The following is a 57,671-nucleotide window of genomic DNA, read 5'->3' as shown; positions in this document are numbered from 1 at the left end:
AAAAACACCTTGATAAAGTAAATGACGCAGGTGGCGATCTTAAATCAGAAATGTTCTTAGACTTAGATCCCGTACTTACAACTGGTGACAATGACCTCATTAAAACTGGTCACGACATCGCAAGTGACATGTTCGATGAAGAAATCATTATCACTCCTACTGTAGGGGTTACAGATGCTTCAAACTTACTCAGAGGTAAAGACGAAGACTTCTCTTTCTTAATGCTTGGACCTGGTAGCACACCACACCAAGTAGATGAAAATGTTAAAAAAGACACTTACCTAGACTTTATTGATTACTATATTAAATTATTAACAACATATATCAATAATCAATAAGACTTCAATCAATATAGATAAACGAAGCGTGGCCGTTGTAACGTATAATGCGTTGCAGCGGCCACATTTTTGTATTAAAAAGAGGGATGACTTTAATCATCCCTTACTCCCTTACTCGATAGTCTACTCTTTTTCTCTTACGCTTGTACGTAACGTTTTAAGTGTTTAGATGTTAGCGTATCTGCTTCATCAATAAAGTCTTTCGGAGTACCACTGTAGAGGACATTACCCCCTTCTAAACCTGGACCTGGTCCAATATCAATCACCCAGTCTGCTTTACACATCGTGGACAGATTATGTTCAATAAGGATGACTGTATTATGATTTTCTATTAAATCATTAAAACGATCCATTAATAATGGAATATCCGCTTCGTGTAATCCGGTCGTTGGTTCATCAAAGACGAAGACTTTATGCTCATGATCTTCTATCAAGTACTGACTCAATTTGACGCGTTGGATTTCACCACCAGAGAATGTAGAGAGTGGTTGACCAAGTGACATATAACCTAAGCCTGTTTTGGCAACTGAATCTAACACACGGTGAATATCTTTATGCGATTCAAAGAATGACAGCCCTTCTTTTACGGTTAAATCAAGTACATCTGCGATAGAATAGCCATCTACTTTTGCCTCTAATACTTCATCTTTATAACGTTTACCATGACAGACTGGACAAGTTTGTGAAAAGTCACCCATAAAGGCAAGTTCTGTTTTTACATAACCTTTACCACCACAATTTGGGCAACCGCCTTTAGAGTTATAACTAAACATCGCTTTTTTCAAACCGGTTTGTTTACTGAAGAAACTTCTCACTTGGTCAAAAATGCCTAGATACGTCATTAAGTTAGATCGGCTAGACCCTTGTAGTGCTTTTTGACTCATAAAGATGACATCATCGTCGTCTCTAAATCCTGCTTTAACGAGTGTACTCTTACCTGATCCTGCAACCCCTGTTAACACAGTTAACGTTTCTTTCGGAATAGTGGCCTTAACTTCTTCTAAGTTATTTTCAGTAATGGGTCCGAGTTCGTAATAACCTTGAGGCTCACGTACCTCTTTTTTGAGATGGTGCGTTTCTGAAAGTGCTCGACCAGTCGCTGTATCAGATTCTAGCAAGTCATCATACGTTCCTTCAAACGTAATTTGACCGCCGTCAGTACCTGAACCTGGTCCCATATCGATGACATAATCCCCTTCTTTAATCACGTCAGGATCATGTTCTACAATCAATACGGTATTCCCTTTATTTTTTAGAGATTGTAAGATTTCATTGATCTTCGCAATATCTTCCGGATGTAGACCCACACTTGGTTCATCGATGATATAAACAAGATCGGACAATGGACTATTGAGATGGCGAATTAATTTGAGACGTTGTGCTTCCCCACCGGATAATGTCGTCGTTACACGATCTAACGTGAGATAACTGAGTCCGATATAATCTAATGCTTCGAGTTGTTCAAGCAGCGGTTCGATAATGTATTTCGCCGTAGGATCATCAAGTTCTTTCAGAAAATCAATATTTTCTTTAATAGTCATTTGTGTAAAATCAGAAATATTATAGCCATTGATCTTACAACTTAACATTTTCTGATTAAGTCGTTGACCGTGACAAGTTGGACACACTTTATTCGTCACGACATGTTTTAGATGTTTCGCATAACGTTTTTTATTAAATTCTTTATCTCCTAAAAAGATACGACTAAATCTATGAATGAGTCCCACATATTTTGCTGATTTACGCCATTCTTTAGGTGGATTCTCTAATTTCATCGGTTCTTGATATAAAAATAAATGTAACTCTTCATCTGTATAGTCTTTTAATTTTTTATCATTATCGAATAACCCACTATCACGATAAGCTTTACCACGTTCTTTATCTGGACCAAATGATGGGAAATCAATCGCACCTTCATTGAGTGATTTATCCCAATCGAGTAGTTCATCCAAGTTAATATCTTCAATGTAACCGAGTCCCTCACACGTTTCACACATGCCACTTGGACTATTAAATGAAAAAGCGTCTGAGTAACCTACGAAGGGTTCCCCTATCCGAGACCATAACAACCGCACTGAAGCATAAATATCAGATACAGTTCCAACTGTAGAACGTGAATTACCATTAAAGCGTTGTTGGCTAATCGTCATCGCTACAGGTAGGTTTTGGATTTCTTTGACTTCGGGTCTCGGCTGTTGGTTTAAATGAAACTGTATGTAACTGGAATAACTTTCATTCAATAATTGTTCTGACTCAGCTGCAATCGTATTAAACACAAGTGAAGACTTTCCTGAACCAGATCGTCCAGTAAATACGCTAATTAAATGTTTAGGTACGGACAAATCAATATTTTTTAAATTGTTTTGCACCGCACCTTTGATGTTAATATAATCCATACGTCTCCTCCTCTATATCTCGTATGTGATATCAATGGTTAAAAATGCGTCCAAAAATCTCAAATTGATCAGCGCGCAATCGAATTACGTTTTCGTTGACCCGTTCAATGCCCTAGTACATAAGCATCAAACGCAAAAAACTTATTTCTGATTATATATGATCAAGAAATACGTTTTAAAACTTAAGGCATGATGCGCACAAATTAACTGCTTCAAATATGAAGCTTAACGATATTGTGCGCCGCTTGCCATGAAAATCAATTAAGATTCATTCTTTTTATGTTCAATAACTTCTGTATCTCTATTATCCGCAATGTTGCGGGCCCGCTTCATGGCATCTTCTTTTTTATCAAAACTGTCAGTCGCTTGTGATGCTTGGTCGGTTTTCACTTTCCATTTATTATCTTCATAATAGACATGGACATCACGATCATCTAATGATGGGTCGGATGATTGATTATCATCATGTTCTGTAATTTTCTTATTTTTTAATTCTTTAAGCTCAGAGTCACTAGCATCCTTGTACCAACTTTCAGCTTGTTTCGTAGCGATCGGGATTGTATCATCTTCACTGTGACCATCTTTAAGCATGGCGTTTCCAATATCAATCGCTTTTTTACGCTCTAACTTATCCATGTTCTTCCAACTTTGTGGATAGTCATCCATTGTCCAAGGCATTTACGATCATCCTTTCATCCAGTTCTTAATTGTCGTTTACCACTCTTCGCTTTGGGATAAACCCAGCATTTTAGGCTTACTGCAAGTTTGATTTTCTTAGATAATAACCTAAAAACATTATATGAAATTTAAATATATGTAGAATGTAATTTTTTACCTTTGAATTATGATTTAACTTGTATGATTTAGGGAATTTATGGGAATGATATCATCATATGTTCAAAAGGAGGTCTATATGAGCAAAGACATCACCATAGGTCTCATCCCATCTCCTGATATGCCGCAAAAAATGGTCTCAAAAATCATTGACCATCTCGGTTCTGACATGTCACATCATGTAGATGATAAAGTGAACTGGCAGTTTTCTCAATACGTTGCTTCTATCATCGGTACAGCAGAACACGTAGATAAAGCGATCGATATCGCCATCGATATTCGTAAATCAGAGGACTGGGACTTCGCTATTTGTATTACAGATTTACCAAGTATTTCTTCAACAAAAACGGTTATCTGTGATATCAACAAAGCTTCCCAAACCGCAATGTTATCGCTGCCTGCTTTAGGGGTGATGAACCTAAAAAATAAACTTCGAGACTTGATCACAGGTATCGTCAGTTATATCTACCACGATCAAGATGAACTACCACATCTCATAAAGAAACATCATAAACTTTCGAGAGTGACAGAAGTACAACCTAAAGGTGATGATGAAAATGAAGATGAAACAACACGATTGATTGTTAAATCGACAATCTTAGGCTGGTTACATTTAATTACAGGTATGACCTTGGCGAACGAACCATGGACAGCCATCTTTGATTTCAAAAAAATCATTTCTGTATCCTTCGCCACAGGAACTTATATTTCGATCTTTTCAACGCCGTGGGACTTGAGTCTCCATTATGATTATTGGCGTTTTATTTTACTGACCTTACTTTCTATCTTCGGTATGGTCGGTTGGTTAATTTATGCTTATCATTTATGGGAACCCCCTAACCCTAGAACACAACGCTTATACCGTTATGTTTATAACTTTACAACGGTCACGACATTAACCATTATTACCTTTTTAAACTATCTTGCGCTCTTTGTACTACTTACCTTTAGTATCTTGCTCTTCGTACCCGCATCACTCTTTGCAGGACAGACTTCACTCGAACTCAACAATCCAACTGCAGGGGATTATTTCCATTTAATCTGGTTTGTAACGTCTCTCGGTATTCTCGCCGGTGCGATGGGTTCTGCGGTTGAAAGTGTAGATAAAATCAAACGTGTAACCTACTCTTACCGTCAATACTTTAGATACGAAACATTAGAACAACAACAAGAAAAAGAAGAGGAAAGCCAACACGAAGCAGAAGATGACGAAGAAAGCTACGAAGGTAACAAACAATCACACGATAAGGAGGAGGAAGATGAGTAATCAAACGATTTCAATTGGTATCGTCGCAGCACCTGGTGTGCCAGCTCGTGTCGCCACTAACTTAGAAACGAGTTTGCCGGATGCGTTAGAAGATCAAATCAGCGGTCAAGTGACCTGGGATATTCATACGAACGTCGATCCGCTGACGGGTTCTGCAGAACATCTCACCCCTATCTTCGAAAAGATTTCCGATTATCAAAAAGAAAATGAATGGGATTATACCATCGCGATGACTGATCTTCCTTTATTTAAAGATGACAAAGTGATTGCGATCGATATTAACAAAGAAAATGGTGCAAGTGTCGTTTCTATTCCAGCTTATGGGTGGCGTCCTATGCAAAAACGCTTACTACAAACGACCATTGGCATCATCAAAGACTTTAATACCGATAACCCTCATCCAGCACTAAAAGCAGACCACAGTGAAAAAGAAAGTGATAAGAAAAGTAGTAAACGGTTCTCACGTCAATTCCCTTTGACGTCCATCAAACAAGAAGAGGATTACTTAAACGATACGGGCTCTACCCATAAACGTTATATCGTCTCCTCTAAATTTAACGGTATGATTCGTCTGCTCAGTGGCATGACCTTTGCGAACAATCCCCTCACAATGATGAGTGGTCTAAGCAGTGTACTCGCGATCGCATTTACGACCGGGGCGTTCGGGATTGTCTTTACGACGATGTGGAACTTGAGCTATGTCTATAGTGAGTGGCGGCTCTTCATCATTTCATGTGTAGCGATTTTTGGGATGATGATTTGGATTGTTATCGCCCACGATTTATGGGAGCCGCTTCGTGATAGTAGTCAGAAACGGATAACCATGTTATACAACCTCACAACGCTCATGACGTTGTTTGTCTCACTCTTAATTTACTTTGTTATTCTGTTCTGTCTGTTCTTACTGACTGCGGTCATCGTATTACCACCAAGTTATCTTGGTGCTGCACTTGAATTAAATGAAGCAGCCGGCGTCGTAGATTATATTAATCTAGGTTGGTTCGCAGCATCTATCTCTACCGTTGCAGGTGCCATTGGTGCAGGTTTAAACAACACCGAAATCATCCTCGAAAGTACGTACGGTTACCGTCAGAAAGAAAGATATAATGAACTGAATGAAGCACAATCCTCAGATGAATAAGGAATCGAATGCTTAGGAAAATCAAGGGGCTTCACAAACGAAAACCTTATAAACGCAAAAAAGCGGTTGAAGACTTTTAAATATCAAGTCATTCAACCGCTTTTATTATGAGCGAAATGAGCTAACTTTTTCGCATCGCAGATAAACAATTATGTTGCATATGAAGGAGCGCATTTCTGATATATACATATTGTGGTAAAGCAGGTAACGATTGTTGCGTAAGTTGTTGTCCACGTTCATAATATTTCGCGAGATTTTCAAATACGAGTAGATATTGACCCATCGTTTCTGCATCGATCGTTCTGCGCTCATTATTGTACATTGCACGTGAGAGCATTAAACTTAACTCTTCTAACGCGTGAATATTGGCGTAGTATGCTTGAATATAACGTTCCTTGCTAAAGAGCTCTCCTTTTGCGCTATTATAAACTTCAAGCATGTTACTAATTTTGATACTCAAGTGAAGCAACTCATGTTTATCGAATTGATGTTCAGACATTTTATCTGTTGAAAATAAGTAATGGAACAGCACCGCTTCTTCTCGAATCACATCCACTATCGTTCTCGGAATCATAGAAGATGCTGTTTTACGACCTAAGATCATCACACCTATCACAGCAATCACGATACCGACAAAGACATCGATTAAGCGTGGTAAGGCATTAAGAATTGTTAAATTACCAGATGCTAAACCATTTAAGAGTAGTACTTGGATTGTGATGAAAATGACTGCATAGAAATAATTTGCACCTACGAGCATTTCAGTAAGACCTGCAGCGACTGCAAGTAAAATAATTGCAACGGGAATCGGTGGTGAAAAGAGTAATACGAGTGATAGTAGGAGTACCCCTAAAATCGTACCGACTCCACGTGAACCCGCACGTTCAAAGCTATGCCAAGTAGATGATCCGAGCAATACGGTATGCGTACTGATTGGAATCCACTAGGCTTTGTCGAAGTCAAACATAAGTGCAATTAATATCGAAATTGTCATAATGACAATGTAACGTAACGTATTTCTAAATTTATAGGACTCTAAACTTAAATTTTGTAATAGTGTTTGTCCATGTATAGGTAAGCGCACATCCATTTCATGTTTGATACGTTCATCACTGACACGCATCATTTCATCTACTTTAAAGATGTGGTTTACCAACATTTGGAATTCAGGTTCAACCTGCACTTCCTTTTGCCATTGCGCACGGATATCCCCTTTACCATAAACTAATTTGATGACGTAATCGATCATCTCTTTGATAATTGGTGGCAAAGGACGATGCCCATTTTCATTCAAATCAAGGAGCTCTGAATGGATGGCTTGTGCCAGATTATGTAATAACAGCAACCGTTGAAAACCATTTGGCTCACTTGAATGCGACGCTGAAAAGGTCACCAATGCTTTATCGGAACGACGGAAGCTATCGACTGCTAAACGAGACACTTCCATAAACGCGTTGGGATCATCGAAATTATATATCAGTTGTTTTAACATATTATAATCGTTCTGCACTGCAGTAACCTCGCCTGCTTCTCTTGAAAAATATACTGTTAAGAGCACGACAACAGTTGCTAAGAAGCCACCAAAGAGCATGGCGCAACCTCTAAACAACGCTTCGTCCGGTGCATGAGGCAAATTGATCGGTAAACTGAGTGAGACGATAAAGAATATCGAAGAAGGACCAGGAATGTTAAGCGTGCTGAAAATGTAATACGGCACCACGGCAAAGACCAGTAACAAGATGCCAAAAATGATGGGTTCATCGACCGTTAATGTACCTAGCATCATTCCCAAAGAAAAACCAATACTACATAGTACGACGGTGGTTAATCTTGAACGTAAGGGGCCACCAAAGACATAGATGTGTGCTAACGTACCTGTGGCTACTAATAACCCCGTTGAAAAATGATTACTAAAATAACCAATAAAGAGCGGTACAAGCATTAACAACATCTGTCTAATCCCTTTATTAATGTCTACCTTACTCGCGTTAAATTGGAGTAATCCTTGCAAATACGTTTTCAACTTGAACCTTCTTTCTCTCTTTAGTTTAGGAGGGGCTGTAGATCCCTATGTTTGAAAGAAACCACTCAACCCCACTTGATGTTTATGTTCAAACTTGAATCGGTTCATTTGAGTCTAAGCTCAATTTATTCAACTTCATTTATTTCCTCGGAAATATGATCATAATCGATATCCGTTTCCAAATAAGTAGGATCATCGATTGGAAAATGCTGTTCTAATGTTTCAATATGATGCAGTTCAACTGTACCAGATTGTATATTAAAGTCTAACACATGTCCGCCAAATGTTTTATCGTCATCAATAAAATGTAAGTGGAAGCCACCTGAAGCAATGCCATGGAAGAGTTGTGGTGCGTAAAAACCAACAATCGTTCCTTTCACATCTGTTTGAGTATATTCGGGTTGTTGTTCAGCTGAATTTTTCAAACGTGTATAAGGTGGTTCTTGTTTCGGTAACATGCGTACACTAACATCTTTAAATTGACCTGTGAGTTTCACAGCTACGAAAAGATTTTTACTTTTCGCTTTATCTAGGACTGCTTGTTGAAATTCATCAGAAGACAATTGAGTCTCCACTTCAAATTGTGTGTCCTTTTTAAACGCTGTCACTGTAGCAAATGGCGTTAATTCTTTCCCGGTTAATGTTCTAAATTCACCTTCTGCATTCGCGTGGTACGCTTTACCATCCAGGATGATGACCTCTCCATCAGAACCTGTCAACGTGCCAATTCCCAAATCTCCATGAGATAAAATATCGTTGATGGACGCTGTCCCTTGTAACATGCCTGCCATTAAATCAGCTAACGTGCCATGTTGATATAACATTTCTTCATCTCCCATTATTTACTGTACTTCTTACTTTCATTTAGTATTATACAACGGTTGTCGAATTTCTTCATAGGTTGGATATCACACTGAACGGTCGCTTTCTTTTAAAATATAAAAACGCACATGCGATGCTGAATCAATGAGTGATTCAACTGCACATGTGCGTGTTTTATACGAATTATAACTTGTGTTTTTCTACAATTAATGGTTTATCCGGTTTTACAAATAACCACATAATAATCGCGAAAACAACCGGAATAATAATCAATTGAAGCGTCAGTGTCCAACCTAGACGATCTGCTAAGAAACCAGCTAATAGCGGGCTTAATAATGCACCGATATTACCCCATAAGTTCATCCAACCCGATACCGATCCAGCAAAGTTACGTCCTAAGTCCGTCGCTGCAGCCCAGCTCATACCTGTTGAAATACCAATACCGCCTAAACATAATGACAACCATAAGATGTTAATCACTAAGTTTTCAGAACGTACTGACATAAATAACGCAATACTAAATACAACAAATCCTGTGATCGCAATCGAGCCACGTGCGACGAAACGAGATTTACCAGCTTGTAAGATTTTATCTGAAATCATACCACCAAGCATGATTAAGACGAACATCGCAATCCAAGGCGCCCCTGCTGCCCATGCCATGTCAGGATCCGTTAATTTCACGTGATATTGTTCTGTTAAGTAAGTCGGTAGCCAAATTAAAAAGAATGCAACGACAAACTGTACAACAAAGTATTGAGCCGCAATTGCATAAAAACTAAAACGTTGGAAGAATAACGACCATGGTGCAGTCGCTTTGTCCGTTTGAATGACATCACGCTCAGCCATAATGTATTGTTTCTCAGCTTCATTGACCATGCGGTGTTGCTCTGGTAAGTCTTTTGCAATAATGAACCATAACAGCGCGATGATAATGCCTACAAAACCAAAGATGAAGAACACGGCTTGCCAACCGAACATATTCACAATCGCAATCGTGACTACTGGTGCGATTACAGGTCCGAAATATGACCCTGCAAGTAACGCACTTGATGCACGTCCTTTTTCATTTTTCGCAAACCAGAAAGAGTTAAATACTGCGTTTGAAGGATACATCGGTGCCTCCCCTACACCAAAGAGGAATCGAACTGTATATAACAAACCGTGATTTTTCACTAAACCTGTTAAAATCGTAAATGCACTCCACCAAACGAGTGAAATCGTCAACATTTTTCTCGGACCGAATTTCTCCGCTAAAAATCCTGATGGTACTTGCATTAACGCATATCCTAGCGAGAAGAATGATGCTAATAAACCGAATTGAGTTTTGGATAAATGTAAATCTTCCATCATCGGAGCCGCTATAATAGAGATGTTCGATCTATCCATATATGCGATGACGCCAATGATGAAAAATGCAGCCATAAAAAACCAACGTACCTTTGTTCTCTTATGTGTCATAGTGTTTCCTTCTTTCTTGATAGCCTAAATATCAACTTGAGTTGTTTTAATCCACTTGATATTAGCACATAACGAAATCGGTTACAATAACATTTTTATAATTAGTGAATAATGAAACTATTTTATGTACTAGCTAACCATTTAGCCATGTGAGTTATACATTTTTCTACTCATTGTATAATTAAAGGAATTTATTTTACTAAGTTTTACAATATTTAAAAGTAGAATAATTATAACTTTACGAAAAACAAAAAAAGGATTAACTCCCCTTATCGAGTTAATCCTTCCATATTGATAGAAATTTCTCCCTTTAGTTATGTATACTGGAACTTCTCCCTCGTATTGTTAAGCCTCCAGCAACATAAATGTAACTAAACATTGGTGCGTTAATTCATCGTTTATTTAAACGCATACCCCTTGATAACGATTTATGATTAGTCATTTGATTATAATGATTGTCGCTTCTACTTCTTACACCAATGTATGATCCGTCTATGAATTAGTTACATCATATATTATACAAAAATTCAGATACTTTTAAACCCTTAACCGGTCAATTATTATATACATATGCGCATTATAATGATAAATTGCCTTTAAAGTTTATTTATACATCAAAAATTGAGAGAAATATAATCTTCTTGTTTGTGAATATATGAACAATTTACTCCTTTAATCTAGTAAAACAAGTGTTACACTTAGGCTATTACATATTTGAGTAACATAAGAATTCCTTTTGAGCATCATTCATTATGACACTTTTACTATCATATCAAAACATACTTGTACACAATTGCTCATATTTTATGATATGTTGGAATTGATCTGATTTATGTGTAAGCGTTTTACAACACATGATGATATAGAGAAAATTACAAAAGATGGAGTGAACGATAAATGACAATGCCGTCATCGAACAAATTAAAAAGCAGATATTTAGATTTACTAGCTAAACAATTTGATAATGAAGAAGCACTCGCTACAGAAATTATTAATTTAAAATCAATCCTCGAATTACCTAAAGGTACTGAACACTTTGTCAGTGACCTGCACGGTGAATATGATGCTTTCCAACATGTATTACGTAATGGTTCAGGAAATGTACGTCAAAAAATCTCAGACATTTTCCACGACGAGTTAAGTGAACAAGAAATCAATGACTTCGCTGCATTGGTTTACTATCCTGAAGAAAAAATTAACCTCGTCAAAAGTGACATCAAAACCAAAGATGCGTTAAATCAATGGTACATCGAAACGATCCATCGTTTAATTAAACTCGTGACATATGCTTCATCTAAGTATACACGTACAAAATTGCGTAAAGCACTACCTAAAAACTATGTTTTTATTATAGAAGAATTGCTCTACCACAGTAATAAATATAATAACAAGTCTTCTTATTATAATACGTTGATGAATCAAATCGTTGAATTAGAACAATCAGACGATCTCATCATCGGTTTATCCTTTACTGTGCAACAACTCGTTGTCGATCATCTTCATGTCGTCGGTGATATTTATGATCGTGGACCAGATCCAGATAAAATTATGGAAACGTTAATCAACTATCATTCCGTTGATATCCAATGGGGTAACCACGATGTGCTATGGATCGGCGCTTATGCTGGTTCTAAAGTATGCCTCGCCAACTTACTTCGTATCTGTGCACGTTATAACAACTTAGACATCATTGAAGATGCATATGGTATTAATTTAAGACCGTTACTCACATTAGCTGAAAAATACTACGACGGTACAAATGATCCCTTCCGTCCAAAACATGCGGATGACTTAGGTGAAGAAGAAAAAGCACAAATTACGAAAATCCATCAAGCCATTGCGATGATCCAATTCAAACTCGAGGCGCCAATCATCAAACGTCGCCCAAGCTTTGATATGGAAAGTCGACTCGTATTAGAAAGCATTGATTATGACAATCTCACAGCAACGCTTTACGGGAAAACCTATCCATTAGAACATACATGTTTCCAAACTGTCGATCCGGATGATCCCACTGCACTTACAGAAGAGGAACAAGAAGTCATCGATAAATTACTTCTATCTGTCCAACAATCTGAAAAATTAAAACGTCACATGACCTTCTTGATGCAAAAAGGAAAACTGTATTTACCTTATAATGGTAACCTGTTAATCCACGGCTGTATTCCAGTTAATGAAGACGGTGAGATGGAATCTATGGAAATCGACGGCGTGAAACGTTATGGACGTGATTTGTTAGACCATTTTGAAGCTTATGTACGTTACGCGTTCAATCACAAAGACGTCGGTGATGATTTAGCAACAGACCTCGTTTGGTACTTGTGGACTGGTAAATATTCATCTCTATTCGGTAAACGTGCTATGACGACGTTTGAACGTTATTTCATCGCAGATAAAGCTGCACACAAAGAAATTAAAAATCCTTATTATTATTTACGTGAAGATGTAGACATGTGTAAAAAAATGCTCAAAGACTTTGGTCTAGATCCAGAACAAGGCCGCATTATCAACGGTCATACACCAGTGAAAGAAATCGATGGTGAAAACCCAATTAAAGCTGATGGTAAAATGCTCGTCATCGATGGTGGCTTCTCTAAAGCCTACCAATCTACTACAGGTATTGCAGGCTATACGTTGCTATATAATTCGTTCGGTATGCAACTTGTTGCGCACCAACACTTTAACTCTAAAGAAAATGTGTTACGCAACGGGGCTGATGAATTATCTGTACGTCGTGTCGTAGATAAAGAGCTAGAACGTAAAAAAATTAAAGATACAAATAAAGGTAAAGCGATTCAACAAGAAATTGATATCTTAAAAGAATTGATGCACGATCGCTTCTTAAAATAAAAGCGCTCCTCACCTACAGTGGTTTAATATAAATATATATTGAGTGACGTTCTACAGATTGCTCACCTGCCCTCGCTTTCCTAGGCGCCTCACTTCAACTAATTTTGGCTATTAAAAATACTTTAAATTATTACATATATTGTGCCAAAATGGATTTTCAGTTTCGGCTAGATGCCTCAGGAGTCTCGGACGGTGATGCAATCTTTCTAAGCGACTGTATCCGAAGTCTCGGGAGGAGTCACTTTTTCTTATCTTGCTTTATCTATAATTTCTTGATTTTTACACCTTTTCTTTTACATTAGTAACAGTAATATTCTAAGTAGTTTTATTAAATGATTATTCATAAATGTATTTTGTCTCCATTATTTTTGGTTTAAGCATTTAAAATTATAGAGACATTTCCACTTTTAAACACACCACAAAAATGCACCCTTCAAATGAGCGTCGCTCACTTGAAGGGTGCTTCTTGTTTTATAGATGTTTAATTGTTATACGCATCTTTTAAGTAACCAATGGTACCTTCTTCAGTATCATTAAAATTTGTGTTGTTACGTTTTAATGTGACTGTATTTTCTTCATCGATATGATAAAGAACCATATCATTGTCTGTTAATTGATTTTGTTTATCTGCTGCAATTTCTTGTATTTCATGATCTTTTACAAAATCATCGAACCATTTCGCCGTCATTTCTTGGTCGAACAAGATGTGATTTTGAATGGGACCATTGATGTTTTGACGTGCACGTTCATCATTAAATGCGATCGGCATCATGTCTACATTTTTCAGACCAAATTCAGGCACGAGTTCGTTGAATGCCAATGTGTTTAAGACGAATGATTTCGCCATTAATAGACATTTATCATAACGTGTTAAATCTGCGTAAATCCGATCATTACTAGATAAGAAGTTACCTTCGAAGACTTCAAAGCCGTCATTTTTCGCACGTTCTTTCGTATTAGAGAATAGACTGAACATCATCACTGGAATGTCGTGTTCACGTAATTTTGAACCGAGTTCAAATGAAAATTCACTATCTCCAATGAGAATAACACCAGGTGGTTCCGTACTTGATAAGCCCATCGCTTTACTTAATGGAACGAAACCAAAGCCATAGATGACAACGGTCACGAAGACAAGTCCGAATGTCACTGGCATAATATATTCTGCCATCGGGGCATTATCTTCTACAAATAAACCGGCGAAGAATTGAGCTACGGTGAGTACGACGATACCTCTTGGAGCCATCATCCCAATCATAAGACGTTCACGGAGCGAAATTTCGGTTTTGATTGTTGAAAGTAACACTGAAATCGGTCTAACTAACACAATCATCACAATACAGAAGACCACGAGTTGCCATGATAAGACACTTTTTAGAATGTCTAATGTTAATGAAGATGTGATTAAGATAAAGACCGTTGAGACAAGAATCGTTGATGCGTTATCAATAAAGTGATCTGACTCTTTGAAGAGTAAGTCGTGGCGTTTTAGACGTGCCATTGCTAAACCAAAGATCGTTACTGCAAGCAATCCTGACTCTGGTAAGATTTCATCACAGATACCAAAGATTAATAAGATAAAGACAAATTGAATTGGTGGCATCAAGTTCTGTGGAATCTTATCATGCTTCACGAGTTTCATGAATATGTAAGAAGCTAATAGACCGATTGCGATAACGATAAGCAATGTGAGAATGTAAGCAAAGATCGTTTCTAACGCAAAGCCTTTGTCCACGATATCAAAGACATAGAATGCAGTTAATGCGACCATTGGACCGACTGGATCGAGGATAATACTTTCCCAACGTAAGATCGAGTCGATACTATTGCGTACTTTACCTTGTTTTAATAGCGGTTGAATCACGGTTGGACCTGTAATTAAGAATAAACCGCCTAACACGAGTGAGATTTCTACAGGGAAATCTAAAATATAGTGTAGTGCGACAGCGCCGAGCAACCATGCAATCGCTGCACCTACCGTAATGATACGGCTGACTGCTTTAGAGACGCCTCTTAATTCTCTGAAATCAAGATTACTACTACCTTCAAATAAAATAATCGCTACAGCGAGCGAAACCATAGGTGAAAAGACGTCTTCACCCAACGTTTCTTGTGGGTTCACTAACCCCAAGATCGGACCGATGAGAAGTCCAACAATCGACATCACTACAATCGATGGCCATTTAATCTTATCTGCCAGCCATTGACTGAAGACACCGAACGCAATGAAGATGACGATGACTAACATGATGGGTAAATCTAATAGCGACATTGTTTTCCCTCCAATTTCTCAAACGATATGCATAAAGCATATGATTACTTATCATTTATATTTTATTGTAAAAACTTATGATATCAGAATTTAAAAGTCTATGCATCGAAACATGCATATTATTTTTTACTTTTACAATCCTCTATATACCCTAATTTTAATAAACTATTGCACGACGTTTCAAAATCGTCATGAACTCTGTCTCTGTCTGCATCACTTTCGATGTTCGGCATCTTTAAACGTTCAAAGCATGCATGCGCCAGCTTCATACTTAACGCATACGAACAAGTTTGTCCGGCTCACTCAATCAAACAACGCTGTGTTTTCCTCATATATACAATTGTTTACTGAACGATGACTTTTTATTTATTTTCCCCACTAAATAAGTTACAATGTATACTTGTTGTTTATTAAATAATGAATATTAATATGATTAATACATATATAATATAGAAAGGATACATCTCACTTTGTCATATTTAAAAGAAATCATCACCGTTGCCTTTGCCTTTGTAGGGGTCGTCGTAGGGGCAGGCTTCGCAACTGGTCAAGAAATCTTCCAGTTCTTCACAAGTAACGGTGGGTATAGCGTTTGGGGTATCCTCATTACAGGTGCACTCGTCACACTTGGCGGTATTTTTGTGATGTATACTGGATATCATTTAAAAGCGAATAGTCATTCTGAGTCGATTCAATACTATTTAAAACCCGGGATAGCTAAAGTATTCGATTTGGTTTTAACTTTATTTCTACTTGCTTTAGCGATGATTATGACAGCAGGTGGTGCCTCAACGATTCACGAGAGTTTCGGCGTGCCTTACTGGTTGAGTTCACTCATTTTGATTATTGCGATTCTGTTAACCCTTTGTTTGAAATTCGATCGCTTAATTTCAGTACTCGGCATTGTCACACCATTTCTGGTCATCATCGTTGTGATCATCGCGTTTTACTATTTTACTACCGCAGACCTGTCATTTGATGAAGCAAAAGCATATGCGAACGCACATCATACAGATAACAATTGGTGGTTTGACGCACTGAACTATGCCAGTCTACAAATTGCTGCTGCCTTTAGTTTCCTATCCGTCATGGGTGGCCGCATTCATAAAGTGCAAAGTACGATTTGGGGTGGCTTACTCGGCGGACTTATTATTACATTCTTATTATTAGTATTGAATCTGGGTATGGTCACAGAGTTCAAATCAGTCGTTGATGTGTCCTTACCTTCATTATTACTCGCCAATCGTATTTCACCTATTTTAGGTGCTGCGATGTCACTCGTTATGGTACTCGTCATCTATAATACAGTCGTCGGCTTAATGTACGCCTTTGCATCACGATTTACAACTCCTTATTCAAAACGATACTACCGATTACTTCTCATCATCAGCTTGATTACGTTTGTGACAACATTTATCGGTTTTATTTCTCTTATTGGGAAAGTATTCCCAGTGATGGGCATCTTCGGTTTCATCCTTCTCATTCCTATCTTATGGAAAGGATTCACATACAAACCATCACGGCATTCTCAATCCTAATCGTGCGTCAAATCTTTCATATATGGTCGGCAAGTCTTTTATGCTTGTCGACTTTTTTATTCTCTTTTTAAAATCTAACTTTAATTTTATACGTCCCCCTTTTATTTCGTTATTTACTTTTCATAGCGAACTCACTATAATGATTTTGATAACGATTCTCAATTAAATTCCAAAAAATGTAAACGCTTAATGAAATCCTCAACTAACTGCTATATAATTAAATTAAAGCTCAAATGCTATACAATAACTTTTTATTAATAGGAATACATATGAGAAAGGTGAAAAGATGTGGATGCAAAAATAAATTATAAAAAATTAATTCTACCTATTGCTGTCGGGATCATCATTTGGTTACTCACACCATTTAAACCAGCTGCACTTGATGATACGGCCTGGCGCATGTTTGCGATATTTATCGCGACGATCATTGGATGTATCACTCAGCCTTTACCGATTGGTGCAGTCGCTATTATTGGATTTACTGTCGCTGTTGCTACAGGAACCGTCAATATCGATACTGCCGTTCAAGGCTTCGGAAATCCGAGTATTTGGTTGATTGCGATGGCATTCTTTATTTCTAGAGGCTTTGTCAAAACAGGATTAGGTCGCCGCATAGCCTTACAATTCGTAAAGTTATTCGGTAAGAAAACATTAGGCTTAAGTTATTCTTTAATTGGGGTCGACCTCTTACTCGCGCCTGCAACACCAAGTAATACCGCACGTGCTGGCGGAATTATGTACCCGATCATCAATGCATTATCTCGTCAATTTGGTTCTAAACCAGAAGACGGCACAGCACGTAAAATGGGGTCCTTTTTAATATTTACAGAATTTCACGGGAACTTAATCACTGCTGCGATGTTCTTAACAGCGATGGCGGGTAACCCACTCGCACAATCTTTAGCACAACATCAAGGTGTCAATATCACGTGGATGAACTGGTTCCTCGCAGCATTAATTCCTGGTCTCATCTCATTGATTGTGGTGCCACTGATTATCTATAAAATCTACCCCCCACAAATTAAAGAAATGCCTGATGCAAAACCATGGGCAGATAACCAACTCGCAGATATGGGTAAAATGAGTCGAGATGAAGTATTTATGATCAGCATCTTCCTCATCGCCTTATTACTTTGGGTTCTCGGCTCAACACTTGGTATTAATGCGACACTGGCTGCATTTATCGCACTGTCGTTATTACTACTGACAGGCGTGTTAAACTGGTCTGACGTATTAAAAGAAACAGGTGCCTGGAACACCCTCGTGTGGTTCTCGGTCCTCGTCATGATGGCCGATCAATTAAATAAACTCGGTTTCATTCCTTGGTTGAGTAAAGCCATTTCTGGTCAATTACATGGTTTAAGTTGGCCAATCGTTCTCGTCATTTTAATCTTATTTTACTTCTATTCACATTATCTTTTCGCCAGTTCAACGGCCCACGTCAGCGCAATGTACTCTGCATTACTCGCAGTTGCGATTGCAACAGGTGCACCGCCGTTATTCAGTGCCTTGTTACTCGGTTTCTTCGGTAACTTAATGGCTTCTACAACGCATTATAGTAGTGGTCCAGCACCGATACTCTTCTCATCCGGTTACGTGTCTCAAAAACGCTGGTGGACGATGAATGCACTCCTTGCATTCGTTTACTTTATCATCTGGCTCGGACTCGGTTCACTCTGGATGAAACTCATCGGCTTTATGTAATTGGATGTACTCAAATCATATTCAAGCACGACTTCTGAACTAATGAACGGTACAGCAGTCGTGCTTTTTTTCGTGAAAAATTGCCGTATATATCATAAGAGTTATCAGTTTAATTACAGCGAAACGATGAATTTTACATAATTTTTCATAGAAACGGAAGAATATTTCTTGCACATTACATCTTAATATTCTTCCTATTTTTTGTAACTTCAAAGTTATTTCACTGTAATTTACAGCGTTAAATTATATGTTACAGTACACAAGGTAAGTTAATAAAGCAGAGAGATAACGAAAGAAACGTAAATATATAAATAAAAGAATCTAAAATTAATATTGGGAGGATTTATTCATTATGAAAAAATTAGCTACAGCTACAATCGCAACTGCAGGAATCGCTACAATCGCATTCACAGGACAAGACGCAGACGCAGCAGAAAGCAATAATCAATCTTCTTATAACTATTCTTATACAATCGACCTAAATGGTAACTACAACTACGACTGGCAAGGTAACGGAAATGACGGTTACAGCTATACTTACACAATCGATCAAAACGGTAATTACAACTATGACTGGCAAGGTACTCCAGTCAATAACAAGCAATCAGCACAAAGCAGCAACCAAACAAGCACTCAATCTTATACATCAAACAACACTGGCGGTAAAGGTGCGAAACCCGCTTCAACGACTTCAGATAGAAGTTATCATGTAAACACTGAATCAGCACCATCTAACGGTGGTCAATCACTTTCACAAGCTTCTGGTTCAGGTAACAACACATACACTGAAGGTCAATGCACTTACTACGTATACGACCGTGTTGGCGGTAAAATTGGACAAACTTGGGGCGACGCTAGCAACTGGGCTAACGCAGCAGCTCAAGATGGTTACTCAGTAGATAACTCACCTAAATCAGGTTCAATCTTACAATCAACTGCAGGTTCACATGGTCACGTGGCTTATGTAGAAAACGTGAACAATGACGGTTCTGTAGAAGTTTCTGAAATGAACTATGGTCATGGTCCTGGTGTTGTATCACAACGTACAATCTCAGCTGACGAAGCTTCTTCTTACAACTACATTCACTAAGATTGAAATAATAAGAAAAGGCGGAGCATTTACCCATGAGGTAAGTGCCCCGCCTTTTTTATGACGTCAAATTTATTTTTGGGCCAACAATTTTTGTCCCGCTTCAATACCTTCTCTTGATAGCTCATGACTGTTAACCCACACGGTTTCGACATTCGCGCCGTGTTGTTTCAACAGTGAGATCAAGCGTTTACTTTCTCGCACTGGACTGATGGGATCACGTTCTCCAGCAGATACCAAAATATCCATATGACTTAAGTCAATCTCATTCGTAACAGGGAGTGGATACAATGGTGCGTATAATAAAGCTTTTTTAAAATCAATACGTTCATCAAAAATCATGTTCAGCGCAATGTTAGAGCCATTAGAAAATCCTACGACCACAGCTTGATCTAAATCAAAGTCATATTGTTCTTCAGCATCTTTTAAAAATTGAATTAACCGATCTGTTCTAAAATTCAAATCTTCGATATCATACTTCCCTTGGCCATGACGTTTAAAAAAGCGATTCATGCCATTCTCTGAGATTTCGCCTCTCACTCCTAAAATGTTGTAAGATGGGTTTAAATTTTGAGCTAAAGGAATGAGATCGTTTTCGTCACCGCCTGTGCCATGTAATAAGATAAATGTAGGTGCATCGGGCGCACCTTGTTTAAACACGTGTTCCATGATTCTATTCCCCCTCTTTGATTTGTGATGATTTACTACATCTCTTATTGTACATCATCATCGTGGTTGCGTGAGGTATCAAAGTGTCTAATTTGAGATTCAATATAGTCACGTTGAGGTTCTAACATTGGTGGTAATGAGAGTGTTTCACCAAGTGTTTCATATGGTTCATCTCCCATGAATCCTGGACCGTCTGTAGAAACTTCGATTAAAATGTGACCAATACGTGCATATAGGGCTTCGAAGTAGTAACGATCAACGAGTCCTGAGTTAACGACACCTAATTCTTGATATTTATCAATCCATTGCATGATAGCATCGTGATCTTCAACTCTAAATTACACGTGATGCACTTGACCATAGCCTGGTTGAGCAAATGGGCCATCTGCATCTTTACGCAAGATGACTTGACCACCATTGCCCCCTTCTCCTACATTAAGCAACACAGCATTGCCTTCTTCTGCAACAGGTTTCATGCCGTAAATATTTTCTAGGATTGTTTTGAAGTCATCAAAATAGCTGACTGTAATTTCAATGGGTCCTAAACCATAGATAGCTTTATCTGCTGGTACGGGTCCATTTTTCCAAGGTTCCCCTGGTGCAACCCCTTCATTATTTTCATCAGAAACAAGTTGATAATTTTGACCATCACTTTCTTCAAACGGAAGTACTTTTTTACCAAATACGGTTTGAATATCTTCATGTTTCACATCATAATCATCAAAACGTTGTGCATAGTATTCAAGCGCTGCATCGTTCGGCACTCTGAATGAAGGTTTCGTAATCGCATTCGTACCGTTTTTACCTGCAGGCACATCAGGGAAATCGAAGAATGTCATATCTGTACCTGGGTGACCGACATCATCCGCAAAGAATGTGTGATACGTATAAATATCATCTTGGTTTACTGTTTTTTTAACGAGTCTCATACCGAGTACTTCTGTAAAGAATTTGTAGTTACGTTCTGCATCGTCAGTCATCGCAGTGACATGGTGTATGCCTTTTAATTGGTTATTTGTCATGAAAAATCCTTCTTTCTTTATCATTATTTATCTCTAATTCGAGATATTTTTAGTTAAAAATTTTAAGTGCACAGCTACACTTGCGTGGTTTGAGCACTTAATTTTTTTAAAACATGTTGTAAGGTGGTTAATTCGTCGTCTGTCAGCATCGAAAAACTATCCGTAATGATTTGTGCATGTGTCGGGAAAATCTCTTCCATTAACGTTTGTCCCTTTTCAGTTAAATGAACTAAAGTCACACGTTTGTCTTGTGCGTCACGTTGTCGTTGAACGAACTGTTTGCGCTCTAAACAATCCACGACATAGGTGATACTGCTACTCGCAATTAACACACGTGATCGAATACGTTGAACCGGCTGCGGCCCTTTATTAAATAGCAGTTCAAGTACACCGAATTCAGTAATATTCAAATCATGTCGCTTCGCATCTTTCGCTACAATGTTTGTCAGTGTATCAATTGTGCGATTCAATCCAACAAATGCATTTAACGATCGTTCGGTTCGATCCATATTCATCACCTCAATTTATTTCGAATTCGAGATAAAGTATATAGCATGTCTGTTACTAAGTCAACAGTTTAGTTTTTATACCGATTTATACGAAAAAACACAGCATAAAATCTAAGCTGCTTAGACTTTATACTGTATGCGTTTGGTTGTTATGATTGATATTCTGCTTTCGTATCACTGTTGTAATGGTAACCGATATCGTACGTCGTAACGGTATTATTCATAATAGGACTTTCACTTTGTTGTGAATTTGTGCGCACATTTTTATGCGCTTCTTTAAACACATCTGATGTTAGCCAAGTTTTAAATGCTTTTTCTGAATCCCATACCGTTAAAATTTTAACTTCATCTGAGTCTTTCAATCCATTCGTTTGTGTGACAAACATTTCTTTAAATCCATCTATTGTTTCAATGCCTTGACGATTATAAAAACGTTGAATCGTTGCTTCGGCTGAACCTTTTTTCAATTCTAATTTATTCTCTACCATAAACATATTAAATTCTCTCCCTTTGTTAACCCCTATCATACCTATAACAGAAATGTATGTGTGAATTTGAGTTTATTAATATTTAAGTTACTTCGAGTATAATTGGTTTTGATTATCATTGTCAATTAAGTTTTGTACAAGACACACGTCCGGATTAAAATCATTGCGTTTGTAATTGATCTTACCGGGTAAAATATTGATATAACGGTTAGAAAGTTCTATCCGTCAATCAAAGTTGAAACACAACTATTCCAATTCGATTTTCCTACCAACAATGATATTAAAATATATAGGAGATGATTTTATGGCTGAAATTAAACAAGGCGATCATCAATTTTACATTGGTGAAGACGAACAAAATCCAGATGCAAAAATCACTTTTAGAACCGTAGACGATAGTACAATCAACATTGATCACACAGGTGTACCTGAATCTATGGGTGGTCAAGGTATCGGTACGCAACTCGTATCTGCAGTTGTTGACTATGCACGTGACAATAACTTAAAAGTGCAAGCAGATTGTCCATTTGCGAAAAATGTCTTCGAAAAACATGAAGACTTACAAGATGTTTACACAAAATAAATCAGACGACATAGCAGAGAGCTGGTCCCACGTCGGATCAGCTCTCTTTACGTATGTTATTCATTTTGTTGATGTAATACAACTTCATCAATGATGTGTAAGACGCCTTGATTGTTATTTGATGGTGCCACATGTTGCGCCGCTTCAAACACATCCTCATCCTTCGCATTGCCCATCGCATAACTATGTGGCGTGAGTTGTAACATATCCAAATCGTTATTCGCATCACCAAATGTCATCAATTCATCAGTGTTTAGACTTAACTTTTGTAATAACCGTTGCAGTGCAAAACCTTTAGTTATGCCTGGTTGAATAACATCAATACTATCATGCCCACTTGAAACGAGTTTGATTTCATCTTCAAATTGTTGAGCGATATCTTCATCTAGTGTCGGATAAGTTTCCCGATTGACGTTAAAGGCGACTTTCACAAATTCATCTTCTGGTAATGGCTCAAATGACTCCACTTCTTCTAATTGACGATAATAAAAATGAACGTTCTCCTTAAACGCTTGTGGCGTGTCTTTCAAAATATAAGCACTATTTAAACCACACACGATAATTTCTTTATACTCGCGTGATTTCACTAAATAGTCAATGACCTCACGATAAACCACTTTATCAAAGGCATGATAATCAATGCGTTCAGCACCACGATACAGTACGGCACCATTTTCTCCGACAAAGTACATCTCACGCTCACCAAAAATTGAACGTAATTTTGCATATTGATTTCCACTCGCAGCTATAAATGCGATATCCTGTTCCTTAAGTTGTTGAAAGATACGTTCAAAACGCGGTTGATCGAACGTTTTCTCATCCGTTAAAAATGTGCCATCCATATCTGTGGCGATCGCTTTAATCATTCCATACCCCTCTATTCTCTCTTGTTATTGCTTTAACTGTATCAAATTGTGTTTGTGCATGCCACTTTATTTCATTATGAGCAAAACAAATTTAACCATATTTGAAATAGTTTTTATTTTCTAAAATTTTATCGCTACTTAAATGAAATTCATGTACAATAGAGTCTAATCATAGAGATTAGAGGAGGCATTTTATGCAGCAAAAAAATTTGAGTTGTTCGTCAGAGCGCTTAGAAATAAGACCGCTCGCGTATTCGGATTACGAAAGTTGGCTTGAAGGATTTTTAAATCGAAGTCCGTCTAAACATCCATATGACCAAGGTTTGATCGATATGACTGAATGTACTCAAGAATGGTTTGAGGCATTAGTCGATAAACACCAAGCACTCATGAAGAAAGATGACATGTATATCTTCGCTATTTTTGATCAATTAGGCAACCATCTCGGCATGTTAGATATCGTCACGATTCAACGCGCAAACTTTAACTGGGGTGAAATTGGTTATTTCATACATAATCAGTTTTGGAGACAAGGTTATGCATTTGAAGCCATATCTAACATCTTGCCTTTAGTAAACGAACAGCTCGAGTTTCATCGCATTGAAGCCCATGTGAATATCGATAACGATCCATCTATCAACTTACTTGAGAAAGCAGGTTTCGAATATGAATGTACTCGAAAAGCTTTTATTTATGAAAATGGCGCATGGACAGATAATAAGATTTTCTATATTAATTTAGATTAATGATGACATCAAAAAACGAGGCTCACGCGATACAGTGAACCTCGTTATCCGTCAATAAATAGCTGTCCACTATTTATAAAAGCTCAAAATCAATATATTAAGTGGCATTTTACAGATTGCTTACCTGTCCTCGCTTTCCTAGGCGCCTCACTTCAACTAATTTTGGCTAATAAATAATACTTTAAATTACTATATATATTCGGCCAAAATGGATTTTCAGTTTCGGCTAGTTGCCTCAGGAGTCTCGGACGGTGTTGCAATCTGACTAAGCGACTTTAACCGATGTTTCGGTTGGAACCGTCTTTTTCTTACCTTGTTTATAAATCTTAAAAAGAATAACAATCCTATTTCAAAGAAAAAGTTATAAATACTCGTTTAAGCAACTTGATTTTATGATTGACTCCCTTTAATACAACATGATTTGAATTTTTCTATCCCATCTTATTCTCTATAATTTCTTGATACTTTTGTAAAATCTCACGATTTTCCATATAGCAGTCACTACTTCATTTCGATTAATAAAATGAAGAGTATATAGAATTTTAAAACTCTCTGAAGAATTTATAGTAAGTCTTAAATAACTGAGATCTTGATAAATAACATATAATAGTCCTAAATTAAAGAAGTATTCTTATATATACTTAGAACTCAATAAATTAAGATGCGACTTCTTCTGCGACAAAGATTTTTCGTGTATCCCACATGCCGGTTTCTGGGTTAAAATCATCACATGTAATCAACGTGAGTTGTTGTTTATCTGAATCTTGTTCGTCTAGCACTTTCACATCATCGGGTTTAACATCAAATATTTTTGTGATCTTGTATGTGCGTTTTTCATCGTCGATGGTTAAATTCACTTTACTGCCTTTTTTAGCAGCAGGGAGATTTGAAAATTGATAATCATCACTATCGGTGAATGTGTGACCTGCAATAGCGACATTTTGATCTTGCATGGATTCGTCTTCTTCAGCAAAGCTAACACCTCGATCTAACTGTTCTGGCGTTGCCGGACCCGGATACACAGGTTCTTTGATATCAGCTGCTGGAATAGAGATATAGCCGGCCATCTTAGATTTGTCTTTTGGAATTTTTAACTCTTTCTTCTCGTTACTTTTTTCTTCTGACGATTGATCAGAAGCATTACTTTCTTTATCGTAGTTTTCAATTTTATCTTCGTTTTCTTTGTTTTGTAGGTAATTATCGATATGTGGCTTAGCAAAAAGGTAAATAGCCACGAGTATTAAGATGACGCCGACAATTGTCAGCACCCAATCCAACCACTTTCTCATCGTTCATTTCCTTTCATATTGAGATCTACACTCAGTCATTTCAATTTGAAATGGACAAAATCGGTAGATTCTACTTTTTACTTTAATATCATTAGTATAGCACGACTTGAGTTTAAAGTGACAATCAGCGTTTTTGAACCATAGATTTTGACATTCATTTATGCGTATCTTTAACCGTTATTTTTTAAATCATGATGTAGACGCTCCAATTTGTGTTACTATCATATTATGTTTTTACGATTTTTAATTACCTAACTGAGGAGGCTTTTCTCATGATTAGACAAGCAACTGTCCATGATTTACCAGAAATATTAGACATCTATAATGATGCTATAATAAATACCACCGCGGTTTATACTTACAAGCCTGTCACATTAGAAGAACGTCAGCAATGGTTTGATCACAAGCAGCAACAACAACTCCCCGTCTTTGTAGTCGAACAAGAGGGGCAGGTTGCAGGTTTTGCGACATTTAGATCCTTTAGAGATTGGCCTGCTTACCTTTATACGATAGAACATTCTATTTATGTGAGCCCGCATTTCCAAGGGCAAGGGGTTGCTTCACAACTGCTCGACACTCTAATTAAATACACACGGGACCATCATTATCAAACGATCGTTGCAGGAATTGATGCGCATAACGCTGCGAGTATCGCATTACATGAGAAATTTGGATTCAAGCACGCAGGTACATTATCGAAAGTGGGATACAAATTTGACCAGTGGCTCGACTTAGCATTTTATCAATTACAGTTAAAATAAAAATGATGCATCTCCTGATATTTAACCAGGACATGCACCATTATTTATTTTGTCTCAAATGAATAAGTAACCTTACATACGTATATAGAAAAACAATCATGATACTGATTGATATTGATTTTAGTAAACGGTTTTGCCACGTGCCATCAACCGTAAAGTAATATGTCAAAATCGTATTGATGGTGAGCGTGATAAAAAGTATTGCTAACTTAAAAAGCATCCATCCCCATTCCTTTACATCAGTTTAGTGGGTTGGATGCTTTTTTTCAATAGTGAATGAAAGCGATCACACGATTATTTTATGATTTGACGTTTTCTTCGCCAAAGATTTTACGTTTAATTTCTTGTCCAGTTGGTGTACCAGCAAGACCGCCCATACCTGTTTCACGTAATGAAGAAGGTAAGTTTCTACCGACTTTATCCATTGCTTCGATGACTTCATCAACTGGGATACGACTTTCCACACCAGCTAATGCTAAGTCTGCTGAAATTAATGCATTACCTGAACCGATGGCATTACGCATAACACATGGGATTTCAACTAATCCGGCAACTGGGTCACAAACAAGTCCGAGTAAGTTTCCGATTGCAATGGCCATCGCATGACCAGATTGTTCAGCAGTACCACCTGAAATTTGAACTGCTGCTGAAGCTGCAATCGCTGAAGCTGAACCGACCTCAGCTTGGCAACCACCTGTGGCACCAGCAACGCTGGCATTGTTTGCGACAACTTTACCGCAAAGTGCAGCTGCGAATAAGAAATCAATCAATTGTTCATCGTCAAAGCCGTGTGTTTTTTCTAATTTGAAAATAACACCTGGGATTGTACCTGATGAACCAGCTGTTGGTGTAGCACAAATAATACCCATCGCTGCGTTAACTTCGTTTGTTGCAACTGCGCCTTTCACCGCTTCAAGCATTTCTTGGCCTGCTAATGGATGTTCGTTTTCGCTGTATTTTTGTAATCTGATGGCATCTTGACCTGTATAACCTGTTACACTTTTAACGCCTTCACCTGTTGTACCTTTTTTAACAGCATCTCTCATCACTTCTAAGTTAGATCTCATTTGTTCTCTAACTTCTTCTCTTGGTTGTCCTTGAAGATCCATTTCTTCTTCGATCATCATTTCGGAAAATGATTTATTGTGTTCAGTTGCATAATCTATTATCTCTTTCATAGATTCAAACATGATAACACCTCTTTATTTAATATACGAAAAGACTATGTCACTATATTTATTTCTTATACGTTCTAGGAGGTCAGGATCTAAACTTTTATTTAGATTGCACGCTAAAAGCCAACCTTCTTTTTTAATCGTTTTGATTTGTTCATTGATGTCGACATTCCAGTCAATCAAATCGTTAATTAAATGGTTAATTTGTGCATTATCTGTTTGACCATCAACGACTAAAATGGGTAGTCCGTGATTCATCAAAATACATAATCCATTTACATTGATACTTTTAATTTTAATTGTACCGCCACCGATAGAAATACCATTGACTTCAACGTGGCGATCGCCTGCATCTGCTTTAATCAATGCACAGTTAGGATGTTCCCCTAGACTTGAACCAGATTCTTCGATGATTTCAACTTCAATTCCTTTGTCTTCTGCGATTTCTAAAGCTTCTCGAATTCGCGTGTCAAATGTACTAAAACCAATTGCTCCCCCAACTGTAGCTTTATCTGTACCATGACCAGAATGTGTTGCTGCAAATGATTCGTAATAGTGTACCTCAATGCGTTCTGGCTCTGCTTGTAAAACAGAATAAACTGCGTTACCGATTTTAACAGCGCCTGCTGTATGTGAACTTGAAGGACCAATCATGACGGGCCCGATCACATCGAAGGCACTTTGATAATCTTGTTTACGCGCCATAACTACTTCATCTCCCTTAATTTTAATATGCCCTATGCATTAATTTGCTTGGTTTTGTGTACTTTGTGCTTTGAAGTTAAAATTAATAAGATTGAATTTCTTAATAATTTTACTGATGATATATCCTAATACGAGACTGACAACAACGACAGTAGCAATAGTTACAACGGCATGTACCGGTTCGTTAAAGCCGAACAATACGATTGCACCAGCAATTGGTGTCGCCATACCAGTAACATTGATCACAAGACCACTAAATGTCACGATACAAGCATTTACCACTCCAACGAGGGCGTTCGCACCATAAAGTTGTAATGGATACTTGGCAATTAAATCAATTTGAGTTAATGGTTCAACGGCAACTGCAAATGCTTTAGAACCATTGCCTCCGAGATTTAATTGTTTGAACAACATAAGGTTGACGAATGAACTACCTGTACAAGCTAATGCACCGATAGCCATTGGAACACCTGTTAAGCCAAGTAAGCTGGTTAGTACCATTGAACTTAATGGTGTCATACCTGTAACTGGAATAATCAATCCGAGAATAATCGCTAACGCATAAGGATGATCATCACCGACTGCTGTAACCGCACCACCAATTTGTTGTAGAAGTGCTGTTACCCCAGGGCTAATAATTGTAGCAAGTAAGAATGTAAGTGCAGGTGCAATTAAAATAACTACAATTAAATCGAGTCCTTCTGGTACTTTTTTCTCTAAAAATTTAACCCCAAATGATATGATATAGGCTGCTAGAAATGCTGGCAACAATTTGAAATCATGTAACACTAAACCAACAATAACAGCAAAGACAGGAGAAATACCCATTTTCGTACAAGTAAGGAAACCAACGGCTACCCCACTTAAACTACCAGCTAAATCCCCGATTTTTTGTAGAAACTCAATGTCGAACACGCCGCCAATCGCATAGCTTAAGAATGCTTGCGGTAGAAACGTCGCACAGGCGGCACCTGAAAGTGCTTGTAAACCTTCCTTACCATAAGGCGCAAAATTTAAAAACAACGTCATCGCTAAAAGCACGATGAGTAGTGTGCCGGTCCCTAAAACAATATCCATTTCCCAATTACCTCTTTTCAGTTTTCTTTATAATTTATTTGTAATACACAAATATCTATAAATAATAAGTAAGCGATTTCAAATAATATAATACTATAAACATCATATTTTTGTGAAGCGATTCACAAATCATCCCCGATGTAAAATATCCCTTTTGAAGTGTTAAGTGTGTTTATTAAGCAAATCGCCTTCATTGAGACCTAAAAAAAGACGCATGATGGAAATTTCAATTGGAAAATTCATCGGTAAACCACGCTTTTATTCTGTTTTATCACTAAGTTGTGACAAATTGTTCATAGTTAGAAACCACTTAAATTTATTTTAATCCATTGCAAACGGTAACATTTTTAATACGATTTTTAAATGTATTTAAATCACTTTTTGGTTTATTTTGAAAAAGTAATTGTATATTTGCTACAAAATTCAATAAGCAAATATATTCGGAAAATTAAAAAAGATAACACATTTTCCGTCTTTCTAAAAAAGCATATTGGAGGATAAATAATAACTGTAGTTTAATGTTATCTATACTTATATTCTAACATAGATTAATATAAAGTTACACAAAACCATAATTATTAAGCAATTAACCCTATTCACAATTATTTGATAATTGTAGAATGGTGTGTGCAAGTTGTTTACATCCCTCTTTGATGGGATTTGCATTTGTTCTGTGACATTTGTCTACGATTTATAAAAAATACGTAAACTTTTTGTAAAATCGAACTAAACGTTCGCTATTCATAATATAATGTAGGCAAAGAGGTGATATATCATGATAAAAAAATCTCAATGGTCCAACCTTCTGAGTTTAGCTATCGCAGTATTGTGTTTTTTATTTATTATCGCTGTCGTCCTCTTTCTGTTAGATGCCTTTCATATTAATACTTCTGGCGCTTCATATATTATCACGTTAGGTAACTGGTCTTTCGTGAGTTTTTTCCAATATGATCTCTACAACGGGTTATTCACCTTGTTCGCCATTATTACTCTGGTTTTATTCTGTGTAGAAAGTTTTCATATATGTTATTCTATGCACTAAATTGTTTCTAAAATATTTGAGTTTTGTTTTATCTTACATAGTGCATCATTAAAAGGAGACGAACTTCAACCTAAATGGTTTGAGTCGTCTCCTTTTTTTGATTTGTATAACTATAGGTTCTTACTACACATTCTATATACCAATCGCCTTTTTTAATCCGACGAGTTGGATATCACGCAATGTCGCTGCCACTTCATCGATATCGATATCATCTTTATTATTAGACCAATATTGAAATGTCTTAATCAATATCACAAAAATATATTCTCTGACTAAATCTCCACGTACTTTTGACACGTGTTGCATTTCTTCTAACGCAAAAAAGCGTTTAGCAATTTGGTTTTTTAATTTCATTTCAAAACTAGAATCCCCATTACGGCCGAGCAGCCGTTGTATAGCCACAGAATAAGGTTCTAGGGACTGAAAAATCTGTTTGTACATCTCTACATTAAAGATATCTTCTTCAGGAAATTCCCGCTGTATTTTCACTCTCTCGTCGTTGATATGTGATACGATCATTTCTTCAATTTCTGAAAGCAAATCATATTTATCTTCATAATATCTGTAAAAGGTACTTCGGGTCACTTCTGCTTCTTTAACAATTTGATTGACCGTAACTAAATCGAATTTTGTATGTTCAAGTAATGCAATCAAACTCTCTCTAATACGTCGCTGTGTCAAATTGGTCTTTCTTTCATACCCCATATAGTTCCTCCTTTTCAAACTCAATATAACACAAAATCAAACATATTGTTTGAAATTGTACAAGGTATTTCATTTTGTGCTGTTCTCATAACGTAAACCTTGCTATAGTGCCAAAGTATTCAATATAAGAAATTTAGGAGGCTTGTTCATGTCTACTCAAGCAAACAATAATAGACATTTAGATATTCATGGTCAACCTTATCGACCAACCGTGATCATGAGTATTATTTTGTTAGCTACCTTTGCGGGTGCATTAATGCAAACGTCTTTAGGTACCGCATTACCAACTTTAATGGAAGATTTTGATATTGACTTTAGCACTGCGCAACAAGCAACGACATGGTTCTTACTTGCTAATGGAATCATGGTTCCATTATCTGCATTTCTCGCAACACGCATTTCTACAAAATGGTTACATGTGAGTTCATATGCCATTTTACTCTTAGGATTAATCTTAACCGCTATCGCCCCTTCTCAAACAGAAGGATGGGCACTCTTTCTAACTGGTCGTATTGTAACGGCTGTGGCAGTGGGTATCATGTTGCCATTGATGCAAATCATCATCATTAACATGTTTCCACCAAACCGACGTGGCGTTGCGATGGGCTTAAGCGGTTTAGCTGTCGGGCTAGCGCCTGCGATGGGTCCTACATTTGCCGGATGGATCCTCAATAAAGATCATGTCATTCTCGGCCTTACGATTACAGATTCATGGAGAAACATCTTCGTCTTACCAATTATCATCGTTGCTATCGCATTTGTATTAAGTTTCTTCTTCATGAAAGATGTCATTCCAAATCGCAAACTGAAATTAGATATTTATTCACTCGTCCTTTCATGTATCGGTCTCGGACTCTTCTTATGGGGCTTTTCAAACGTTGCAACAGAAGGATGGGACAGCGTAGGTTACGTCATTTTACCAATCATCGGAAGTGTCATCATTTTAACGTTCTTTGTGATTAGACAGTTAAAATCTTCAGATCCGTTCTTAGATTTACGTGTCTTTAAAACAAAAGGTTTCACAATCGCAACCATTGGATTGATCGTTGTCACAATGGCTATGTTCGGTGTTGAAATGATGTTACCGACGTACTTACAAAATATTCACGGCTTTACGCCTTTTGAATCAGGACTAACGTTATTAGCTGGTGCGCTCATGTTAGGTTTTATCTCACCGATTTCAGGTGCACTTTATAACAAAATTGGCATTAAACGCTTAGCATTTGCAGGCTTTACGATATTGACACTGGCTTCTATCCCGTTTGGCTTTTTAACAGATCATACTTCACCAACATTGATTCTCGTACTTTACGCCGTGCGTATGTTTGGTGTTGCCATTCTGATGATGCCATTAACAACGAATGCGATGGACGCCTTGTCTACTGAAAAAGGAACGCATGGTACAGCAGTAAATAATACCGCCAGACAAGTTGCTTCATCGATTGCGGTCGCATTACTCACATCCATCACTCAAAATATGATTAATAATCACATGCCAGCATCTAGTTTAAAAGAAAGTAATCCATTAAAATTTGCTGAACTCGCGCAACAAGCTTCAGTAGACGGCTTTAATACCGCATTTATCATCGGTATTGGCTTTGCCTTAGTCGGCGTCATCATCGTGCCGTTCTTGAAAATGAATTCAGCAGAAAGTGAGGAGAAATAATATGATAATAACGATTGTCTTAGCGTTATGTGTCTTTGCAAGTTGGCTCTTAATTCCTCATAAAATCACGCGTTATATTTTGGGTACATTATCTACCCTTGCATTGCTACTTCAAATTATTGCGATTACTGCAAATATGACACATCACTGGGGTATGGAAAAACAAGTGACAACCTCAGGTAAAAAAGAAATTTACAGTGCAGGAGATCAAAAATTACCTACTCATCTACTGATTGCGAATGAAATTGGTGAAGATACCAACAACTATGTCATGGTTTTCAAAAATAATGAAAATGACAAAGAGGCAAAACCACATTTTAAACCTAATATGGATAAATCACATATGTCAGAAGCAGTGAAAAAACAAGCGAAATATGAAGTGAAAGATACGGATCAAGCGACACAACAAACGACGAAAGAAGAATGGGTTTGGAAATCCGATTTCTATAAATTTTTATTGAATTTCGGTAACGATCAACAAGAGCTAATTAAATCTACAACAACCGTCACTGTACCAGAAGATACGTGGGTCGTGCTTAGCGCTGACCAAGCGAAAAGACTACAGCAGTCTCAAAAAGATGCACAGCAACAAATGGATCCTAAAAAACAACAACAAATGACTCAGCAATTAGCAATGAAATATAAAAAACAACATCCAGATGCTTCAGAACAACAAGTCAAAGATTATGTAGAACATCAAACACAAATCCAAGTTACAAAACAAATCAAACAGATGATTTCTGAACAAGATTAATTCCACAGATTATAAATATAGGAATTTTCTGAAATTAATATTGTCACATTACTAGGTTAGTTATATAATAATTATGAAAACAGGCAGCCATATGATAGCACTGTGTTAATGTTTACATTGACACCTATACTTAATCATTTACACTCACATTCATCGTCATTATCATAGCATGGGCTGCCTTGTTTTCTTTACATATTAAGGTCTATACTCCATATTACTTAATTTGAGATCTATTCATAATTAAAAGCTCTCTTTTTTTAATTTTATCCCCTTTTTTATTACTACGATTCGAATTCAGTTACTTTCATATTAATAAAAACGTCCTTTAATACTTAAAAACTATCTTTTTATGAAAATTTTTTTCTCAGTGATCAATGATGCTAGCGTAAATTGTAAAATATCCCTAATACAACCAGAAGATTTTTACGACAAAAGGTGATTTTATTTATGGCTATCTCAACATTAACCATTCATAGTAATATACATACCACTCTACAACGTTGTATCGATGAAGTAATTATTTTGTTTCCCTTATCCTATCATTGCAGTATTACACGTAACGGCAAGCACTATAATATACATTCTGGAATCATTATCAATAATTCAGATCTATATCAAATTCATGACAGCAGAGACTTAGTGGAATTACGCATTCCTTTAACCTGGTTCGTTAAACGGTTTGATGACATCTCCCATTCTTATTTTGATTTCGCGCAAATTCAAAGTCCTTTCGAATTGAAATCACTCATTTTACAGAATGTTGCACCGAAGTTTATGAATAAAACGATTGAAACAAGCAACATCCTTAAAATTATTGATTTTTTAATTAAAGAAGCACGTATTCCGTTAACACAAGTGTATATGCCGGTGATTAAAACGGAAAAACCTTTAATACGTAAACTTTTGGCGTTTACGAATCAACACATCTATGAAAATATCTCGACTTCAGATCTCAGCAATCATTTTTTCATCTCCCAGTCTTATATTTCGATTCTATTCAGTAAACATTTAGGAATGAATTACAAAGACTATGTTGCATCGTTGCGCATTTCTCTATCATTGTTAGATTTAACACAAAATAGTCTCATGTTGAACGAGGTCTTCCATAAATTTAGTTATACCAATATGGCTACGTTTACGAAACAGTTTCAACGGTACCTCTATCAAACACCGCGTCAATATACAATGGATTACCGCGCATTACACCTAAAAAATCAAGGAGACTTGCAGATCCTTCCATTCGATTATGCCGCGTATCATGAAGACATCCAGAAATTACAATCTAAACTCAATGAAGTAGAAGTGAGAAGTTTACACCTCAAAAATTTAAAAGAAGTGCACGCGATTCCACCTATAGAAACTTACATCCATGTGGATTATCTAGTAGATTTAGTTAAATATACACATCAGTATTTTGATCACATTGAACTAAAACGCTTCGCCGTTCCGAATCTACTTATTCGTCACTTAACGGAATCAGATTTTGAGGAACTACATTCTTACTATGCATTAATCGTGTTAAAGGAATTGATCGACAACGGTTGTCATGTGACGTTTCAACTCGACTCCATTGCACTTTACCATCGATGTGAACAGTTTTTATCGAAACTATTAGACGCAGGAACGATCACGACCCAACATTTTGCTTCTCTGACTTTATTATTCAATAGTGCGCAAACACCATTAAATGATATCGCTCTGATACGCAGAAGCGCTCAAAGTAAATTACCTTCCATTCGTTTCGCCTACATCATCGATCATTATTTAACTGAAACGAAACTGTCAGACTATACATTAGAATCATTAAAATCAGTCGGCATTGATTTTTATTTTATCGAATCTGACCTCATCACTTTTAACCAATATTTATGTGTAAATGCTGAACAATACCATACGACTTCAAGCATTAAAGACAACATACAGAAGTTTATTAAACAGTTTGGGACAGAAGCCAAGCAACTCGTGTTTAATCAAATGACACACAGTGGTATCCGGGCCTATTATGAATCTCATTGTCACTTAATCAATGTGCATTTAACCCAATTTATCATCGAAATCAGTCAACATATTGGAGGCCTCGGTTACCCAATACAGTCAGAAGATAATGATCAAATCACCTTACTCAACCATCATCTCTGTAAAATGCCAGTCGTGCACATCTACCAACTGCTAAGACAATTTATCGGCTAACAAGTCATGTTGACACCTTTTGGTATTGTGAGTAAGCGGGACAACCAATACCATCTGTTGCTCTTCGGTGCCACAGAATACAATGATGAACAACGTGTCTCTCGTTTAGTGAAGGTCTATCATGAATCACAAACACAAACGACAATCTTTACCCGTGTATTAAACCAAGAATTCGGTACAATTGAAAATGCTATCCCATCGACTATGGATCATGTGTACTTAAATCCTTCAATCATCAAGGTATTAAACGAGTCGAACCACATGAGCGCAAAGATTGAAACACTGAAACACAATGGTTATTTTGAGATCAAATTACAAAATCATTCATTGCACTATAAAACATTTTTACACTATTAAAATAGAGTGGCACGACGAAATCTGTATTCAACACATGGATTTCATCGTACCACTCCTATATTTACTGATGACATGTTGGGGTTGCCGTTCAACATGTCTTTTAAAGTTCCGTCGTATTTATTTTTAATTACACTAAATCAATCACTATTGACTGCTTCATCTCCTAATATTTCCCGGGCAATACGATCCCCGATTTGTTTCGCAGCTGTGCCTTGTTCGAGATGACAGAACCGCGCTGCAAATGTCTTGATCTGCTCACTATACGTTGCTTTAATTTGAGAAAGATCTTTCAATTGTGCTGTTAATGTATGTGCATCCTTGATGATGGGTCCTGGCAGTTCAGTTAAGTAATCCATATAGAACCCACGTAACGCTTCATCATATTTTTCTAAATCATAAGCGAAAAAGAGCTGAGGACGTTGTAAGATGCCATAATCAAACATCACCGATGAATAATCTGTGATTAATGCATCACTGATTAAAAACAATTCCGATACATCGTCATAATTAGAGACATCAAACGCAAAGCTTTCATACCCACTGAGATCTAATTGTTCAGCAATAAGATAATGCATGCGTAACAGCAACACAGTATCTTCACTGAGTTGTGCATACATTTCTGCGAGATCAATCTTCAACTGAAAGGCATATTTCCCTTTTTCAATATATTCATCGTCACGCCAAGTCGGCGCATACATAACCACTTTTTTATCTAAAGGAATATTTAAATTCACTTTAATTTGTTGGATATAGTCTGCATCATGCTGACGATTCACGATAATATCATTCCGTGGATAGCCCGTCTCTAAGATACGTTCAGGCTCCATCCAAAAGGCAGATTGGAAAATCTCAGTCGAATAGCGATTCGGTGAAATTAAGTAATCCCAGCGTGCCGTTTCATTTCTGAAATTTATTTTATATTGAGCTGTTGTTGTATCTGGCATACGGACATGGGTCATATCCCCCGCTAAACGTTTTAATGGAGTCCCGTGCCATGTTTGATAGTACGTTTGATTCTCTTTTTTATTGAGCGATGGTGCTAAACGTGCATTTGTCACCCAGTGGCTTGCTTTTGCATATGCTTTGTAATAGGCATCCGACCCTTTTAATACTTTCGTTACTGGGCCAGGCACTTTATGTTGTAAATGGTCTTTAAATACCCAAATATAATTAAACTGCGGATAATGTCGCATCATATATTCGTAGATATACTTTGGACTGTCACTATAATTTTTCCCGTTAAAGCTTTCAAAGACAATCGTATGAGGATCAACTTTCGCTTCACGATCATACAACTGATATTTCGACAGCGCCTTCCCTTTACCTCCTAAAATAAGGCGTTTCAAATGTTTAAGAACATATCTAAAGGTGCTAAATCGTTTGACTTTTTGAGGACGGTCACCATATACCAGTAGCATGCTCGCAATAAATAATGGACGTTTCGTTTGTAAGATCTGACGCTTTGTACTTTTAACTACCGCTTGTAACAATGGAAAATATTGATCATAACGTGCTTTGATGTCCTCACGTGAAGGATCAAAGGCATCCATCAGCACTTGGACCATGCGTTTTTTCAACAATGTGCTGTGTACTTGATGCGGCGCAAGGTTTAAGCTACGGAAAAAGCTCGTGACATAATCTTTAAATTGAACATCGAAGCTTTCCATGGATAAATTCGGACTTTCAAACGGATAAATGACCTCGCCTCTGTAATAAAAATGTGCACCTTCGACATATTTAAAATGTTCAACATATTTCACATACTGCATCATGAACGGTTGATCGATAAAAATAGCTAACCCTGAATCAAATTGAAGTTGATGTCCTTTAATGATAGCCGTTTTAAAAACGATGTTGCAGACCGTGGCCTCACGTAATAAGTATTGCGTATCAGCAGTTGAATTACATGCGTAAACGGATACTTTAGATTGATCAAGTGTGTCTGGACGATCAGGTGTAAATGCTGAGATCGGTGCTACAACTGCATCTTCATGGTCGATCTCATTTAAATAAAACGCGACACTGTACGGCGCTAAAATATCGTCCGCATCGACAAACATTAAGTACGGTGTCGTAACTTGTTCGAGACCTTTGTTTCTCGCTACTGCATGGCCATAATTATCATCTAATTTGATGTGAATATGGGGTTGATCATACTGTTTAAGCAACGTCGTGACGATGTGTTCTGAATCGTCCGTTGAACCATCATTAATTAAAATGAGCTCAAAATTCTGCTCTGTTTGTTGTAAAATGCTTTCCAAACAGAGTTGAATGTTATCTTGATTATTGTAATACGGAACGATGAGAGATAGTTTTTTCATATTAACCCGCTTCCTCTTTATTAGAAGTTAATATCTGTGATTAATCTAAATATATTTCTCATAATTATATATACAACAACTATCAATAACAAGCCATAACGTTGCAACTTCTAGTAAAAATAATTAAATCTTTATTACTAGAGTTAGATGAATTGTCTACGTCATGTTTGATTGTGGGCTCGATGTACTTTTCCTGGGTATTTCTTTAAATCTCATAATAACGACTAAAAAACCACCTCAACTCGGAGGTGGGTTTAGCTCATCATTTTATCCGTTTCAACATATCGTCACCGCATTACAGTTGAAACGCTGTCACTGAATTAGTTTAATTTTTGTTGCATAAAGCGCATGACTTCATCTTTCATTTCTTCGTCACGCAATGCATATTCGATTGTCGTTTTCACAAAACCAATCTTTTCACCAACATCGTAACGTTGACTTTCAAAATCATAAGCAATCACTTTCATGTCATGGTTCATGCGTTCGATTGCGTCCGTCAGCTGAATTTCGCCCCCGCTACCTTCTGTTTGATTTGCTAAATAATCAAAGATTTTTGGTGATAACACATAACGACCCATAATCGCTAAATTAGAAGGTGCAGTGCCTTGTGCAGGCTTTTCAACAAATTGTTTCACTTCGTATCGTCTACCATCTTGTTGACCAGGATCAATAATGCCATAACGATGCGTATCTGATTCGGGCACCGTTTGAACACCGATGACTGAAGCGTCATTTTCCTCATATTGTTCAATAAGCTGTTGAATCGCTGGTGTTTCTGAATCAACAATGTCATCGCCTAATAACACCGCAAACGGTTCATCACCGATAAACTGTTTCGCTGTATAAATCGCGTCACCTAAACCGAGTTGTTCTTTTTGCCGGACATAAAAGATATTTGCGAGATTCGTTGCATCATGAACCTTTTCTAATAAAGTATCTTTTCCTTTTGCTTCAAGGACGCTTTCTAACTCTTGTTGTCTATCAAAATGGTCTTCAATCGCGCGTTTATGTTTACCAGTTACGATAATAATGTCTTCGATGCCAGCGCGAGCTACTTCTTCTACGATATATTGAATGGTTGGTTTGTCTAGAATCGGTAACATTTCCTTCGGCATCGCCTTCGTTGCAGGTAAGAATCTTATGCCTAAACCAGCCGCTGGAATCAGTGCTTTTTTTACTTTTTTCATAGTCAAATTCCTTTCGCTAAATAGAGTAGTTTAATCAATTCATCAAAATACGTTTGGTAATATTTTGATTCATAATGTGAGTAAGAAAAACCAAAAGGATAGTTTTTATCTGAATGGTAAGGTAAATGGGTTATATCAAGCACCTTAACTTCAGGATAACGTGTTAACAATATATTATCTAGTTTTTCCCAATAATAGTTCGAACGTCTAGCTTGATCGATACTTCCAAATTGTCTAATCGTACCATCGTCATCATAATACTGTTCCGATAAACGACCACGGTTCAAAATAACGTGATCCAAAGGGATGATGTTGGATAAACGTTTCATAAATGCATCGAGTACAGGAATCCATCGTGATATCAAAGCCTCTTCATCTTTAAGACAATCTCTACGCCAATCTCGAACATAATCACCCAATCGTTGTTCTTCTTTAATCATGTAGTTATAAGTAATATGTGCGCCATTATTGAGTTCAATTGTTCGTACCATCGCGTCAGCATATAAATCTATGATAAGATAGTCAGGTGCTTTTTCTGCTAATTGTTCGAAAAATAAATGCTTCATATCCGTCTCAATGTACTGATAATCAGGGTTCTCTTTATATAAATCTAATAATTGAACCGGCGCTTCTGTTTCGTTGATACAACTTTCAAGGGTACTGTGAAATTGCGTATACACACAATCGACGAAATGCTTATATTGTGGATTAAAATAGTCGCTTGAATTTAGCGCATTGCGAGAAAAACACGTACCTAAGACTGCGATGCGCGTCGCTGATTCATCAGCTTCCTTTGTCTTACCTCTGAGATAAAGGCTCAATGCGCCTCTACCATTTACGTATACTGTACCTTGAATATGTGGCGTTAGCTGAACCTTAGCTTTGGTTAACGACACGTCTGCCGTTAATGATACATACGTCGCTTCCGCTTCTGTCGTCCCTACTAATAGGTCAATATTATCCCCTTCTTTGAGATAGTGCTGTATGTTTAACGTATCAACATTGAGCACCACTTCACTATCCGAAAGTGATAAAGTCGACAATATCTGATAATCAAACATATTGCCTTGTCGCTGTCTAAGCGCTAAGTATAAGTTTAAATCCGGTGTTGATTGATTCAGTTGTAGTGATAACCCTGTCTTATCCGCTTTCACTTCATTGACTTTAAACTGCTCGCTCAATCCTTTAATACGACGTTTTAAGTAATTATGCTTTTCATGATAATCAATCCCTGCCACTTCAAATGCTTCATGTAACGCTTGATACAATGTCGAAAGTTGGACAGACGATTCTGCACGATTCCCGCGTTTATCGTAACGTTCTGCATATATTTTCCAACATTGATTGACCGGATGCTGCTCGATGATATCCAATAATTTTAGCGCATCGCCTTGTAAATCTTCTGTAGATAATGGAAACGATGCTGTATAATACTTCGACGTTTCATTGACCATTTTGCATAACTTAAGCTGATAATTGTATCCGTTATCTAACTTCCATACGTCTTTTTCTAACTTTAATGTTTGATCGAATGATTTAGGCGTCACATTCACATGTAATTGTTGGCCTCTGGATAATAACGTCACATCATATAAAGGGTTGAGTGTCGTCAACGTCTTATCCATATCACACGATGTTTTAAGTTCTATAATTAACGTAGTACCTTCTGTCACATTTGCCCCAAACCACTGTTTTAAATCAACCACCATCTTATGTTTCGTATCGCGATAAGGTAGTGAATATTTCTTCACAAATTCTCCGACACCATCAACAAAGTGATATTTCAGCTTTTCTGATGCTTGTTCTTTTGGGATGATTAATTTCTGATCACGTTTTAATTTGATGTTCGACATAGTAATCCTTTCTCACTACTGTTTGATTTACAGTTGTTTAAGCGTTTCGAATAATGCTTTTCTCGTTTGTGACTTCACTTCGAACAGTTTGTCATAAGAGGCTTGATACGGTGGTAATAGTTTAAAGTCATGTTCACTGATCGTTTGTAATGCTTCAAAGAATTGATCTAAGTTACTGACAACTTGTCCGATATCACTGTATTGAATTGTCTTAGATGCCACGTGATGTGAAGCGTATTTATTATATTGATAAAAGATGACATTCTTTTGCTGGAAAAGAAAATCTACTGCGACTGATGAAAAATCGGTGATCAAGCATTTACAAGAAGCGACCATATCTGGAATCTCCACTTGTTCGGTCTTTAGATATTGGATGAGTGGGTGTTCACTCGTTAAATAACGCGCATATTTTTCAAACTGTGGATGCATTAAAATATTTAATTTGAGTTGATGCTTCTCTAAATAATCTACCAATCGTTTATCTGTCACGAGTTCCTTGAGCTTCAGATAATATTCTGTTTCTAAAAACTGAGCGACTGAAAGGTTTTGAAGTCCACGTTGCCAAGTAGGCATGAATAAGATCTCATCGTTAAATTGGCGATGTTTCAATAAATTATCATGCCTTGCCATCCCCGTGATCAAGACCTCTTCTGGTTTATAACCCAGTGTTTCACAGATAATCTGACGTTCGTATTGACTATTAGCCGTTATATAATCTACGAGATAATCATTTTTACTCAAATACGGCGCAATGTTGTGAATGATCATCCCATGTTGAATAGAGACGATGTGTTTAGCGGCCAATTCTTGTTGGTAAAGCGCTCGATATAACTTGCCATGATAAGGCATCATCGTTTCTTCAATAGTAAATGACGTAATGTATTGGTCTGCAAGCAACATCATCAATTTATGTTTGAAGCTCTTTAAATAGACGACATGTCCTAAAGGTAATAACTTTGCTATTGCATCTGTCGCATTTTTATCAATTAAATAATAAGCCGCGACTTCGTTTTGCTGTTTTCGCAAATATTCGAAGAAGAAATATGAGTTATCAGACGCTGTATTCGTACGTTCAGAAATAAGCCATATCGGTTTCTTTAAATCACGTTTGATTCGTGAAGCTAGTAGTTTTAATCCTGCTTTTTCTACTTTACGCATGCACTTCTTCACTTGCCCTCTTACATTCCTAAACTTCTGAGTCTTCTTCCACGCAGCACTCTGTCTAATATCGATATAATCCACATCGTAATTGGCTTCAATATTTTCTACTTGCTTTCGCCAATAGCTTTCACTTCGGTATAGCACCAATGCATTGATTGCTTCCTCATCAAAGTGTTGCTCGAGTAAACGATAGAATACATACATCTCTGACGTCTCTTCATCTGTAAAGCCTGGACAGACTGCAATGAGCTTTCTAATACTATCAAAGGTGCGTTGTTGCAGCGCTTGAGAGATTTCCTTTTCAAATGATTTGTGATTAAATAAACGCTCAACATATCGAATCACTGCACTATCATCAATAAAACAATGCACAAAAGTAGTGGCAGGCACATGCTCAAGTAAATCAATGAAACCATATAACATGTCTTCTTTGTACCACAGATTACGTAAATCACGGCCAATATAGTTCGATTCGATATAAAGTTTATGACTTGATTCCAACTGTGCGAGATAATATTTTGCGATTAATGATGCCTCAGGATATGCATTGGCTTTAATAATGACACTTGAAAATAACTCACGTATGTCAGATTGCGTAAAATCATATAAAGTGATCGCTTCGATATTTTTAAGAGTGAGTTTGGCAATATCCACTTGTTGCGCTTCCATTTGTCGTATCGCTTCTTCGACAGCTGCAGCTTCAAATTCAAAATCAACATTGTTATAGAAAATATAATCATATTCAGTTAAGTCCACATCGATGTTGGGTTTTGAATCGGCTGGATTATAGACTATCGTGTGATCAAACCAATCTTGTTGTTCAAAGCGTAAAAATTGTGTGATATTGCGATTTTGATGATGGAATAGAAGTTGTAATATCCGCATTTCATAACCTCCACGTTACTTCAATAAGTGTAATTTCTGCATCATTAGACTTAATTGATAACTTCTAGAATGTTTAAACTGTTGTTGTTCGTTTTTCTTCCGAACTAAATAAGTGCCGCGGTAATAGCTTTCACGACGTTTTCTTAGCAACGCCGCGTATTCAATCGCCAATGCATAGGCTTTATGATGAATAAGATTCACGATTGGTTTTTCATTATTCAAGTATAGGTCTAATACTTGTGCGTCATATACAGAAACGACCTGATGTATCCCTTCCATACAACGTAGCTGTTCACTTTCTGTTAACAATTCAAATTCGGGATCAAGCACTTTCCATAGTAATGAACGTAACGCATTAATTTTAAAGAATGCTAATGCTTCTGTATCATAATGAGGTGCACACAGTTCATATGCGATGATGTCATTTTCTATTGAATCGATGACTGCTTGATGGGTTAATGACTTATTCTCTCCTACATCTCGATTGCGATAGTGATAGATGACTTCAGGGATGTAACTAAAGGCATTCGCACGCGTATATAACAAAGTATCAACAATCTTATCTTCACCATTTCGCAGATCTTCTGTAAATTGAATTTGTTTTTTCTCATAGAAAGCTTTTCTTATTAATTTTAAAACGACTCCAATTTTAACTTGAGCAAAGAACGGCACTTCAACCAATGACACTGATGTATATCGTTTCTTTAACTTATGTTGTTTAAACGTCGTATGTTGGAACGTCGACCCATCTTCATTAAAGGATTGCATCGTTCACATCACAAAGTCATCCTGAGGCTGCATATGTTCAAGTAATAACTGATACGCATTGGGTTCTAAAATGTCATCAGGATCCATAAAATGGATAAACTCACCATGAGATAGCGCCACTCCTTTGTTACGCGGTTTACCTGGAGAACCATTATTTTCAGGATAACGATAATAAATAAAGTGATTGAATTGATCACGATAACGTTCTGCACGTTGTTGCGTATCATCTGTAGAACAATCGTCCACAATAATGATTTCTAGATTGTCTTGACCCACCGTTTGATGCAGCAATGAATCTAAACACGCTTCTATATATTCACCGACATTATATACGGGTAAAATCACTGATATTTTCATGAGCTAACTCCTTTGATCTTTTTCGTAACTCTACGTATGCCACGTGCTAACACGGAAGGACTTTTGACTTTAATGACTTGATGGGCAGCTTCATCATGTATTTCCGCTTCAAACCCAGCTATCAACTGTAACCAACTTAACCTAGCTGAATACAAATTGAGCGAAAAGTCTTCAATTTCTTCTCCACACATTGAAACACGTTTCGTCCGATATAGTTGGGCGATTGCCTCGCTCGCTTTCGAGATAATTTCGACCTTCGAATCAACAGGAATACCATAACTCTCATCAGAAAAGCTAAAGCATATTTGACGCCGGCTCATCTTAATATGATGAAGGAGTAACTGTATATGCTGATAATGAGTTTGATACGGAAATGGTAAGGACTTGAGCGCATATAAATACGCCTTACATCGATTTGGACAATCGAGTTGTTGAATCACCGAAATTGAGATAAAACGAAACAAAATTTCAGAAATTTCATTACAACGTGGATCTTCCAACACAAAGCGCTTGTTTAATTGCGATTGATTATGCTCCAATAAATATTCCAAATAATGCAAAGCAATTAAATATTGCACATAAGGGAGCACACATCCATGTGATTTTTCAGATTGTTCAATCAACTCAAAGTAATTATTTTCAATATGTTTAATATAGCGATCTGCGGATGTCCAGCTTTCACGACTTAATGATTGGGGATTATTTCTGTCATAATAGTAAAATGCGTTTCTAATCAATCCGTATTTTCCTTCTTCAATTAACACTTGGTTAATTAATAAGGCATCTTCCCAATATGAGAGTGCCGTGTCAAAGCGGTATCCTCGATCAAAAATACAACGTCTAAACACGACCCCTCCGATATGAAACTGTACTGCACGAGGCTGCGACGTTATATCGATGACATCTTCACTTTGTTCGAACTTCTGATTTAACATGGAAACGCGTTGTCGACCTTGTTCTTCTATCACAATGGGCGCGACCGCGATATTCACTGCTTCGTTTTCGATAAAGCATTGGATACTTTGTTGTAGAAAATGAAGGCTTAATCGATCAGAATCGTCTACAAAAATAATATATTCACTTGCATCATCCACATGTGCCAATCCTAAGTTACGTGCTGCACTCACACCTTGGTTTGCTTGATGTAATAGTTTAATATGCTTGTGGTTTTGATAGGCTGATAAAATGTGTGCAGTATCATCCGTACTTCCATCATCGACAACTATAATTTCAATCGGTAACCATGGGAAATCAAAATGGTGTATGAGATCGTCTATCGTCTGTTTAATCGTACTTGCGCCATTATATACAGCAATAATAATCGTAAACATCTGGGCATCATCCTAGTTGTATTCTACTTAATATGACTATTTTAGTTATTTTTTTGTTAATATTGCATTTTATTTACTGGTACCTCATTATATAATACGATATGAAAAATTGCGACATCTATTCATGATACATGTCGTAATTCCTATTTATATCAGATTAAAAAAGCGCTGTAATTGTACTAATGAGCCTTTGTTTAAAGCGTATTGCGCGACGACACTTCCTTGTTCGAGCTCAACCACTTGATCAACACAATTCAATAATAACTCATAGTCATGGGTGATTAGAATAATCGTATACCCTTCTGCTGCAAGTGATTTTAATTGTTGACTCATCTCTCGCATGCGGGCGCCATCCAGTCCGCTAGAAGGTTCATCAAAAACCAGTACATCTCGATCAGCGACCATCGCACTCGCTACAGCTAAACGTTGTTGTTCACCGCCAGATAATGCAATCGGATGTTGTTGTCGTAGCGCAGCAAGTTGGTGCTTCGCTAACGCGGCTTCAATTTCATCCGACGTTAAACCGGGTTGACTCAACAACAATTCTTCTTCCACACTTTCGGTAAAGAGCTGATGACTCACTTCTTGAAAGACCATATAAATCTGTTTAAGCCTTTCTTTATTGGTTAGCACTTGTTGATCGAACATGATACGCCCATGATTTGGATTTAACATGCCCGTCAAACAGCGCGCAAAGGTCGACTTCCCTGCACCATTATGTCCGATTAACGCTGTCACTTGTCCACGTGCAATGTCTAACTCATCGATATCTAACACCCATGGCCCGCGTTTATGATAGCGATATTTTAAACCTTTGATCGTCAACATATCACGACCGTTTTGAAAGGGATGATTATTCGGCTGTAACGCACGTAAATCGGTTGCTCTCAATCCAAGTTCTGTCACAACCGTTTGCGATAATTGATTGGACGTGTCCGATTGATAATCATCAACAATTTTCCCATCTGACATGACAATAAAGCGATCCGCAACATCCATCAAATAATATAGACGATGTTCAGCAATGATAATCGTCTTACCTTGTTGTTTCCATTGATCAATCATTCTTTTTAACTTTTCAATCGTCGTAAAGTCCAAGTTTGAAGACGGTTCATCTAAGATGATGAAATCATGGTGTGCCACTTGCACCGCAGCACATGCTAAGAGCTGTCTTTCTCCCCCAGAAAGGTTGAAAATATTGCGATCCAATAAATGCGTCATTTCATTTTGCTTCGTTACTTGTGCGATATCTTGCGCAATCAATGCAGGATCGACACCATAGTTTTCCGGTTCAAATGCAAGCTCGCTTGTTGTATTGAGACAGAAAAATTGAGAGCGTGGATTTTGAAACACTGACCCACAATTTTTCGATATGTCATACAAGTCTTGATCGATTAAAGACGTTCCATTGATATTCGCCTCACCTTGTAACTCCCCTTCAAAATATTGAGGGATGAGCCCGTTCAGTATACGGATTAATGTCGTTTTCCCACAACCGGAAGGCCCAGTGAAACACACGACTTCTCCTGTTTCTATCGTTAAATTCAGATTCTTTAAAATCGGTTGGCTATCTTCATAACTAAAAGATAAATTTTTCAACGTGATCATACATGCACCCTCAAATCAAATAATAAAGTACGAATAACAACAGCGTTAACACTAAAAAGCAAATGTCGATCAATGTAATCTTGATTTGTATTAAACTCGTCCGCGTATGTGTTAAGTTCAGCCCACGTGTCATTGACGCAATCGTCAGTTCATTTCCGATTTTCATAACGCTGTTCAGTAAAGGAACCACTCGATATTCCAAGTACACAATTGGATGACGGAATGCATGGGCAAGTGTGATGCCTCTCATTTTCATCGCATCCTTAATATGTGCGGCTTCTTCCCTAATCGTTGGGAAAAAGCGAAACATCACAGCTATCGGAATCGTCACTTGATTTGGTATTTTTAATGTTTCTAAACCTCTAATGAGTACTTCGACCTGTGTGCTTTTTAATATGTAGTACCCCATGAGAAGCGGTGGTACGAAACGCGTTACAATCCCACTTGGAATAAAAATAAGCAACGTGAGTGTTTGATGTTGCGGTAAATATGTAAATGCTTCTCCGTACCAAGCAATTCCTATCAACAATCCGAATAAGACACCCTTTTTAACTTGACCGATCAACATACATAAAACGACGGGAATGAATAGCAATATCAATCTCACAAAGACACAAGGGCCAGACACTGCACCAGTTAAGGCAATCAATGAGATGACTAACATCAAAGCAATTTTAACCCTAGGATCTAAGTTGAACGGATGGTGTTGATGGATCGTTACTTCATACATGTTTAAATCATTCCTGCTCGTTTAAAATGTTTTTTCAATACTAGTCGTGCGATTTCGACACCTATCCATGCCCCAATCACTGTCGTAATGATGATGACTGGAATCATACCGACAGAAAATAAACCTGCCACAGTCTCTTGATATGACTCACCGTATTTATCTTCTATAAAAGATAAATATTCATTTCTCATAAAATAAAACGGGATAAAATTCCCCATCGACCAGAAAGAAAAAATGATATAGCCAATGCGATTCAGTTTCCAATCTTTGTATTGACGTAAGGACATCACATAGTCAGCAATTAAAATGACGGGTACACTCAGTATCAGTGCCACCCACGGATGCCCCATCATAATCAAAATGATGTTCACGACGATTCCACAAATCGTCAGCGCACCAAAGGTTTGGGTTTTCATCACAAGCATCATAATGGGGATGCCCCCAATCAGGCCAATCATCGCTGGCAATAGAACCATAAATATCGGAATGATCCCTAAAATGCCAGGTGGTGCGATTAAGATAAAATAAATCGCCGTAAATATACCAATATATATTAAGTCCTTAACTTCTAATTTATGTTTCTTCATCCTTACACCCTTAATCTCTTATTATGTGAAAATTCACGCTGTAGAGTTCATTTTACTACTCTTTCAAAGATACAATAATTGAAAATGATTATCAATGATTGAATCATAAGTTTCTCATTTTTAATTGTCCTAAACCTACTTTCCCAAAGTGAGTTCGCATGCACTTTTACCTAATTTATAAGATCGTAATAACCCCCTTGTTGACATTGATAATTCTAAATTGTTAGAATAATGTTTATATTTAGGAAATGAATTGTAAATTAAGGGGATGGAATATTATGAAAAAAGCGACTTCACTTATCGAAGAAGATGAACAATATTTTGCCAAACCAGGACGCATCAAATACTATCCGTTAGCCATCGATCATGGTCACGGTGCTACATTAGTTGATGTGGATGGAAATACATATATTGACTTACTCTCGAGTGCCAGCTCACAAAATGTGGGACATGTACCTCAACCCGTCGTCGATGCAATAACCGCACAAGCACAGCGCTTCGTTCATTATACACCGGCATATATGTATCATGAACCACTCGTCAAACTCGCTAAAAAGCTCTGCGAAATTGCGCCAGGTGATTATGAAAAACGCGTATTGTTTGGATTATCCGGTTCTGATGCGAACGATGGTATCGTCAAACTCGCGCGTGGTTATACAGGTAGACCCTATATCATCAGTTTTACAAATGCTTATCACGGCTCTACATACGGCTCACTTTCAATGTCGGCCATCAGCCTCAACATGCGTAAAAAATATTCACCATTGGTCCCAGGCTTCTACCATATCCCGTATCCTGATAATTATCGTGGATTATATGAAAGCGAAATCCCTGCAACCGTAGAACAATATCTCGCGCCTTTCAAAGAAATGCTTGAAAAATATATCCCCGCAGAAGAAATCGCGTGTATTGTCATTGAAACGATGCAAGGTGATGGAGGGCTATTAGAACCGATCGATGGATACTTTAAAGCACTGCAAGAAATCTGTAGAGACAATGGTATCCTTCTAGCCGTAGATGATATTCAACAAGGTTTAGGTCGAACAGGTACATGGAGTTCAGTGGAACATTTCGATATTGAACCAGATTTAATCACATTTGGTAAATCATTGGCAGGTGGTTTACCCATGTCAGCGATTGTCGGTCGTGAGGAGATCATGAACCATTTAGATGCACCTGCTCACCTCTTTACCACAGGTGCAAATCCAGTTAGTTGTGAAGCGGCACTTGCCACACTACAAATGATTGAAGAAGATGATTTATTACAAGCGAGTACAGATAAAGGAAACTATGTGAGAAAGCGTATGGACCAATGGCCATCGCAATTTGACTGTGTCGGTGATGTGCGTGGTAAAGGACTCTCCATCGGTATAGACATCGTCTCAGATAAAGCGAAGAAAACGCGTGATCCTGAAGCGGCACTCAAAATCTGTAATTACTGTTTTGATCACGGCGTCATTCTCATCGCTATCGCAGGTAATGTGCTCCGCTTCCAACCCCCACTCGTAATTGAATACGATCAATTGGATCAAGCGTTAGATACGATTGAAGATGCGATTCATGCGCTTGAAGCGGGTGAGTTAGATAACTACAACATTGCTGGACAAGGATGGTAATCTTCCATCTTTCTCTATAAAGACACAAAAAAGAGGCTGAACATTGTTTCAGCCTCTTTTAATATGTGCTTTTTTGTTAGCGCTTATTAAATGGTTTGTTTTTCGTGCTATCTGTTACCTACGTCTTGTCCAACTTCAACGGTATCATCGTCTTCGTTATAGACAGCGGCTTGAACACTACCGAAGTTTGGATCGTTACGTTTTTCTTCCACGTTGTAGCCCATGTTTTTAAAGACGTCGATATCTGAGTTTGGCATGGCTTTTTCATAATAAACCGTACCACCATCGTTGTAGAATCTTGGTTTATCCAGTGCATCTTGAAGTGTGCTGTCATTTCTGATGTAATCGACAATCACTTCGTTCAGCATAGTAGGGATTTTGTTACCGCCTGGTGTACCAATACCCATGTAAAAGTTAGGTCCCACGACAATCGTAGATGCTGTAAATGAACGTGGTTGTTTATGTTTTTCACCATAGTTTGGACTGTTTGGATCGCTGGAGAAGTTTTTCAAGGCGTTGTTCATGTAGAAGCCTTCTTTCATGTACTTACCAGAGCCAAAGTAACTGTCCAATGTATTCGTTGTACTTGTAAGATTACCATCTTTATCGACTACGACGAAGTGGGTTGTATGTGTATTGTCTATGCCTTCTGGATTAATTTCTTCTTGTGTTTGGTTGACTTCGTTTAATTGGCTTAAGATATATTCTTGAGACAAGTAGTTTTCTGAATTGTTGTCTTGACCATTAACGATATCTCTATTTTGATACATTAAGTTTCTTGATTTGATGACCCCTTCAAGGTAATCTGTACGGTTTATCGGAACTGAGTTATTCATCGCTTCATCGATTTCTAACCCTTGTAACATTAACGTACCTGATAATGGATTTGATGCTGAATAAATTTTGTTGTTGAGATAATCCGTACTAACTGGTGCTTTAGGTGTCATTTCATAATCTTGGAAGTCTTTTTTAGTCAATTTATTATCTAATTGTTTAGAGATACTTTTACCTACTTTATCGTAGAAGTAATCTGGACCATTATCGCGAATGCCTTTCAACGTTTTAGCGAGTGCAGGTTGTTTAACAACGTCGCCTTCACGTTTAGTTCTACTGCCGTCAAAGAAAGGAGAATCGCGATCTACGTCGGAACCATAAAGTTTCAAGCTTCGTTCTAATTCTGAGTCTACTTCAAAGCCGTCAGTAGCAAGTGGAATGACATAATTTAAGATGTCTTTTTCACTCATTTTACCTTCGCGTTGGTGTGCTTCATGCATCCCTTTTACAAATCCTGGTGTACCGATGACGTCTTTTTGTTTAAAGTTATAAGACGAAATATCTTTGTATTGATATTGTTTTGGTTCAGCGTTTTGATCACCGTTGTATGTCAACATAACGCCCCCACCACCGAGACCAGAGGAGTGTGGTTCTGTAACGGCTAGCGCGTAACCGACACCCATCGTTGCATCGGCAGCGTTACCGCCATCTTTAAGTATTTTATTACCGATACGTGTAGCGATGGTATTGTTGGAAGCCACCCCGTATTTTTGTTGATTGGATGCAGATTGCGTATGACCTGCGATTTTATTTTCATACAGTTCATTTTTATCGTAAGTATCTGGTTTTGTATAAAAATAAAACACAAACGATACCGCGATGGTCGCGACTAAGATCAGAATCAGAAATTTTTTATTGTACATATTCATCTTCAACTGGCTCCTTTAGATAAATATTTAACTTCTTCTGTTTGGATCTCTTGTTTTTCATATTTATCTAAACCTTCATTCGCTCTTGCAAACACAACAACGCAGAAGATTAGTATGATCAAGAGAACAATTATGATTGCTACGCCACGTTCTTTAATCTTCATATACATAACCTCCATCTTGTTTTTCTAATTTAACATTCTCTTTCTGCAGGTTATTCATCAATCTTCTCTGTTCAATTTTGTTCATCTTGTTCGTAGAGATCTTACCACCTTCATATTTCACTGGTGTGATTTTGAAGGTAGAGTTTTTGTTATTCCAATCTTGTTGTACTGCGATACTTTCTTTATTTTTAGATAAGAAGTTCTCAGATGTTGTATTACCTAAGCTGTAAAAGATAGATGTGTTGTTATATTGTTCAATCGGTTGGACCACTGTATTGTGACCAACAACCACATCCGCACCCGCTTTTGATAATGCGTGCGCATATTCTTTTTGTCGTGTTGTGACGTTACGTTCATCAGGAATACCCCAGTCTACGTTAACAACGACGTAATCGTTATTTTTCTTCAAGTTCTTAATGAGTGGCATAAAAATGCGGGGTTTCAAACTGATAGACGTTGTATTTCTCAATGAATCTGTATATTTAGATTCTACGTCTGTGAATGATACGGTTGCGACTTTTTGCCCGTTGATTTCTTGTTGTACGGTTTTACTATTGATTGGGTTTGAACCATTACCTGTTAAATAGTTATAACCCACTTGTGATTCTGCTTTTTTGTCTAAATCTATAGCTTGGACGTTATCGATTTTGTCGTTAACGATATTTAAACTTGTGAAGCCTAAACGTTTTAAAAACATGATGTTTTCAATATTTCTATTGATGTTGGTCTTTTGATCATCGGAAAATTTAGCGATTCTCAAGCTACCTGATGAATAATCACTCTGCTTCAATACATTTCTCAATGCTGCAAATGACTCATTCAGATTTGTTTTATGTATGTGAGAGTTGAGGGTAATATTACCGAAATAAGTAAAACGCGTATCTCCTTGCGCTTTGGCCGTCGTGTTAATTGGCTCTGTTTTTTGAGCACTGACTACAAAGACAATCAAAACAATGACGATAGCTAATACCACTAAGGTAAGCAGTGAGTTGTGCTTTTTATGCATTTTAGCCCATTTCAATACCCGTTCGCTCATGGTCAATTTTTTTTGCTTTTTCATTTTCATGCTCCTAACTAATTAATAAAGCTGTAAAGGAATAAAATGACATAAGTGATACATGTTAATAACATACATGAAGCCAATGTGATGACGACACCTTGTTTTTGAATCGTATTAGCGATAATACCAGGGATAACGACACCAATTCCAGACATTTCGACCATTTCAAACGGGGTGAGGGGATAAATCAAATCGAGTAAGAACTTGAGTATCATCCCTGTTAATATCATAGCTGCGAACTTACGACGTCCGTACAAGATAACCCAACGGCTCACACCGTGGTTAACAATAAAGTATGTAAGGCAACTAATAATCAATACTGATAACAGCATGACTGGTTGATCAAAGATTAATGCTAAGTAACCTGGTACGACTAAACCTGCTGGATTAATACCGAATTTCTCAGCGAATAACAAACTTAAAACGACACCTATAAATAATGAAAAATATAACTCTGAACCTATCATATGATTTATATCCCTTCTATATATTCTGCAATTTCTTTACCGGGTCCGTGAATATTACCGGCACAGAAGATCAATGCATCTTTTGATTCTTCATAGACTGCTTTTTTCACATCTTCAATGCTATGGCCTTCGAAGTTTAAGTAATTAACCTCTGGATAATTTCTCATGACTTCACTGACTAACTGCGTGCTCTTACCGGTACAAATCAATGTGTCAAACTTAACATTTGGTAGGAAATCTTCGGCGAATAATCGCGTTCTATCTACCCTGTCTGAACGACAGTTTAAGATGACGACCACTTTTTCGTACGGGTAATTGTAAGAAGCGACTTTATCTAGAATGGCCATAGTGGACTGTGGTTCGTTTGCTGCAAAAGCATTCACATAGACATTGCGCGTTTGATTGGCTTCGAAATATTTGATTTCGACTGCCCCAGAGTCAGCTGGTGCATTAAGCATGCCGCGCGTAGCTGTTTTAGCATCAATGCCAAGTGCTTCTGCAACACCCATCGCAATTGCAACATTGTCAGGGAACACGAGATAATCAAACTTACGCAAGAATGATTCTGGCACTTCATTTTTATCAACAACGATGACTTTAGTATGTCGTTTTTTCGCTTGTTTAATAAAGAAGTCGGTGTAATCGTCTTTCATAACGACAAGATGACCATTATAAGGAATCGTTGCAGTAAAGGCTTGTGCAACCTCATCTAGTGTTGGTCCTAACACGTCCATATGGTCTTCCATCACGTTAACGATGACACCAATGTTTGCTTTGACGAGTTCATTCTGGAACGTAATTTGGTAATCTGGGTTAACTGCCATACATTCATTGACTAAGGCGTTAGCTTTTTGGTCGACGACACTTTTTACGATGTCGCGTTGTTCACCAATGTTTGCACCTTGAGGTTTTCTAATGACTGGTGTTTCCTCGTCTTGATACCAATACATCATTCTCGCATCTGTACCCGTCGTTTTACCGATCACATGATACTGATCTTCCTTTAAAATACCGAAAATCAATCGCGTTATGGTTGATTTCCCTCTAATTCCGTTTATGTTAATCCGCACTGGAATTCGTTTTAAGCGTTGATTGTGTCTTTTTTTATCTACGATGCCTAAACATAAAACCAATACCACACAGATGGTGATGATAAAGAACAATATATGACCCTCATTTCAATGTATTTTCATTGCTTTAGCATATAAAAAAGGACCAGAAAATGATGTTACTTCGTTATAAAACATCTTTGTTCAGCTTAGCGCTATACATACTTTTCCATTTTCCAATCCTTATTATAAAACATGGTACTCCTTCAATATTTAGCCACATTAAATAATGTAAATCTAATGTAAATTTCATATTAATATTGAATTAAAGTTTCAAAAATTTAAAATCACCGTATATGAAGCAAGTCATTTGCTATGACGGTTGTGTGTTTGCAAGTATTTTTATGTAAATTCTTTTAATATAAGTAATAAATTTACTTGTTATTTACATGTACTTAATATTCTCATGTTATGTTTATTGTAATTTAAAGGACAAAACGAGGAGGTATCTGAATTGAGTAAATATAAGCGTTTCGTACTTACATTATACTTGGGTGTGATATCTCTTATAACGATCGGTTATCTGTTAATGATCTTAATTGGTAGTATACAAGGAAATGATATGAAAGGTGCTGCACTCGATGCAGATAATACCAATCATAGTAAATTTATCGACTCAAGAAATGACCGTGCTGACACGCCTGAGTCGAATGCAAACGAGATACATTTATTCAATTTTAAATCAACGATGCTACCTTCCACTCTCCATATCATAACACCTGCAACATTGAACAACAAACAGTAACAATCTACTCAGGATTGAAAATTTTCAACTTTATTTTTATCATATATCGTTTCAGAAAACGATTTGTCTTCCCCTCCCCTACACTTAAAATCAACGACGCACAATTGGAATGCTTATCATTTCGTGCGTAAGTGAATCATTCGTCAATGAACCACATAGAATAAGCCATTCAATATGCATGTAACTTACACATTGAATGGCTATGAGTCACACAATTCTGTGCCTGACTCAATTTTTTATTTGTAATTCGCAAAGTATTACCATATTATTATACTTCTTTTTTATTATTTTTAAAGCCTAATGCTTATGAATAATTTGTTTGAGTTGATTTAAAATGCGTTTACGCTCAGGAATTGGAAAGATTGGAAATACATGGAACAAATTGTATCCGATAATAAAATCGTGTGGAATCGTAAGTTCATTTAATTTATGAGAAAGGCGCTCTGCATCTGGGTAGAGCGTTTCTTTTGTGCCGATAATGATTGTTATATGACCCAGATGTGTTAAGTCACCGTTGATCGGTGATAAACGCCAATCTTCTAATGGACAGTCGCCAGCCCATAAGTTTAAGAAGAATTTACCACCGGGGATTGCAATCATCGGATCATCGTTTTCGTATCGTTTAGCTTCAGGATTAGATAACGTAGCGTCTAGCAATGGAGAAATCATCACAATGTTGCTCGGTTGTGGCAATTGTAATGTCTTCAAATACTGTGCAAAGGATAGCGACATTTGACCACCAGCAGAATCTCCCATGATGGTTAATTGATGTGGACTTTCAACTTGACTTAGCATGCGTTTATATAATGTTTCTAACAAGTCAAAGGTCGTGCGATAGTCTCCGTGTGGGACTTTCGTGTAGATCGGCATGACAATTTTAGCATCGAGTGTAGCTGCCAAATCATCGACAAAAGAAAAATGTTGATCGCGTGGATCTCTAAACCACGCGCCACCGTGAATATATAATACCGCAGATTGTTGGCGATCATTTTTATTATTGATGATATAAACTGTTTGACCTTGTACATCATAGACTTCGACTTTATGTTTAAAATGATACGATGTACCTTTAAATGGCCCTTTAGTAGACGGGCTTACTTTATCCATCATGTGCTGCGCATTTTCAGCGGTCACGAATGTCTGCTTCACTCTTGTTACTCTGAGCATCATTTCGAATAGAAAACTAGGATAGCTTCTTTTTTCAACTACTTTTGCATATAAATAAGATGAAAGTACAGTGCATGCAGTCACAGCAGTTAATCGTTTTAACACGGTCTGTTCCTCCTAATACTTCGTTCACTTAACTTACTCGATTTATGATTTAAGCTCGCTTTGCAAGCTGTCATACATCATACTCAGTTGACGTTCAAACGCTTGCATATCGATAAAGCGGCCTTGTCGATGCATCTCTTTGCCATCATAATAAATTAGATCTACAGGGACGGTGAAAATTGAGAGTTCCCCCGCAATGGCTTCAAGGTGTGATTGATTAATCACACCAAGTGGCACGCCATCGTATTCATTTACTAAATCGGCAATTTGTGGCAATACCGCATGACATACACTACAGTGATCTTTCATCACGTGCACCACTGCAAGCGGATGCGTTTCAACAAATTGATGAAAAGCTTCGATTGATGATAATTGTTCCATGCATTACCCTCCTTTATATTTGCGTC

Annotated in this window: 47 protein-coding genes and 2 pseudogenes (1 of these 49 cut by a window edge); 16 read left to right on the top strand and 33 right to left on the bottom strand. The window is 37.3% G+C overall.

Going from position 1 to position 57,671, the window contains the following annotated elements; genetic code table 11:
- A protein-coding gene (locus ACSBRB_RS05520; protein WP_435032098.1) for an ArgE/DapE family deacylase crosses the window boundary here: on the top strand, window positions 1-338 show its final stretch. It extends 895 nt beyond the left edge of the window; only the last 338 of its 1,233 coding nucleotides appear in the window; its start codon lies beyond the left edge, outside the window; it ends in the stop codon at window positions 336-338.
- Between the two features lie 137 nt (window positions 339-475).
- Here ACSBRB_RS05520 and ACSBRB_RS05515 read toward each other — a convergent pair whose 3' ends face one another.
- Together ACSBRB_RS05515 and ACSBRB_RS05510 are read right to left on the bottom strand one after the other, a co-directional pair.
- A complete protein-coding gene (locus tag ACSBRB_RS05515) occupies window positions 476-2,734 on the bottom strand; it encodes an ATP-binding cassette domain-containing protein (protein ID WP_435031943.1) in 2,259 nt (752 codons plus the stop codon).
- Between the two features lie 261 nt (window positions 2,735-2,995).
- Window positions 2,996-3,412 (bottom strand): DUF2188 domain-containing protein, encoded by a 417-nt coding sequence (locus tag ACSBRB_RS05510; RefSeq protein WP_435031942.1) that lies wholly within the window; start codon window positions 3,410-3,412, stop codon window positions 2,996-2,998.
- 235 nt (window positions 3,413-3,647) lie between these two features.
- Between ACSBRB_RS05510 and ACSBRB_RS05505 the strand changes: the two genes are divergently transcribed.
- Window positions 3,648-4,835, top strand: a complete 1,188-nt coding sequence (locus ACSBRB_RS05505; RefSeq protein ID WP_435031941.1) for a hypothetical protein — start codon at window positions 3,648-3,650, stop codon at window positions 4,833-4,835.
- Window positions 4,828-5,976 (top strand): 5,10-methylene-tetrahydrofolate dehydrogenase, encoded by a 1,149-nt coding sequence (locus ACSBRB_RS05500; protein ID WP_435031940.1) that lies wholly within the window; start codon window positions 4,828-4,830, stop codon window positions 5,974-5,976. Before ACSBRB_RS05505 ends, ACSBRB_RS05500 begins: the two co-directional genes overlap by 8 nt.
- A gap of 121 nt (window positions 5,977-6,097) precedes the next feature.
- Here ACSBRB_RS05500 and ACSBRB_RS05495 read toward each other — a convergent pair.
- The 3 genes and pseudogenes from ACSBRB_RS05495 to ACSBRB_RS05485 all read right to left on the bottom strand — a co-directional run bounded on the left by ACSBRB_RS05495 (window position 6,098) and on the right by ACSBRB_RS05485 (window position 10,282).
- A pseudogene (locus ACSBRB_RS05495) lies at window positions 6,098-7,918 on the bottom strand (FUSC family protein).
- A 206-nt stretch (window positions 7,919-8,124) separates the two neighbouring features.
- Complete coding sequence (gene budA / locus ACSBRB_RS05490; RefSeq protein ID WP_435032097.1) at window positions 8,125-8,823, bottom strand: acetolactate decarboxylase; 699 nt, start codon at window positions 8,821-8,823, stop codon at window positions 8,125-8,127.
- Window positions 8,824-9,004: 181 nt separating this feature from the next.
- A complete protein-coding gene (locus tag ACSBRB_RS05485) occupies window positions 9,005-10,282 on the bottom strand; it encodes a pyruvate MFS transporter (RefSeq protein WP_435031939.1) in 1,278 nt (425 codons plus the stop codon).
- An 897-nt stretch (window positions 10,283-11,179) separates the two neighbouring features.
- On the opposite strand from ACSBRB_RS05485, the gene ACSBRB_RS05480 reads away from it, so the two are divergent.
- A complete protein-coding gene (locus tag ACSBRB_RS05480) occupies window positions 11,180-13,132 on the top strand; it encodes a fructose-1,6-bisphosphatase (protein WP_435031938.1) in 1,953 nt (650 codons plus the stop codon).
- Between the two features lie 481 nt (window positions 13,133-13,613).
- Here the strand turns inward: ACSBRB_RS05480 and ACSBRB_RS05475 are convergent, their stop codons facing one another.
- Window positions 13,614-15,404 carry a cation:proton antiporter gene (locus ACSBRB_RS05475; RefSeq protein WP_435031937.1) on the bottom strand — a complete coding sequence of 597 codons (1,791 nt, stop codon included), beginning with the start codon at window positions 15,402-15,404 and terminating at the stop codon, window positions 13,614-13,616.
- Between the two features lie 470 nt (window positions 15,405-15,874).
- Between ACSBRB_RS05475 and ACSBRB_RS05470 the strand changes: the two genes are divergently transcribed.
- The 3 genes from ACSBRB_RS05470 (at window position 15,875) to ACSBRB_RS05460 (ending at window position 19,736) form a co-directional block, all read left to right on the top strand.
- Window positions 15,875-16,942: a YkvI family membrane protein gene (locus tag ACSBRB_RS05470; protein ID WP_435031936.1), complete on the top strand. Its 1,068-nt coding sequence runs from the start codon at window positions 15,875-15,877 to the stop codon at window positions 16,940-16,942.
- Window positions 16,943-17,230: 288 nt separating this feature from the next.
- Window positions 17,231-18,646 carry an anion permease gene (locus ACSBRB_RS05465; RefSeq protein WP_435031935.1) on the top strand — a complete coding sequence of 472 codons (1,416 nt, stop codon included), beginning with the start codon at window positions 17,231-17,233 and terminating at the stop codon, window positions 18,644-18,646.
- Between the two features lie 352 nt (window positions 18,647-18,998).
- Complete coding sequence (locus ACSBRB_RS05460; protein WP_435031934.1) at window positions 18,999-19,736, top strand: CHAP domain-containing protein; 738 nt, start codon at window positions 18,999-19,001, stop codon at window positions 19,734-19,736.
- 72 nt (window positions 19,737-19,808) lie between these two features.
- Here ACSBRB_RS05460 and ACSBRB_RS05455 read toward each other — a convergent pair whose 3' ends face one another.
- The 4 genes and pseudogenes from ACSBRB_RS05455 to ACSBRB_RS05440 form a co-directional block, all read right to left on the bottom strand.
- Window positions 19,809-20,405, bottom strand: a complete 597-nt coding sequence (locus tag ACSBRB_RS05455) for an alpha/beta hydrolase (protein ID WP_435031933.1) — start codon at window positions 20,403-20,405, stop codon at window positions 19,809-19,811.
- A gap of 44 nt (window positions 20,406-20,449) precedes the next feature.
- Window positions 20,450-21,427 (bottom strand): annotated as a pseudogene (mhqE, locus tag ACSBRB_RS05450) (ring-cleaving dioxygenase MhqE).
- A gap of 74 nt (window positions 21,428-21,501) precedes the next feature.
- Window positions 21,502-21,936 (bottom strand): MarR family winged helix-turn-helix transcriptional regulator, encoded by a 435-nt coding sequence (locus ACSBRB_RS05445; RefSeq protein WP_435031932.1) that lies wholly within the window; start codon window positions 21,934-21,936, stop codon window positions 21,502-21,504.
- A 149-nt stretch (window positions 21,937-22,085) separates the two neighbouring features.
- Window positions 22,086-22,430 carry an antibiotic biosynthesis monooxygenase gene (locus tag ACSBRB_RS05440; RefSeq protein WP_435031931.1) on the bottom strand — a complete coding sequence of 115 codons (345 nt, stop codon included), beginning with the start codon at window positions 22,428-22,430 and terminating at the stop codon, window positions 22,086-22,088.
- Between the two features lie 298 nt (window positions 22,431-22,728).
- Here ACSBRB_RS05440 and ACSBRB_RS05435 point away from each other — a divergent pair, with 298 nt between their 5' ends.
- Window positions 22,729-23,007 (top strand): GNAT family N-acetyltransferase, encoded by a 279-nt coding sequence (locus ACSBRB_RS05435; RefSeq protein ID WP_233647789.1) that lies wholly within the window; start codon window positions 22,729-22,731, stop codon window positions 23,005-23,007.
- A 56-nt stretch (window positions 23,008-23,063) separates the two neighbouring features.
- On the opposite strand, the gene ACSBRB_RS05430 is transcribed toward ACSBRB_RS05435, so the two are convergent.
- Entirely contained in the window at window positions 23,064-23,873 is an 810-nt protein-coding gene (locus ACSBRB_RS05430; RefSeq protein WP_435031930.1) for a Cof-type HAD-IIB family hydrolase, read from the bottom strand.
- A gap of 194 nt (window positions 23,874-24,067) precedes the next feature.
- Here ACSBRB_RS05430 and ACSBRB_RS05425 point away from each other — a divergent pair, with 194 nt between their 5' ends.
- Entirely contained in the window at window positions 24,068-24,619 is a 552-nt protein-coding gene (locus tag ACSBRB_RS05425) for a GNAT family N-acetyltransferase (protein WP_435031929.1), read from the top strand.
- A gap of 656 nt (window positions 24,620-25,275) precedes the next feature.
- On the opposite strand, the gene srtA is transcribed toward ACSBRB_RS05425, so the two are convergent.
- Entirely contained in the window at window positions 25,276-25,908 is a 633-nt protein-coding gene (srtA, locus tag ACSBRB_RS05420; protein ID WP_435031928.1) for a class A sortase SrtA, read from the bottom strand.
- A gap of 272 nt (window positions 25,909-26,180) precedes the next feature.
- Between srtA and ACSBRB_RS05415 the strand changes: the two genes are divergently transcribed.
- On the top strand, window positions 26,181-26,669 hold the full coding sequence (locus ACSBRB_RS05415) for a GNAT family N-acetyltransferase (RefSeq protein WP_435031927.1): 489 nt from the start codon (window positions 26,181-26,183) through the stop codon (window positions 26,667-26,669).
- Between the two features lie 299 nt (window positions 26,670-26,968).
- Here ACSBRB_RS05415 and sdaAA read toward each other — a convergent pair whose 3' ends face one another.
- The 4 genes from sdaAA to ACSBRB_RS05395 form a co-directional block, all read right to left on the bottom strand.
- On the bottom strand, window positions 26,969-27,859 hold the full coding sequence (gene sdaAA / locus ACSBRB_RS05410) for an L-serine ammonia-lyase, iron-sulfur-dependent, subunit alpha (protein WP_435031926.1): 891 nt from the start codon (window positions 27,857-27,859) through the stop codon (window positions 26,969-26,971).
- Window positions 27,860-27,871: 12 nt separating this feature from the next.
- Window positions 27,872-28,549 carry an L-serine ammonia-lyase, iron-sulfur-dependent subunit beta gene (sdaAB, locus tag ACSBRB_RS05405; protein ID WP_059108018.1) on the bottom strand — a complete coding sequence of 226 codons (678 nt, stop codon included), beginning with the start codon at window positions 28,547-28,549 and terminating at the stop codon, window positions 27,872-27,874.
- A 39-nt stretch (window positions 28,550-28,588) separates the two neighbouring features.
- Complete coding sequence (locus ACSBRB_RS05400; protein ID WP_435031925.1) at window positions 28,589-29,626, bottom strand: PTS sugar transporter subunit IIC; 1,038 nt, start codon at window positions 29,624-29,626, stop codon at window positions 28,589-28,591.
- Window positions 29,627-30,800: 1,174 nt separating this feature from the next.
- Complete coding sequence (locus ACSBRB_RS05395; RefSeq protein ID WP_435031924.1) at window positions 30,801-31,373, bottom strand: TetR/AcrR family transcriptional regulator; 573 nt, start codon at window positions 31,371-31,373, stop codon at window positions 30,801-30,803.
- A gap of 148 nt (window positions 31,374-31,521) precedes the next feature.
- On the opposite strand from ACSBRB_RS05395, the gene ACSBRB_RS05390 reads away from it, so the two are divergent.
- The 4 genes from ACSBRB_RS05390 to ACSBRB_RS05375 all read left to right on the top strand — a co-directional run bounded on the left by ACSBRB_RS05390 (window position 31,522) and on the right by ACSBRB_RS05375 (window position 36,340).
- Window positions 31,522-33,039 (top strand): MDR family MFS transporter, encoded by a 1,518-nt coding sequence (locus ACSBRB_RS05390; protein WP_435031923.1) that lies wholly within the window; start codon window positions 31,522-31,524, stop codon window positions 33,037-33,039.
- A 1-nt stretch (window position 33,040) separates the two neighbouring features.
- Window positions 33,041-33,793: a DUF4811 domain-containing protein gene (locus ACSBRB_RS05385; protein WP_435031922.1), complete on the top strand. Its 753-nt coding sequence runs from the start codon at window positions 33,041-33,043 to the stop codon at window positions 33,791-33,793.
- Window positions 33,794-34,240: 447 nt separating this feature from the next.
- On the top strand, window positions 34,241-35,983 hold the full coding sequence (locus ACSBRB_RS05380) for a helix-turn-helix transcriptional regulator (protein ID WP_435031921.1): 1,743 nt from the start codon (window positions 34,241-34,243) through the stop codon (window positions 35,981-35,983).
- A 6-nt stretch (window positions 35,984-35,989) separates the two neighbouring features.
- Window positions 35,990-36,340, top strand: a complete 351-nt coding sequence (locus tag ACSBRB_RS05375; protein ID WP_435031920.1) for a hypothetical protein — start codon at window positions 35,990-35,992, stop codon at window positions 36,338-36,340.
- A gap of 137 nt (window positions 36,341-36,477) precedes the next feature.
- Here the strand turns inward: ACSBRB_RS05375 and ACSBRB_RS05370 are convergent, their stop codons facing one another.
- From ACSBRB_RS05370 to ACSBRB_RS05325, 10 genes are all read right to left on the bottom strand, one after another.
- On the bottom strand, window positions 36,478-38,661 hold the full coding sequence (locus tag ACSBRB_RS05370) for a bifunctional glycosyltransferase/CDP-glycerol:glycerophosphate glycerophosphotransferase (protein WP_435031919.1): 2,184 nt from the start codon (window positions 38,659-38,661) through the stop codon (window positions 36,478-36,480).
- 320 nt (window positions 38,662-38,981) lie between these two features.
- Entirely contained in the window at window positions 38,982-39,848 is an 867-nt protein-coding gene (galU, locus tag ACSBRB_RS05365; RefSeq protein WP_435031918.1) for a UTP--glucose-1-phosphate uridylyltransferase GalU, read from the bottom strand.
- Between the two features lie 2 nt (window positions 39,849-39,850).
- Window positions 39,851-41,701: a DUF6270 domain-containing protein gene (locus ACSBRB_RS05360; RefSeq protein WP_435031917.1), complete on the bottom strand. Its 1,851-nt coding sequence runs from the start codon at window positions 41,699-41,701 to the stop codon at window positions 39,851-39,853.
- Window positions 41,702-41,728: 27 nt separating this feature from the next.
- Window positions 41,729-43,747: a CDP-glycerol glycerophosphotransferase family protein gene (locus ACSBRB_RS05355; protein WP_435031916.1), complete on the bottom strand. Its 2,019-nt coding sequence runs from the start codon at window positions 43,745-43,747 to the stop codon at window positions 41,729-41,731.
- Window positions 43,748-43,762: 15 nt separating this feature from the next.
- Window positions 43,763-44,515 (bottom strand): hypothetical protein, encoded by a 753-nt coding sequence (locus ACSBRB_RS05350; protein WP_435031915.1) that lies wholly within the window; start codon window positions 44,513-44,515, stop codon window positions 43,763-43,765.
- Window positions 44,516-44,518: 3 nt separating this feature from the next.
- Complete coding sequence (locus tag ACSBRB_RS05345; protein ID WP_435031914.1) at window positions 44,519-44,872, bottom strand: glycosyltransferase family 2 protein; 354 nt, start codon at window positions 44,870-44,872, stop codon at window positions 44,519-44,521.
- Complete coding sequence (locus ACSBRB_RS05340; RefSeq protein ID WP_435031913.1) at window positions 44,869-46,203, bottom strand: glycosyltransferase family 2 protein; 1,335 nt, start codon at window positions 46,201-46,203, stop codon at window positions 44,869-44,871. Before ACSBRB_RS05340 ends, ACSBRB_RS05345 begins: the two co-directional genes overlap by 4 nt.
- A 147-nt stretch (window positions 46,204-46,350) precedes the next feature.
- Entirely contained in the window at window positions 46,351-47,811 is a 1,461-nt protein-coding gene (locus tag ACSBRB_RS05335) for an ABC transporter ATP-binding protein (protein ID WP_435031912.1), read from the bottom strand.
- Between the two features lie 10 nt (window positions 47,812-47,821).
- Window positions 47,822-48,541: an energy-coupling factor transporter transmembrane component T gene (locus ACSBRB_RS05330; RefSeq protein ID WP_435031911.1), complete on the bottom strand. Its 720-nt coding sequence runs from the start codon at window positions 48,539-48,541 to the stop codon at window positions 47,822-47,824.
- A 2-nt stretch (window positions 48,542-48,543) separates the two neighbouring features.
- The gene (locus tag ACSBRB_RS05325) at window positions 48,544-49,128 is read right to left on the bottom strand and encodes an MptD family putative ECF transporter S component (RefSeq protein ID WP_435031910.1); all 585 of its coding nucleotides are present in this window, start codon (window positions 49,126-49,128) and stop codon (window positions 48,544-48,546) included.
- Between the two features lie 278 nt (window positions 49,129-49,406).
- On the opposite strand from ACSBRB_RS05325, the gene ACSBRB_RS05320 reads away from it, so the two are divergent.
- Window positions 49,407-50,744: an aspartate aminotransferase family protein gene (locus ACSBRB_RS05320; protein ID WP_435031909.1), complete on the top strand. Its 1,338-nt coding sequence runs from the start codon at window positions 49,407-49,409 to the stop codon at window positions 50,742-50,744.
- 107 nt (window positions 50,745-50,851) lie between these two features.
- Here ACSBRB_RS05320 and ACSBRB_RS05315 read toward each other — a convergent pair whose 3' ends face one another.
- The 5 genes from ACSBRB_RS05315 to pgsB are packed head-to-tail and all read right to left on the bottom strand — an operon-like array spanning window position 50,852 to window position 55,301.
- Window positions 50,852-52,447: a gamma-glutamyltransferase gene (locus tag ACSBRB_RS05315; RefSeq protein WP_435031908.1), complete on the bottom strand. Its 1,596-nt coding sequence runs from the start codon at window positions 52,445-52,447 to the stop codon at window positions 50,852-50,854.
- A gap of 2 nt (window positions 52,448-52,449) precedes the next feature.
- Window positions 52,450-52,611, bottom strand: a complete 162-nt coding sequence (locus ACSBRB_RS05310) for a hypothetical protein (protein WP_169791265.1) — start codon at window positions 52,609-52,611, stop codon at window positions 52,450-52,452.
- The gene (locus ACSBRB_RS05305; protein ID WP_435031907.1) at window positions 52,601-53,671 is read right to left on the bottom strand and encodes a CapA family protein; all 1,071 of its coding nucleotides are present in this window, start codon (window positions 53,669-53,671) and stop codon (window positions 52,601-52,603) included. Before ACSBRB_RS05305 ends, ACSBRB_RS05310 begins: the two co-directional genes overlap by 11 nt.
- Before the next feature lie 14 nt (window positions 53,672-53,685).
- Entirely contained in the window at window positions 53,686-54,138 is a 453-nt protein-coding gene (gene pgsC, locus ACSBRB_RS05300; RefSeq protein WP_059108000.1) for a poly-gamma-glutamate biosynthesis protein PgsC, read from the bottom strand.
- A 5-nt stretch (window positions 54,139-54,143) separates the two neighbouring features.
- Window positions 54,144-55,301, bottom strand: a complete 1,158-nt coding sequence (gene pgsB / locus ACSBRB_RS05295; protein ID WP_435031906.1) for a poly-gamma-glutamate synthase PgsB — start codon at window positions 55,299-55,301, stop codon at window positions 54,144-54,146.
- Window positions 55,302-55,701: 400 nt separating this feature from the next.
- Here pgsB and ACSBRB_RS05290 point away from each other — a divergent pair, with 400 nt between their 5' ends.
- The gene (locus tag ACSBRB_RS05290) at window positions 55,702-55,992 is read left to right on the top strand and encodes a hypothetical protein (protein ID WP_435031905.1); all 291 of its coding nucleotides are present in this window, start codon (window positions 55,702-55,704) and stop codon (window positions 55,990-55,992) included.
- 297 nt (window positions 55,993-56,289) lie between these two features.
- On the opposite strand, the gene ACSBRB_RS05285 is transcribed toward ACSBRB_RS05290, so the two are convergent.
- Together ACSBRB_RS05285 and ACSBRB_RS05280 are read right to left on the bottom strand one after the other, a co-directional pair.
- Window positions 56,290-57,264, bottom strand: coding sequence for an alpha/beta hydrolase (locus tag ACSBRB_RS05285; RefSeq protein ID WP_435031904.1), 975 nt, complete (start codon window positions 57,262-57,264; stop codon window positions 56,290-56,292).
- Between the two features lie 42 nt (window positions 57,265-57,306).
- Window positions 57,307-57,645, bottom strand: a complete 339-nt coding sequence (locus ACSBRB_RS05280; RefSeq protein ID WP_435031903.1) for a thioredoxin family protein — start codon at window positions 57,643-57,645, stop codon at window positions 57,307-57,309.
- Between the last annotated feature and the right edge of the window lie 26 nt (window positions 57,646-57,671).

Source organism: Staphylococcus auricularis, from assembly GCF_051172115.1.
Classification (GTDB): Bacteria; Bacillota; Bacilli; order Staphylococcales; family Staphylococcaceae; genus Staphylococcus; species Staphylococcus auricularis_A.
Note: the sequence above shows the minus strand (reverse complement) of the source record. Positions and strands in the feature narration are given on the sequence as shown.

Coding starts and splice junctions, on each gene's coding strand:
- ACSBRB_RS05455 (WP_435031933.1), bottom strand. CDS start 20,405: ATGGAACACGTGTTTAAACAAGGTGCGCCCGATGCACCTACATTTATC.
- ACSBRB_RS05350 (WP_435031915.1), bottom strand. CDS start 44,515: ATGCAATCCTTTAATGAAGATGGGTCGACGTTCCAACATACGACGTTT.
- pgsC (WP_059108000.1), bottom strand. CDS start 54,138: ATGATAGGTTCAGAGTTATATTTTTCATTATTTATAGGTGTCGTTTTA.
- ACSBRB_RS05385 (WP_435031922.1), top strand. CDS start 33,041: ATGATAATAACGATTGTCTTAGCGTTATGTGTCTTTGCAAGTTGGCTC.
- sdaAB (WP_059108018.1), bottom strand. CDS start 28,549: ATGGCGCGTAAACAAGATTATCAAAGTGCCTTCGATGTGATCGGGCCC.
- ACSBRB_RS05505 (WP_435031941.1), top strand. CDS start 3,648: ATGAGCAAAGACATCACCATAGGTCTCATCCCATCTCCTGATATGCCG.
- ACSBRB_RS05390 (WP_435031923.1), top strand. CDS start 31,522: ATGTCTACTCAAGCAAACAATAATAGACATTTAGATATTCATGGTCAA.
- ACSBRB_RS05400 (WP_435031925.1), bottom strand. CDS start 29,626: ATGGATATTGTTTTAGGGACCGGCACACTACTCATCGTGCTTTTAGCG.
- ACSBRB_RS05325 (WP_435031910.1), bottom strand. CDS start 49,128: ATGAAGAAACATAAATTAGAAGTTAAGGACTTAATATATATTGGTATA.
- ACSBRB_RS05415 (WP_435031927.1), top strand. CDS start 26,181: ATGATTAGACAAGCAACTGTCCATGATTTACCAGAAATATTAGACATC.
- ACSBRB_RS05485 (WP_435031939.1), bottom strand. CDS start 10,282: ATGACACATAAGAGAACAAAGGTACGTTGGTTTTTTATGGCTGCATTT.
- ACSBRB_RS05510 (WP_435031942.1), bottom strand. CDS start 3,412: ATGCCTTGGACAATGGATGACTATCCACAAAGTTGGAAGAACATGGAT.
- sdaAA (WP_435031926.1), bottom strand. CDS start 27,859: ATGTTTGAATCTATGAAAGAGATAATAGATTATGCAACTGAACACAAT.
- ACSBRB_RS05440 (WP_435031931.1), bottom strand. CDS start 22,430: ATGTTTATGGTAGAGAATAAATTAGAATTGAAAAAAGGTTCAGCCGAA.
- ACSBRB_RS05380 (WP_435031921.1), top strand. CDS start 34,241: ATGGCTATCTCAACATTAACCATTCATAGTAATATACATACCACTCTA.
- galU (WP_435031918.1), bottom strand. CDS start 39,848: ATGAAAAAAGTAAAAAAAGCACTGATTCCAGCGGCTGGTTTAGGCATA.
- budA (WP_435032097.1), bottom strand. CDS start 8,823: ATGTTATATCAACATGGCACGTTAGCTGATTTAATGGCAGGCATGTTA.
- ACSBRB_RS05305 (WP_435031907.1), bottom strand. CDS start 53,671: ATGAAAAAGCAAAAAAAATTGACCATGAGCGAACGGGTATTGAAATGG.
- ACSBRB_RS05515 (WP_435031943.1), bottom strand. CDS start 2,734: ATGGATTATATTAACATCAAAGGTGCGGTGCAAAACAATTTAAAAAAT.
- ACSBRB_RS05480 (WP_435031938.1), top strand. CDS start 11,180: ATGACAATGCCGTCATCGAACAAATTAAAAAGCAGATATTTAGATTTA.
- ACSBRB_RS05425 (WP_435031929.1), top strand. CDS start 24,068: ATGCAGCAAAAAAATTTGAGTTGTTCGTCAGAGCGCTTAGAAATAAGA.
- ACSBRB_RS05360 (WP_435031917.1), bottom strand. CDS start 41,701: ATGTCGAACATCAAATTAAAACGTGATCAGAAATTAATCATCCCAAAA.
- ACSBRB_RS05320 (WP_435031909.1), top strand. CDS start 49,407: ATGAAAAAAGCGACTTCACTTATCGAAGAAGATGAACAATATTTTGCC.
- ACSBRB_RS05435 (WP_233647789.1), top strand. CDS start 22,729: ATGGCTGAAATTAAACAAGGCGATCATCAATTTTACATTGGTGAAGAC.
- ACSBRB_RS05370 (WP_435031919.1), bottom strand. CDS start 38,661: ATGAAAAAACTATCTCTCATCGTTCCGTATTACAATAATCAAGATAAC.
- ACSBRB_RS05330 (WP_435031911.1), bottom strand. CDS start 48,541: ATGTATGAAGTAACGATCCATCAACACCATCCGTTCAACTTAGATCCT.
- ACSBRB_RS05310 (WP_169791265.1), bottom strand. CDS start 52,611: ATGAAGATTAAAGAACGTGGCGTAGCAATCATAATTGTTCTCTTGATC.
- ACSBRB_RS05395 (WP_435031924.1), bottom strand. CDS start 31,373: ATGGGGTATGAAAGAAAGACCAATTTGACACAGCGACGTATTAGAGAG.
- ACSBRB_RS05335 (WP_435031912.1), bottom strand. CDS start 47,811: ATGATCACGTTGAAAAATTTATCTTTTAGTTATGAAGATAGCCAACCG.
- ACSBRB_RS05355 (WP_435031916.1), bottom strand. CDS start 43,747: ATGCGGATATTACAACTTCTATTCCATCATCAAAATCGCAATATCACA.
- ACSBRB_RS05460 (WP_435031934.1), top strand. CDS start 18,999: ATGAAAAAATTAGCTACAGCTACAATCGCAACTGCAGGAATCGCTACA.
- ACSBRB_RS05340 (WP_435031913.1), bottom strand. CDS start 46,203: ATGTTTACGATTATTATTGCTGTATATAATGGCGCAAGTACGATTAAA.
- ACSBRB_RS05315 (WP_435031908.1), bottom strand. CDS start 52,447: ATGAATATGTACAATAAAAAATTTCTGATTCTGATCTTAGTCGCGACC.
- ACSBRB_RS05280 (WP_435031903.1), bottom strand. CDS start 57,645: ATGGAACAATTATCATCAATCGAAGCTTTTCATCAATTTGTTGAAACG.
- srtA (WP_435031928.1), bottom strand. CDS start 25,908: ATGAGAAAGTGGTTGGATTGGGTGCTGACAATTGTCGGCGTCATCTTA.
- ACSBRB_RS05345 (WP_435031914.1), bottom strand. CDS start 44,872: ATGAAAATATCAGTGATTTTACCCGTATATAATGTCGGTGAATATATA.
- ACSBRB_RS05445 (WP_435031932.1), bottom strand. CDS start 21,936: ATGGATCGAACCGAACGATCGTTAAATGCATTTGTTGGATTGAATCGC.
- ACSBRB_RS05375 (WP_435031920.1), top strand. CDS start 35,990: ATGTTGACACCTTTTGGTATTGTGAGTAAGCGGGACAACCAATACCAT.
- ACSBRB_RS05475 (WP_435031937.1), bottom strand. CDS start 15,404: ATGTCGCTATTAGATTTACCCATCATGTTAGTCATCGTCATCTTCATT.
- ACSBRB_RS05430 (WP_435031930.1), bottom strand. CDS start 23,873: ATGATTAAAGCGATCGCCACAGATATGGATGGCACATTTTTAACGGAT.
- ACSBRB_RS05500 (WP_435031940.1), top strand. CDS start 4,828: ATGAGTAATCAAACGATTTCAATTGGTATCGTCGCAGCACCTGGTGTG.